This window comes from Streptomyces sp. NPDC053426, assembly GCF_055585405.1.
Window position 1 is genome coordinate 1 of record NZ_JBVJKE010000019.1, and the last position, 56,720, is coordinate 56,720.

The 56,720-nt window shown below is 73.1% G+C and carries 51 protein-coding genes, 1 rRNA gene and 1 pseudogene (1 of these 53 running past the window's edge); 37 read left to right on the plus strand and 16 right to left on the minus strand.

Annotated features, from left to right (window positions below; all coding sequences use genetic code 11):
* Positions 1-93, plus strand: a 5S ribosomal RNA gene (gene rrf / locus ACZ62B_RS31360); the annotation flags it as partial.
* Between the two features lie 85 nt (positions 94-178).
* On the opposite strand, the gene ACZ62B_RS31365 is transcribed toward rrf, so the two are convergent.
* The gene (locus ACZ62B_RS31365; RefSeq protein ID WP_469693043.1) at positions 179-1,225 is read right to left on the minus strand and encodes a hypothetical protein; all 1,047 of its coding nucleotides are present in this window, start codon (positions 1,223-1,225) and stop codon (positions 179-181) included.
* Positions 1,226-1,285: 60 nt separating this feature from the next.
* Here ACZ62B_RS31365 and ACZ62B_RS31370 point away from each other — a divergent pair, with 60 nt between their 5' ends.
* Positions 1,286-2,020, plus strand: a complete 735-nt coding sequence (locus tag ACZ62B_RS31370; RefSeq protein ID WP_344561650.1) for a tetratricopeptide repeat protein — start codon at positions 1,286-1,288, stop codon at positions 2,018-2,020.
* Positions 2,021-2,083: 63 nt separating this feature from the next.
* On the opposite strand, the gene ACZ62B_RS31375 is transcribed toward ACZ62B_RS31370, so the two are convergent.
* Complete coding sequence (locus ACZ62B_RS31375; protein WP_469692959.1) at positions 2,084-3,391, minus strand: DUF1015 domain-containing protein; 1,308 nt, start codon at positions 3,389-3,391, stop codon at positions 2,084-2,086.
* 72 nt (positions 3,392-3,463) lie between these two features.
* On the opposite strand from ACZ62B_RS31375, the gene ACZ62B_RS31380 reads away from it, so the two are divergent.
* The 4 genes from ACZ62B_RS31380 to ACZ62B_RS31395 all read left to right on the plus strand — a co-directional run bounded on the left by ACZ62B_RS31380 (position 3,464) and on the right by ACZ62B_RS31395 (position 7,520).
* A complete protein-coding gene (locus tag ACZ62B_RS31380; protein WP_468723174.1) occupies positions 3,464-4,492 on the plus strand; it encodes an HAD hydrolase-like protein in 1,029 nt (342 codons plus the stop codon).
* A 72-nt stretch (positions 4,493-4,564) separates the two neighbouring features.
* The gene (locus tag ACZ62B_RS31385) at positions 4,565-5,608 is read left to right on the plus strand and encodes a FecCD family ABC transporter permease (RefSeq protein WP_344561625.1); all 1,044 of its coding nucleotides are present in this window, start codon (positions 4,565-4,567) and stop codon (positions 5,606-5,608) included.
* Complete coding sequence (locus ACZ62B_RS31390; RefSeq protein ID WP_073933514.1) at positions 5,605-6,642, plus strand: FecCD family ABC transporter permease; 1,038 nt, start codon at positions 5,605-5,607, stop codon at positions 6,640-6,642. The genes ACZ62B_RS31385 and ACZ62B_RS31390 overlap by 4 nt, the downstream gene beginning before the upstream one ends.
* Positions 6,639-7,520 (plus strand): ABC transporter ATP-binding protein, encoded by an 882-nt coding sequence (locus tag ACZ62B_RS31395; RefSeq protein WP_469692961.1) that lies wholly within the window; start codon positions 6,639-6,641, stop codon positions 7,518-7,520. Before ACZ62B_RS31390 ends, ACZ62B_RS31395 begins: the two co-directional genes overlap by 4 nt.
* Here the strand turns inward: ACZ62B_RS31395 and ACZ62B_RS31400 are convergent.
* The gene (locus ACZ62B_RS31400) at positions 7,504-7,851 is read right to left on the minus strand and encodes a sterol-binding protein (protein ID WP_344561623.1); all 348 of its coding nucleotides are present in this window, start codon (positions 7,849-7,851) and stop codon (positions 7,504-7,506) included. The two genes, ACZ62B_RS31395 and ACZ62B_RS31400, sit on opposite strands and share 17 nt — an antisense overlap.
* 42 nt (positions 7,852-7,893) lie before the next feature.
* Here ACZ62B_RS31400 and ACZ62B_RS31405 point away from each other — a divergent pair, with 42 nt between their 5' ends.
* The 5 genes from ACZ62B_RS31405 (at position 7,894) to ACZ62B_RS31425 (ending at position 13,084) form a co-directional block, all read left to right on the plus strand.
* Positions 7,894-8,169 carry a hypothetical protein gene (locus ACZ62B_RS31405; protein WP_344561622.1) on the plus strand — a complete coding sequence of 92 codons (276 nt, stop codon included), beginning with the start codon at positions 7,894-7,896 and terminating at the stop codon, positions 8,167-8,169.
* A gap of 7 nt (positions 8,170-8,176) precedes the next feature.
* Positions 8,177-8,992, plus strand: coding sequence for a TlyA family RNA methyltransferase (locus tag ACZ62B_RS31410; protein WP_344561621.1), 816 nt, complete (start codon positions 8,177-8,179; stop codon positions 8,990-8,992).
* On the plus strand, positions 8,989-9,894 hold the full coding sequence (locus tag ACZ62B_RS31415; protein ID WP_344561619.1) for an NAD kinase: 906 nt from the start codon (positions 8,989-8,991) through the stop codon (positions 9,892-9,894). Before ACZ62B_RS31410 ends, ACZ62B_RS31415 begins: the two co-directional genes overlap by 4 nt.
* A gap of 164 nt (positions 9,895-10,058) precedes the next feature.
* On the plus strand, positions 10,059-11,777 hold the full coding sequence (recN, locus tag ACZ62B_RS31420) for a DNA repair protein RecN (protein ID WP_344561648.1): 1,719 nt from the start codon (positions 10,059-10,061) through the stop codon (positions 11,775-11,777).
* A 188-nt stretch (positions 11,778-11,965) separates the two neighbouring features.
* Complete coding sequence (locus ACZ62B_RS31425; RefSeq protein ID WP_469692963.1) at positions 11,966-13,084, plus strand: glycosyltransferase family 4 protein; 1,119 nt, start codon at positions 11,966-11,968, stop codon at positions 13,082-13,084.
* 16 nt (positions 13,085-13,100) lie between these two features.
* On the opposite strand, the gene ACZ62B_RS31430 is transcribed toward ACZ62B_RS31425, so the two are convergent.
* Complete coding sequence (locus tag ACZ62B_RS31430; protein WP_469692965.1) at positions 13,101-14,732, minus strand: PucR family transcriptional regulator; 1,632 nt, start codon at positions 14,730-14,732, stop codon at positions 13,101-13,103.
* A 74-nt stretch (positions 14,733-14,806) separates the two neighbouring features.
* On the opposite strand from ACZ62B_RS31430, the gene ACZ62B_RS31435 reads away from it, so the two are divergent.
* Positions 14,807-15,763 carry an LLM class F420-dependent oxidoreductase gene (locus tag ACZ62B_RS31435; RefSeq protein WP_469692967.1) on the plus strand — a complete coding sequence of 319 codons (957 nt, stop codon included), beginning with the start codon at positions 14,807-14,809 and terminating at the stop codon, positions 15,761-15,763.
* Between the two features lie 72 nt (positions 15,764-15,835).
* On the opposite strand, the gene ACZ62B_RS31440 is transcribed toward ACZ62B_RS31435, so the two are convergent.
* Positions 15,836-17,638, minus strand: a complete 1,803-nt coding sequence (locus tag ACZ62B_RS31440) for a glycoside hydrolase family 15 protein (RefSeq protein ID WP_344561643.1) — start codon at positions 17,636-17,638, stop codon at positions 15,836-15,838.
* A 461-nt stretch (positions 17,639-18,099) separates the two neighbouring features.
* Here ACZ62B_RS31440 and ACZ62B_RS31445 point away from each other — a divergent pair, with 461 nt between their 5' ends.
* The 12 genes from ACZ62B_RS31445 to ACZ62B_RS31500 all read left to right on the plus strand — a co-directional run bounded on the left by ACZ62B_RS31445 (position 18,100) and on the right by ACZ62B_RS31500 (position 32,169).
* A complete protein-coding gene (locus ACZ62B_RS31445) occupies positions 18,100-19,749 on the plus strand; it encodes a CTP synthase (protein WP_073933525.1) in 1,650 nt (549 codons plus the stop codon).
* Between the two features lie 119 nt (positions 19,750-19,868).
* Positions 19,869-20,495, plus strand: coding sequence for an NUDIX domain-containing protein (locus ACZ62B_RS31450; RefSeq protein WP_468885135.1), 627 nt, complete (start codon positions 19,869-19,871; stop codon positions 20,493-20,495).
* A gap of 245 nt (positions 20,496-20,740) precedes the next feature.
* Positions 20,741-22,801, plus strand: a complete 2,061-nt coding sequence (locus ACZ62B_RS31455; protein ID WP_344561608.1) for a tetratricopeptide repeat protein — start codon at positions 20,741-20,743, stop codon at positions 22,799-22,801.
* 145 nt (positions 22,802-22,946) lie between these two features.
* Positions 22,947-24,062 (plus strand): alanine dehydrogenase, encoded by a 1,116-nt coding sequence (gene ald / locus ACZ62B_RS31460; RefSeq protein WP_468723333.1) that lies wholly within the window; start codon positions 22,947-22,949, stop codon positions 24,060-24,062.
* A 412-nt stretch (positions 24,063-24,474) separates the two neighbouring features.
* Positions 24,475-25,602: a ParA family protein gene (locus ACZ62B_RS31465; protein ID WP_344561604.1), complete on the plus strand. Its 1,128-nt coding sequence runs from the start codon at positions 24,475-24,477 to the stop codon at positions 25,600-25,602.
* Positions 25,587-26,144: a hypothetical protein gene (locus ACZ62B_RS31470; protein ID WP_344561602.1), complete on the plus strand. Its 558-nt coding sequence runs from the start codon at positions 25,587-25,589 to the stop codon at positions 26,142-26,144. The genes ACZ62B_RS31465 and ACZ62B_RS31470 overlap by 16 nt, the downstream gene beginning before the upstream one ends.
* Positions 26,145-26,693: 549 nt before the next feature.
* Complete coding sequence (locus tag ACZ62B_RS31475; protein WP_468723335.1) at positions 26,694-27,794, plus strand: segregation and condensation protein A; 1,101 nt, start codon at positions 26,694-26,696, stop codon at positions 27,792-27,794.
* Positions 27,791-28,444 (plus strand): SMC-Scp complex subunit ScpB, encoded by a 654-nt coding sequence (scpB, locus tag ACZ62B_RS31480; protein WP_344561598.1) that lies wholly within the window; start codon positions 27,791-27,793, stop codon positions 28,442-28,444. The genes ACZ62B_RS31475 and scpB overlap by 4 nt, the downstream gene beginning before the upstream one ends.
* Entirely contained in the window at positions 28,444-29,559 is a 1,116-nt protein-coding gene (locus ACZ62B_RS31485; protein WP_344561596.1) for a pseudouridine synthase, read from the plus strand. The genes scpB and ACZ62B_RS31485 overlap by 1 nt, the downstream gene beginning before the upstream one ends.
* A gap of 115 nt (positions 29,560-29,674) precedes the next feature.
* A complete protein-coding gene (locus tag ACZ62B_RS31490) occupies positions 29,675-30,394 on the plus strand; it encodes an NUDIX hydrolase (protein ID WP_468723189.1) in 720 nt (239 codons plus the stop codon).
* The gene (locus ACZ62B_RS31495; RefSeq protein ID WP_468723191.1) at positions 30,391-31,413 is read left to right on the plus strand and encodes an ADP-ribosylglycohydrolase family protein; all 1,023 of its coding nucleotides are present in this window, start codon (positions 30,391-30,393) and stop codon (positions 31,411-31,413) included. The genes ACZ62B_RS31490 and ACZ62B_RS31495 overlap by 4 nt, the downstream gene beginning before the upstream one ends.
* 3 nt (positions 31,414-31,416) lie before the next feature.
* Positions 31,417-32,169 (plus strand): nucleotidyltransferase domain-containing protein, encoded by a 753-nt coding sequence (locus tag ACZ62B_RS31500; RefSeq protein ID WP_469692970.1) that lies wholly within the window; start codon positions 31,417-31,419, stop codon positions 32,167-32,169.
* On the opposite strand, the gene ACZ62B_RS31505 is transcribed toward ACZ62B_RS31500, so the two are convergent.
* Together ACZ62B_RS31505 and ACZ62B_RS31510 are read right to left on the minus strand one after the other, a co-directional pair.
* Entirely contained in the window at positions 32,095-32,838 is a 744-nt protein-coding gene (locus ACZ62B_RS31505; RefSeq protein ID WP_344561588.1) for a nucleotidyltransferase domain-containing protein, read from the minus strand. The genes ACZ62B_RS31500 and ACZ62B_RS31505 overlap by 75 nt on opposite strands.
* Before the next feature lie 22 nt (positions 32,839-32,860).
* Positions 32,861-33,292, minus strand: coding sequence for a Rieske (2Fe-2S) protein (locus ACZ62B_RS31510; RefSeq protein ID WP_469692971.1), 432 nt, complete (start codon positions 33,290-33,292; stop codon positions 32,861-32,863).
* A gap of 194 nt (positions 33,293-33,486) precedes the next feature.
* Between ACZ62B_RS31510 and aroH the strand changes: the two genes are divergently transcribed.
* The 5 genes from aroH (at position 33,487) to der (ending at position 37,983) form a co-directional block, all read left to right on the plus strand.
* Positions 33,487-33,849 (plus strand): chorismate mutase, encoded by a 363-nt coding sequence (gene aroH, locus ACZ62B_RS31515; protein ID WP_085575144.1) that lies wholly within the window; start codon positions 33,487-33,489, stop codon positions 33,847-33,849.
* Positions 33,846-34,931, plus strand: coding sequence for a prephenate dehydrogenase (locus ACZ62B_RS31520; protein ID WP_344561583.1), 1,086 nt, complete (start codon positions 33,846-33,848; stop codon positions 34,929-34,931). Before aroH ends, ACZ62B_RS31520 begins: the two co-directional genes overlap by 4 nt.
* Before the next feature lie 153 nt (positions 34,932-35,084).
* Positions 35,085-35,771, plus strand: coding sequence for a (d)CMP kinase (gene cmk / locus ACZ62B_RS31525; protein WP_344561581.1), 687 nt, complete (start codon positions 35,085-35,087; stop codon positions 35,769-35,771).
* Positions 35,768-36,415 carry a lysophospholipid acyltransferase family protein gene (locus ACZ62B_RS31530; protein WP_344561579.1) on the plus strand — a complete coding sequence of 216 codons (648 nt, stop codon included), beginning with the start codon at positions 35,768-35,770 and terminating at the stop codon, positions 36,413-36,415. Before cmk ends, ACZ62B_RS31530 begins: the two co-directional genes overlap by 4 nt.
* Positions 36,416-36,492: 77 nt before the next feature.
* On the plus strand, positions 36,493-37,983 hold the full coding sequence (der, locus tag ACZ62B_RS31535) for a ribosome biogenesis GTPase Der (RefSeq protein WP_469692975.1): 1,491 nt from the start codon (positions 36,493-36,495) through the stop codon (positions 37,981-37,983).
* Positions 37,984-38,044: 61 nt separating this feature from the next.
* Here the strand turns inward: der and ACZ62B_RS31540 are convergent, their stop codons facing one another.
* Both ACZ62B_RS31540 and ACZ62B_RS31545 read right to left on the minus strand, forming a co-directional pair.
* Positions 38,045-38,443, minus strand: coding sequence for a hypothetical protein (locus ACZ62B_RS31540; RefSeq protein ID WP_344561575.1), 399 nt, complete (start codon positions 38,441-38,443; stop codon positions 38,045-38,047).
* A gap of 88 nt (positions 38,444-38,531) precedes the next feature.
* Entirely contained in the window at positions 38,532-39,314 is a 783-nt protein-coding gene (locus tag ACZ62B_RS31545; protein WP_344561573.1) for a hypothetical protein, read from the minus strand.
* Positions 39,315-39,853: 539 nt separating this feature from the next.
* Between ACZ62B_RS31545 and ACZ62B_RS31550 the strand changes: the two genes are divergently transcribed.
* Entirely contained in the window at positions 39,854-40,492 is a 639-nt protein-coding gene (locus tag ACZ62B_RS31550; protein ID WP_344561571.1) for a LysM peptidoglycan-binding domain-containing protein, read from the plus strand.
* 53 nt (positions 40,493-40,545) lie between these two features.
* On the opposite strand, the gene ACZ62B_RS31555 is transcribed toward ACZ62B_RS31550, so the two are convergent.
* The 3 genes from ACZ62B_RS31555 to ACZ62B_RS31565 are packed head-to-tail and all read right to left on the minus strand — an operon-like array spanning position 40,546 to position 44,535.
* Positions 40,546-41,208, minus strand: a complete 663-nt coding sequence (locus tag ACZ62B_RS31555) for an ABC transporter ATP-binding protein (RefSeq protein WP_468890058.1) — start codon at positions 41,206-41,208, stop codon at positions 40,546-40,548.
* Positions 41,205-44,048 (minus strand): ABC transporter permease subunit, encoded by a 2,844-nt coding sequence (locus ACZ62B_RS31560; protein ID WP_469692978.1) that lies wholly within the window; start codon positions 44,046-44,048, stop codon positions 41,205-41,207. Before ACZ62B_RS31560 ends, ACZ62B_RS31555 begins: the two co-directional genes overlap by 4 nt.
* 10 nt (positions 44,049-44,058) lie before the next feature.
* A complete protein-coding gene (locus ACZ62B_RS31565; protein WP_468723208.1) occupies positions 44,059-44,535 on the minus strand; it encodes a hypothetical protein in 477 nt (158 codons plus the stop codon).
* Between the two features lie 82 nt (positions 44,536-44,617).
* Here ACZ62B_RS31565 and ACZ62B_RS31570 point away from each other — a divergent pair, with 82 nt between their 5' ends.
* The 3 genes from ACZ62B_RS31570 to ACZ62B_RS31580 are packed head-to-tail and all read left to right on the plus strand — an operon-like array spanning position 44,618 to position 47,555.
* Positions 44,618-45,193, plus strand: a complete 576-nt coding sequence (locus tag ACZ62B_RS31570; RefSeq protein WP_344561639.1) for an MTB12 C-terminal domain-containing protein — start codon at positions 44,618-44,620, stop codon at positions 45,191-45,193.
* Positions 45,162-46,460, plus strand: coding sequence for an ABC transporter substrate-binding protein (locus tag ACZ62B_RS31575; protein WP_469692980.1), 1,299 nt, complete (start codon positions 45,162-45,164; stop codon positions 46,458-46,460). The genes ACZ62B_RS31570 and ACZ62B_RS31575 overlap by 32 nt, the downstream gene beginning before the upstream one ends.
* Before the next feature lie 54 nt (positions 46,461-46,514).
* Positions 46,515-47,555, plus strand: coding sequence for a helix-turn-helix transcriptional regulator (locus ACZ62B_RS31580; RefSeq protein ID WP_344561563.1), 1,041 nt, complete (start codon positions 46,515-46,517; stop codon positions 47,553-47,555).
* Here the strand turns inward: ACZ62B_RS31580 and ctaD are convergent.
* Positions 47,440-49,125 (minus strand): annotated as a pseudogene (gene ctaD / locus ACZ62B_RS31585) (aa3-type cytochrome oxidase subunit I); the annotation flags it as partial. The gene ACZ62B_RS31580 and the pseudogene ctaD sit on opposite strands and share 116 nt — an antisense overlap.
* Before the next feature lie 425 nt (positions 49,126-49,550).
* Between ctaD and ACZ62B_RS31590 the strand changes: the two are divergent.
* Positions 49,551-49,766: an I78 family peptidase inhibitor gene (locus ACZ62B_RS31590; RefSeq protein WP_344561561.1), complete on the plus strand. Its 216-nt coding sequence runs from the start codon at positions 49,551-49,553 to the stop codon at positions 49,764-49,766.
* A gap of 63 nt (positions 49,767-49,829) precedes the next feature.
* Here ACZ62B_RS31590 and ACZ62B_RS31595 read toward each other — a convergent pair whose 3' ends face one another.
* On the minus strand, positions 49,830-50,831 hold the full coding sequence (locus tag ACZ62B_RS31595) for a phosphatase PAP2 family protein (RefSeq protein ID WP_344561559.1): 1,002 nt from the start codon (positions 50,829-50,831) through the stop codon (positions 49,830-49,832).
* A gap of 258 nt (positions 50,832-51,089) precedes the next feature.
* Complete coding sequence (locus ACZ62B_RS31600; protein ID WP_344561557.1) at positions 51,090-52,403, minus strand: glycosyltransferase family 39 protein; 1,314 nt, start codon at positions 52,401-52,403, stop codon at positions 51,090-51,092.
* A 263-nt stretch (positions 52,404-52,666) separates the two neighbouring features.
* On the opposite strand from ACZ62B_RS31600, the gene ACZ62B_RS31605 reads away from it, so the two are divergent.
* On the plus strand, positions 52,667-54,268 hold the full coding sequence (locus tag ACZ62B_RS31605; RefSeq protein ID WP_344561555.1) for an MFS transporter: 1,602 nt from the start codon (positions 52,667-52,669) through the stop codon (positions 54,266-54,268).
* Positions 54,269-54,614: 346 nt separating this feature from the next.
* Complete coding sequence (locus tag ACZ62B_RS31610) at positions 54,615-55,805, plus strand: acyl-CoA dehydrogenase family protein (protein WP_344561553.1); 1,191 nt, start codon at positions 54,615-54,617, stop codon at positions 55,803-55,805.
* A gap of 39 nt (positions 55,806-55,844) precedes the next feature.
* On the opposite strand, the gene ACZ62B_RS31615 is transcribed toward ACZ62B_RS31610, so the two are convergent.
* Entirely contained in the window at positions 55,845-56,282 is a 438-nt protein-coding gene (locus ACZ62B_RS31615; RefSeq protein WP_344561551.1) for a cell division protein SepF, read from the minus strand.
* 300 nt (positions 56,283-56,582) lie between these two features.
* Here ACZ62B_RS31615 and ACZ62B_RS31620 point away from each other — a divergent pair, with 300 nt between their 5' ends.
* A protein-coding gene (locus tag ACZ62B_RS31620) for a DUF5685 family protein (RefSeq protein ID WP_344561549.1) crosses the window boundary here: on the plus strand, positions 56,583-56,720 show its start. Its footprint extends 1,014 nt past the window's final position; only the first 138 of its 1,152 coding nucleotides appear in the window; its start codon is at positions 56,583-56,585; its stop codon lies beyond the right edge, outside the window.

Here is a 56,720-nt window from a genome sequence, read left to right on the forward strand (position 1 = left end):
ACGCCCGGTTACATTCCGAACCCGGAAGCTAAGCCTTACAGCGCCGATGGTACTGCAGGGGGGACCCTGTGGGAGAGTAGGACGCCGCCGAACAATCTTTGGAAGGACCCTTGGTCCCAGCGTTCAGCTGGGACCAAGGGTCCTTTTTTATTTATGCTTGCAGTACCGAAGACAGGAGTCACCGATGTCCACCAACTCTCCCGACGACCGACCGGAGCGCGACCAGAGGCGACGGGACAGTGGTGACCGTGGTGGCCGGAGCGGCCAGCGCGGGGATCGTGGCGGTTTCCGTCGCGACAACGACCGCGGTGGCCAGGGCCGTCGTGAAGGCGGAGATCGCGACCGCGACCGCGGCGGTTTCCGTCGCGACGACCGTCGTGATGACCGACGAGGCGATGACGGCGGACAGCGCGGTGGTTTCCGCCGTGACGACAGCCGTGGTGGTGGGTACGGGCGTCGGGACGAGCGCGACCGTGACCGTGGCCCGCGCCGTGACGACCGCGGTGACCGTCCCGCGTTCCGTCGCGACGACCGTGGTGACCGCCCCTCCTTCCGTCGCGATGACCGGAGGGACGACCGTCCCGCGTTCCGTCGCGACGACCGTGGTGACCGCCCCTCCTTCCGTCGCGATGACCGGAGGGACGACCGTCCCGCGTTCCGCCGTGACGACCGTGGTGACCGCCCCTCCTACCGTCGTGACGACCGGAGTGGTGATCGCCCCGCGTTCCGTCGTGACGACCGGAGGGACGAGCGACGGGACGACAGCCGTGACAGCCGCCGTGACGACAGCCGTGGTGGTGGGTACGGGCGTCGGGACGAGCGCGACCGTGACCGTGGCCCGCGCCGTGACGACCGCGGTGACCGTCCCACGTTCCGTCGCGATGACCGGAGGGACGACCGTCCCGCGTTCCGTCGCGACGACCGTGGTGACCGCCCCTCCTACCGTCGTGACGACCGGAGTGGTGATCGCCCCGCGTTCCGTCGCGATGACCGGAGGGACGACCGCCCCGCGTTCCGCCGCGACGACCGTGGTGACCGCGGTGGGTTCCGTCGTGACGACAGCCGCGACAACCGCGGTGAGCGTGGCGGTTTCGGCCGGCGCGAGGACAGCCGGGGCGGCGACCGTGGGGGCTTCCGCGGCCGGGACGACCGCGGTGGACGCGGGCCTCGGCGTGACGACCGCGGCGGGCGGCCCGGTGGGTTCCGTGGACGGGACGACCGGCACGGTGGCGGGCGTTTCCGTGAGGACCGTGACCGCGACCGCGACCGCGAGCCGATCAAGCGGCTGCCGATCCCCGAGGACGTCACCGGCGAGGAGATCGACAAGGACGTACGGCAGGAGCTGCAGAGCCTGCCCAAGACGCTCGCGGAGGACGTCGCCAAGAACCTGGTGATGGTCGCCCGGCTGATCGACGAGGACCCCGAGGGCGCGTACGGCTACTCCAGGGTGGCCCTGCGGCTGGCGTCGCGTGTCGCCGCCGTACGGGAGGCCGCCGGGTTCGCCGCGTACGCGAACCAGAAGTACGCCGAGGCGCTCGCCGAGTTCCGGGCCGCGCGGCGGATGACCGGGACCGTGGAGCTGTGGCCCCTCATGGCCGACTGCGAGCGTGGGCTCGGCCGGCCGGAGAAGGCGCTGGACATGGCCGGTGCGCCCGAGGTGCAGAAGCTGGACAAGGCCGGGCAGGTCGAGATGCGGCTCGTCGCGGCCGGCGCCCGGCGTGACATGGGCCAGCTGGACGCGGCGATCGTGACGCTGCAGAGCTCCGAGCTGGCGTCCAACTCGGTCCAGCCGTGGACCGCGCGGCTGCGCTACGCCTACGCCGACGCGCTGCACGCCGCCGGCCGGAGCGGCGAGGCACGGGAGTGGTTCGCCAAGGCCGTGGAGGCCGACCGGGACGGCAGCACGGACGCCTCCGACCGGCTGGCCGAGCTGGACGGCGTGGAGTTCGTGGACGCCCTCGACGAGGACCAGGCCGAGGACGAGACCGGCGGCACCGTGAACGAGGACGACAAGGACTGACGTCCGAGGCACGGCACGGAACGGACACGAAGGGGCGGGTCTCCGCGGAGACCCGCCCCTTCGTCATAGGTCGAGCGCCCGCAGGACCAGGCCCGACGCCGGCTTCGGGCCGAACGACGTCGACTTGCGCGGCATCGTGACGCCCTGGCGGGCGAGGTCGCGGACGACGTCCTCGTGCACCGGGTGCATCAGGACGGCCGTTCCGCCGTCGCGTTCCGCCTTCTCGACCGTGGCCGCCGTGTCGTGGATGTACGCGATGTGGGCGGGGGAGTCGGGGACGCGCCAGACGTGGTCGAGGAGCGTGGCGTGCAGGACCGTCGCGTCCAGGGTGCGCCAGGCCGCCGGGCGGTCCGCCGGGACGGTGCGGGCCAGCAGATCCGGGTCCGGTCGGTCGACGAGGTGGAAGGCGCCGTCCCCGGCGAGGAGGAAGGCGTTGCCCGTCGAGGCCGCCTCGCCCAGCGCGTCCATCGCCTCGGCGAGCGGTGCGTCGAGACGGCGGACGCGGAACAGGCCGTCGAGGGAGGCCAAGGCGTCCGCGACGGGCAGGTCGGGCAGCAGCCGGTGGATGGCGCGCACCCGCAGGGGGTAGCGGGCCGTGTCGACCAGGAGCACCAGGCCGTGGTCCCAGGGGCCGGGGGAGGGGTGCTCCGCGCGGAGGCGGCGGTAGGTCGCCCAGCGGTGGTGGCCGTCGGCGATGAGGGCCTGGTGACCGGCGAGTTCCCGTTGGATCGCGGTCAGGTCGGCGGGGTCGGTGACGGACCACAGGCGGTGGTGGAAACCGTCCTCCGTGGTGGTCGCCAGCAGGGGCCGCTGCTCGGCGGCGCGCTCGATCAGGGCGGCCGTGACGGTCGCCGAGCCGTCGCCTCCGTCGTTCCCCTCGCCCCGGTAGGTGAGCAGCAGCGGTTCGAGGTTGGCGGAGGTGGCCCGCATCAGGTCCGCGCGGTCGGCGACGATGTGCGGCATGACGTCCTCGTGCGGCAGGACCAGCCGTTCGTCGGGGTCGGAGACGCGCAGCGCGCCGATGATGCCGCGCTGCACCAGGCCCCCGCCGTCGCGCTGCTCGTAGACGTAGAGGCAGGGCGCCGGGTCGGCGGTCAGGATCCCCTCCGCGCGCCAGCGGCGCAGCGTGTCGGCGGCCTGGGCGTTGCGCGCCTCGGGCGTGCCGGCCTCGGGGAGGATCAGCCGGACGATGTTGTGCGGGTCGGCGGACTGGAGGTGGTGCAGGCCGTCGGGGCGGACGACGACGTCGTACGGCGGGGATGTCACGGCGGCCAGGCTGCCGACCCGGTCGGGGTCGTATCGAAGGCCTCGGAACGGGGTGAGTTCCAGGCCCCGGGGCGCCTTTGCCGTCGAGTGACCTGCAGTGTTCATCCCGGCATCGTACGGGTGCCGGTGGCATGGGGGATGATCGGGGGAAAACCGTCGAACGAGGAGCGATGCGGAATGAGCCGGAGCGTCAGGACGAGGCCCGAGGGCAGTGGGCAGGCCCTGAGCGAGGCGTACGACACGGCGCTGCTCGACCTCGACGGTGTGGTGTACGCGGGCGGGAACGCGATCGTCCACGCGGTGGAGTCGCTGGCCACGGCCCGCGAGGGCGGTATGCGTCTCGCCTACGTGACCAACAACGCCCTGCGCACCCCGGACGTCGTGGCCGCTCATCTGACCGAGCTGGGGATACCGGCGGAGGCCGGTGACGTCATCACCTCCGCGCAGGCGGTCGCGCGGCTGGTCGCCGAGCAGGTGCCGCAGGGCGCCCGGGTGCTGGTGATCGGCGGCGAGGGGCTGCGGGTGGCGCTGCGTGAGCGCGGGCTCGTGCCGGTGGAGTCGGCGGACGACGACCCGGTGGCGGTCGTCCAGGGGTACGGCGGGCCCGAGCTGCCGTGGGGGAGGTTCGCCGAGGCGTCGTACGCCGTGGCGCGCGGGCTGCCGTGGTTCGCGTCCAACACCGACCTGACGATCCCCAGCGGCCGGGGCATCGCCCCGGGCAACGGCGCGGCGGTGGAGGTCGTACGGATCGCCACGGGCGCCGAGCCGCAGGTCGCGGGCAAGCCGCTGCCGCCGATGCACCGGGAGACGATCCTGCGGACGGGCGCGGAGCGGCCGTTGGTGGTGGGGGACCGGCTGGACACGGACATCGAGGGCGCGTTCAACGGCGAGGTGGACTCGCTGCTGGTGCTGACCGGGGTGACGGACGGCGCGCGGCTGCTCGCCGCGCCGCCGCGGCACCGGCCGACGTACGTCGACGCCGATCTGCGCGGGATGCTCACCGGGCAGCCGGAGGTCGTCGGGACGGGCGACGGGTTCCGGTGCGGTGGCTGGACGGCGACGGCCGGGACCGGGGAGCTGGAACTGGAGGGCGACGGAGGCGCGCTGGACGGGCTGCGCGCACTGTGCGCGGCGGCGTGGACGGCGGCCGGGGACGGCGTGTGCGGGCTGGACGGCGGGAAGGCGCTGGCACGACTGGGTTGGTGAAGTGCCCCGCGCCGCCGGGGAAGCCGGACCTCGGGATCACGACCGGATGGCAGGGTAGGCTAACCTAACCACGTGTTGGTCGAGAGTCCCCCCGAACAGCGCGCGGAGACCGCCCCCGCGCCCCCGAACCGCCGGGCGATACGCGTCCTCGGGCTGCTCCTCTCCGTCGTGATCCTGGTGCTCGTCGCGCTGGCGAGCATCGCGATCGGGGCGAAGGAGCTGTCCCTGGAGCAGGTCTGGCACGGCCTGTTCGAGGACTCGGGCACCTACGGCGACGTCGTCGTGGCCGACAGGCTGTCACGAACCGTCCTCGGAGTGCTCGTGGGCGCCGCGCTCGGCCTGGCAGGATCGGTTCTGCAGGCGCTCACCCGCAACCCGCTGGCCGACCCCGGACTGCTCGGCATCAACGCGGGCGCGTCCGCCGCCGTCGTCACCGCCATCACCTTCTTCGGCGTCACCTCGCTGTCCGGATACGTGTGGTTCGCCTTCTTCGGCGCGGCGGCCGTCGGCGCGCTGGTGTGGTTCCTCGGCGGCAGCCGGGGCGCGACACCGGTGCGGCTGGTGCTCGCCGGTACGGCCATCAGCGCGGCGCTGTTCGGCTATCTCCAGGCCGTCATGATCCTCGACGACGCGGCGCTCGGCAGGATGCGTTTCTGGACGGTGGGTTCACTGGCCTCGGGGACCGATTCGACCGTCGTCCAGGTGCTGCCGTTCCTGTTCGCCGGTTCCGTCCTGGCGCTGGCGCTCGCCCGGCCGCTCAACGCCATGGCCATGGGCGACGACACCGCCAAGGCCCTCGGCGCCAACCTCAACCGCACCCGCGCGCTGTCCATGCTCGCCGCGACCGTGCTGTGCGGGGCCGCGACCGCCGCCTGCGGGCCCATCGTCTTCGTCGGCCTGATGGTGCCGCACATCGTGCGCTCCTTCACCGGACCCGACCTGCGCTGGATCCTGCCGTACGCCGCGATCCTGTCGCCCGTGCTGCTGCTCGGCGCCGACGTCATCGGCCGGATCGTGGCCCGGCCCGCCGAACTCCAGGTCGGCATCGTCACCGCGATCCTCGGCGGCCCGGTCTTCATCTTTCTCGTACGACGGCGGAGGACGGCCCAGCTGTGAAGACCAACCGCGCGGTGCGCACTCCCGGCGGCCTCTCGGTCCGGCTGGACGTGCGCGCCCTCACCGTCGTCGTCCTGCTCCTCCTCGCGGCGCTCACCGCGAGCGTGGTGCTGATCGGCACCGGCGACTTCCCGATCCCCGCCGGAGACGTGCTCAAGACCCTCGTCGGCGAGGGCAACGCCGGCCAGGAGTTCATCGTCACCGAACTCAGGCTGCCCCGGGTCCTGGTCGGGCTGCTCGTCGGCGCCTCCCTCGGGCTCGGCGGCGCGCTGTTCCAGTCCGTCTCCCGCAACCCGCTGGGCAGCCCGGACGTGCTCGGCCTCGGACAGGGGGCGACGGCCGGCGCCCTCACGGTGATCGTGCTGTTCTCCGGGACCGCCAACCAGGTCGCCCTCGGCGCGCTCGCCGGCGGACTGGTGACCGGGTTCGCCATCTACGCGCTCGCCTGGAAGCGGGGCGTGCACGGATACCGGCTGGTCCTGGTCGGCATCGGCGTCTCGGCGATCGTCACGGCGGTCAACGGCTATCTGCTCACCAAGTCCGACATCGTCGACGCGGCCCGCGCGGTGGTGTGGATGACCGGATCCCTCGACGGCCGGGACTGGGACCAGGTCTGGCCGCTGCTCGCCCTGTGCGCCGTCCTCGTACCGCTGGTTCTGGCCAACTCGCGCGGCCTGCGGATGATGGAGATGGGCGACGACGTGTCGTACGCCCTCGGCGTGCGCGTGGAGCGCGTACGGCTGCTGCTGATGCTGTCGGCCGTCCTGCTCACCGCGTCCGCGACCGCCGCCGCCGGACCGGTCACCTTCGTCGCGCTCACCGCGCCCCAGCTCGCCCGGCGGCTGACCCGCTCGCCCGGCCCCAACCTGGCCGCGTCGCTGTGCATGGGCGCCGCCCTCCTGGTCACCGCCGACTGGGTGTCGCAGCGGGCGTTCGGCGCCGAGCAGCTGCCCGTGGGCGTGGTCACCGGCGTGCTCGGCGGTGTCTATCTGCTGTGGCTGCTGGTCACCGAGCGCAAGGCGGGCCGGATATGAGCGCCGGCACCATCACCGGCAGCGGGACGAACCATCGAAGGAGCACCGTGAACCGACTGTCCGCCGAGAACGTCACCCTGGCCTACGACCAGCGGGTCATCGCCGAACAGCTGTCGGTGGAGATACCGGACAACTCCTTCACCGTGATCGTCGGCCCCAACGCGTGCGGCAAGTCGACGCTGCTGCGGGCGCTGTCGCGGATGCTCAAGCCGAGCGAGGGGCGGGTCCTGCTCGACGGGCAGGTCATCCAGTCGATGCCGGCCAAGAAGGTCGCCCGCACCCTCGGCCTGCTGCCCCAGTCGTCCATCGCGCCCGACGGCATCACCGTCGGCGACCTGGTGGGCCGCGGCCGCTACCCGCACCAGGGCCTGCTGCGCCAGTGGTCCGACGAGGACGAGCGCGTCGTCCAGGAGTCGATGGCCCGCACCGGCGTCGCCGAGCTGGCGGAACGCTACGTCGACGAGCTCTCCGGCGGTCAGCGGCAGCGCGTGTGGATCGCCATGGCGCTGGCCCAGCAGACCCCGCTGCTGCTGCTCGACGAGCCGACCACGTTCCTCGACATCCAGCACCAGATCGACGTGCTCGACCTCTGCGCGGACCTGCACGAGGAACAGGGGCGCACCCTCGTCGCCGTCCTGCACGACCTCAACCACGCAGCCCGGTACGCCACCCACCTCATCGCCCTGCGCGGGGGGAAGGTCATCGCCCAGGGCGCCCCGAAGGACATCGTCACCGCCGATCTGGTCGAGGAGGTCTTCGGACTGCGCTGCCAGGTCATCGACGATCCCGAGACGGGCACCCCGCTGGTGGTGCCGGCGGCCCGCACCGCGCGGGCGAAGGGCACGGCGCGGGAGGCGGTCGCTACAGAAGCTTCCTGAGGTGGAACAGGTCGCGCAGACCCGCCTCGAGACGCACCCGGCCCGAACCCCAGGCCCTGGCGAAGTGCAGTTCGCCGTCGACCAGGGCCAGCAGGTCGTCGCCCGTCATCGCGAGCCGTATCTGTGCCCTCGCGCGCGGCGGGCCGGGGAACGTCTCGTGCACCTCGATCCGGCCGCCGGTGAGCCGGCCGGCGAAGGTCACGTCCAGGTCGGTGATGTGGCAGCTGACCGAACGGTCCATCGCCACGGCCGCGCGGACGTCCCCCTCGGCGCTCGCCATGTTGTCCGAAAGCTTGTCGAGTGCGGTACGGCACTCCTCGATCGTGGCCATCGCGGACGACGGTACACCGGACGTTCGCGGTAGCGTCGGGGCATGAACGACGCAGTGCCGGAGGCGGAGCCCGAGCAGGCGATGCCCCGGGGCGACGACCCCGCCGCCCCCGCGCCCCTGGACGTGCCGCGCGCCCCCACCGGGCACCCCGAGGTCGACGCCCACGTGGCGCGGCTGGCCGACGCCGACCACCTCACCACGGACGGCCACGCCGAGGTGTACGAGGATGTACACCGGGGGCTGCGCGACGCGCTCACCGCGCTCGACGCCCGCCCGGGACCCCCGGCGCCCCCACCGGTACCCGAACACAGGAGCTGAACCGAACGTGGCAGGAGTCGCACGCCGCCGTCTCGACGCGGAGCTGGTCCGCCGTAAGCTCGCGCGCTCGCGTGAGCACGCCAGCCAGCTGATCGCCGCCGGGCGGGTCAGTGTCGGCAAGACGGTCGCGACCAAGCCCGCCACACAGGTGGAGACCGCCGCCGCGATCGTCGTCGTCGAGGACGCGGGCGATCCGGACTACGTCTCGCGCGGCGGCCACAAGCTGGCCGGCGCCCTCGACGCCTTCGTGCCGCTGGGGCTGGTCGTCGAGGGGCGGCGGGCGCTCGACGCCGGCGCCTCCACCGGCGGCTTCACCGACGTCCTGCTGCGGGCCGGGGCCGCGCACGTGGTCGCCGTGGACGTCGGATACGGACAACTCGCCTGGTCTCTCCGCAATGATGAACGCGTCACCGTCAAGGACCGTACGAACGTGCGGGAGTTGACGCTCGAGGTCATCGATGGGGAGCCTGTGGATCTTGTCGTGGGGGATCTGTCCTTCATCCCGCTCGGACTGGTGCTGCCCGCCCTGAAGCGGTGCGTGAAGCCGGACGCCGACCTGGTGATGATGGTGAAGCCGCAGTTCGAGGTGGGCAAGGAGCGGCTGGGCAGCGGCGGAGTCGTCCGCAGCCCGCAACTGCGCGCCGAGGCCGTGCGCGGGGTGGCCGACAGGGCCTGGGAGCTGGGGCTCGGAGCGAAGGGCGTGACGGCGAGTCCGCTGCCCGGACCCTCCGGGAATGTCGAATACTTCCTGTGGTTGCGGGCCGGGGCTCCGGAACTGGACCCGGCCGATGTTGACCGTGCTGTGGCGGAGGGGCCGCGTTGACACAGAACCGAGCTCGTACTGTTTTCCTGCTGGCCCACACCGGGCGGCCCGCGGCCATCCGCAGCGCCGAGCTCGTGGTCAAGGGCCTGCTGCGCTCCGGTCTCGGGGTACGGGTCCTGGAGGACGAGGCCCGCGACCTGCCGCTCCCGGACGACGTGGAGACCGTCAAGGAGGCCACCCCGCAGTGCCTGGACGACTGCGAGCTGCTGATCGTGCTGGGCGGTGACGGCACGCTGCTGCGCGGCGCCGAGTTCGCCCGCGCCTCCGGGGTGCCCATGCTGGGCGTCAACCTCGGGCGGGTCGGGTTCCTCGCCGAGGCCGAGCGGGACGACCTCGACAAGGTCGTCGACCGGGTGGTGAGCCGCGCCTACGAGGTCGAGGAGCGGATGACCGTCGACGTCGTCGTGCACCGCAACGGCGACATCGTGCACACGGACTGGGCGCTGAACGAGGCGGCCGTGCAGAAGGTGTCCGCCGAGCGGATGCTGGAGGTCGTCCTGGAGATCGACGGACGGCCGGTCACCGGGTTCGGCTGCGACGGGATCGTGTGTGCCACGCCGACGGGTTCGACGGCGTACGCGTTCTCCGCGGGCGGGCCCGTGGTGTGGCCCGAGGTCGAGGCGCTGCTGATGGTGCCGATCTCGGCGCACGCGCTGTTCGCCAAGCCGTTGGTGACCTCGCCGGACTCGGTGCTGGCGGTGGAAATGCTGCCGCACGTCCCTCCGGGGGTGCTGTGGTGCGACGGGCGGCGGACCGTCGAGCTGCCGGCGGGCGCCCGGGTGGAGGTGCGGCGGGGGGCTGTGCCGGTGAGGCTGGCACGGTTGCACCATGCTTCGTTCACCGACCGGCTGGTCGCGAAGTTCGCGTTGCCCGTGTCCGGGTGGCGGGGTGCGCCGCATTAGCCGTCTCGATGGGGTGGTTCCGGAGCGTGGGCGGCTGCGGGTGATTCGTGGCTTGTCGCGCAGTTCCCCGCGCCCCTGAGGGTGTCCACTCCCGTGGGTGACACAGGCGGGGCGGTCGCACTCCTTGGCTCGGACCTCGTAAGGTCGTGTGCGTGCTTGAGGAGATGCGGATACGGTCGCTCGGGGTCATCGACGATGCTGTTGTCGAGCTGTCGCCCGGCTTCACCGCCGTCACCGGTGAGACGGGTGCGGGCAAGACCATGGTGGTCACCAGCCTGGGCCTGCTGCTGGGTGGACGGGCGGATGCGGCCCTGGTGCGGATCGGCGCGCGGAACGCGGTGGTCGAGGGACGGATCGCCGTGCCCGAGGGCGCCGCGGCCGTCGTACGGGCCGAGGAGGCCGGGGCCGAGCTGGACGACGGGACGCTGCTGGTCAGCCGGACCGTTTCCGCCGAGGGGCGGTCACGGGCGCACCTGGGCGGGCGGAGCGTGCCCGTGGGGCTGCTCGCCGAGCTCGCCGACGACCTGGTGGCCGTGCACGGGCAGACCGACCAGCAGGGGCTGCTGAAGCTGTCCCGGCAGCGGCAGGCGCTCGACCGGTACGCCGGGTACGCGGTCGCCGTGCCGCTCGGCAAGTACGGCGAGGCGTACAAGCGGCTGCGGGCCGTGGCCGCGGAACTGGAGCAGATCACCACGCGTGCGCGTGAGCGGGCCCAGGAGGCCGACCTGCTGCGCTTCGGGCTGGAGGAGATCGCCGCCGTGGAGCCCCGCGCGGGCGAGGACGCGGAGCTGGCGGAGGAGGCCGAGCGGCTCGGGCACGCCGAGGCGCTGGCGTCCGCCGCCGCGGTCGCGCACGCCGCGCTCGCGGGCAATCCGGAGGACCCCGAGGGTGTGGACGCCGGGACGCTCGTCGCGGGCGCCCAGCGGGCCCTGGAGGCCGTACGGGCGCACGATCCGGCGCTGGCCGCGCTGACCGACCGGATCGGGGAGGTCGGCATCCTGCTGCGCGACGTGGCCGGGGAGCTGGCGGGGTACGCCGACGACCTGGACGCCGATCCGCTGCGGCTGGCGGCGGTGGAGGAGCGGCGGGCCGCGCTCACCGCGCTGACCCGGAAGTACGGCGAGGACATCGCGTCGGTGCTGGCGTGGGCCGAGCAGGGTGCCGCGCGGCTGACCGAACTGGACGGCGACGACGAGCGGATCGGGGAGCTGACCGCCGAGCGTGACGCGCTCCGCGCGGAGCTGGGCGCCCTGGCGCAGGAGCTGACGGACGCGCGGACGGAGGCGGCCGAGCGGTTCGCGTCGGCGGTCACCGCCGAGCTGGCCTCGCTCGCCATGCCGCACGCGCGCGTGTCGTTCGACATCCGGCAGACCGAGGACCCGGAGGGCGTCGAGGTGGACGGGCGCACGGTGGCCTACGGGCCGTCGGGCGTGGACGAGGTGGAGCTGCTGCTCGCCCCGCATCCGGGGGCGCCGCCCCGGCCCATCGCCAAGGGCGCGTCGGGTGGTGAGCTGTCGCGCGTGATGCTGGCCGTGGAGGTGGTGTTCGCGGGCACGGACCCGGTGCCGACGTACCTCTTCGACGAGGTCGACGCCGGTGTCGGCGGCAAGGCGGCGGTCGAGATCGGCCGGCGGCTCGCGAAGCTGGCGAAGACCGCGCAGGTCGTGGTCGTCACGCATCTGCCGCAGGTGGCCGCGTTCGCCGACCGGCAGCTGCTGGTGGAGAAGACCAACGACGGCTCGGTCACCCGGTCCGGGGTGAAGGTGCTCGAAGGCGAGGACCGCATCCGCGAACTCTCCCGCATGCTCGCCGGCCAGGAGGACTCCGAGACGGCCCGGGCCCACGCGGAGGAGCTGCTGGCGACGGCCCGGGCGGACGTGTAGCCGGAGGAGGGTGAGGTTCCGTCACTCGTGTGGGTGACATGTTGTTCTGTGCGGACTCGGGCCTGTTACGTCGGTGTCGCCGGAACGGCCGTACGGCCTGGCATCCTTGACGGAGTACGACGAGGACGTCGCCCGATCCTTCCGTACGTTCTTCGGGACCGCACGAACCGAACCAGGAGCCCGGCCACGTGACCCCCGTGAGCAGCCACTCACCGCTGCGCACCGTGCAGGTGCTGGGCGGTGGCAACGCCGCCAGCAGCGCCCATGTGCGCTCGCTGGCCGCGGGGCTCGTCGCCAGGGGCGTGCGGGTCACGGTGTGCGCCCCCGTCGAGGCGGATCACACCTACGACTTCACCGGCGTCGGCGCCGACCACGTGCACGTGCCGCGCAGCAGCGACCCGGGGTCGGTGGCCGCGCTCCGCGCCGCCTGCACGGGCGCCGACCTGGTCCACGCGCACGGGCTGCACGCCTCCTTCCGCACGGTGCTCGCCCTGAGCGGACGGCGTACCCCGCTCATCGTCACCTGGCACGACCGGGCGCACGCCGACGGCCCGCGCGCCCACTTCCTGCGCGTGCTGGAGCGGCGGGTCGTCAAGGCGGCCACCGTGGTGCTCGGGACGACCTCCGCCCTCGTCGACCGGGCGCGCCGCACGGGCGCGCGGGACGCCCGGCTGGCCGCCGTGTCCCTCCCCGGGCCCCGCACCTCCCCGGTGCCGGACGACCCCGACCGGCTGCGGCCCAAGGTCCGGGCCGAACTCGGCGCCATCGGCCGCCCGTTGCTCATCGCCGTCGGCTCCCTCGAACGGCACCGGGGCTACGACGTCCTGCTGGACGCCGCACACGCGTGGCGGCGCCTCGATCCCGTACCGCTGGTGGTGCTCGCGGGGGAGGGGCCGCTGCGCGGCGAACTCCAGCGCAGGATCGAGGAGGAGGAGCTGCCGGTCCGGCTCATCGGCCGGCGCGACGACGTCACCGATCTGCTGGCCGCCGCCGACATCGCGCTGCTGCCGAGCCGGTGGGAGTCGCGCTCCCCGCTCGCCCAGGAGGCCCTCCAGGCGCGCGTGCCGCTCGTCGCGACCGAGGTGGGCGGCGTCCCCGAACTCGTCGGCGACGCCGCCGAACTCGTCCCGTACGGCAACGCGCGGGCGCTCGCGGACGCCGTCGTACGGCTGCTGGACGATCCCGACCGCCGGGAGCTCCTCAGGGAACGCGGGGTGCGGCAGGCCGCCACCTGGCCGACCGAGGACGAGACGGTCGCCCAAGTGCTGAGCGTGTACGACGAGTTGACACAGCTCAGACCACTCTGAGGCGACGGCCGCCGGGTCAGGGGACGTGCCGTCGGGCGCGCAGGGCCAGGCCCAGGGCCAGGGCCGTGTGCGGGTCGTCGAGGTCGGTGGACAGCAACTCGCCTATGCGGGCGAGCCTGTTGTAGAGGGTCTGCCGGTTCAGGTGGAGTTCGCGGGCCGTCTCCGCCTTGCGCCCGGCGTGCGCCAGGTAGGTCTCCAGGGTGGGAAGCAGGGGCGGCTTGGAGCGGCGGTCGTGGTCCAGCACCGGACCGATCGCGCGGTCCACGAAGTCCGCCAGGTCCGGGTGGTCGCGCAGCCGCCACAGCAGCAGGTCGATGTCCAGCCGCCGGGCGTCGTACCAGGGGCGGTCCGGCAGCCCCTGCGCCGCCGTCGCCGTCTCCGCCGCGTGCCGCAGGCCCGTGGACGCCGTCGCCCAGCCGCCGGCCGGCCCGACCACCACGACGGGCGGCCGGCCCCCGGGCCGCAGCATCCCCGCCCGCTCCACGCCCGCCCGCAGCGCAGCCGCCACCCGGTCCGCGACCGTCGGCCGTTCGGCCTCCGCGCGGAGCCCCAGCAGCAGCGGCACCCGCCCCTCCACCGGCCGCACACCCAGCAGGACGGGCACCCCGAGCGAGGCCAGTTCCTCGCCCACCGCGCGGGCCAGCACCGCCCAGCCGCCGCCCTGCGGGGACAGCGCGTCGCCGAGCCGCATCACCACCGGCAGCAGCGGTCCGGCCCCCGGCTTGAAGCCCAGCACGCGCGCCTGCGCGGGCGCGTCCGCCGCGCCGACACGGCCCTCGGCGAGGTCGGTGAGGAAGTCCCCGCGCCCCCGCGCCGCCAGCTCCTCCTCCTGGCGCGCCTGCATCAGCACCACGGCGAGCAGGCCGGCCGCCCGCTCGGCCGCCATGCGGTGCACCGGTTCCGGCGCGCTGCGCACCGGAAGCAGCACCAGCCGCGCCCGTACGCCGCCGCTGCCGGGACCGCCACCGGGCACGTCCACGAGCGCCGAACCGGCCGGCGGGTCGTCCTGGTGCCGGTCGCGCAGCCCCTCCCACACCTGGAGCGGGTCCGCGCCCTCGGGCCCCTCACCGGCCGCGTACAGCAGCCGGCCGTCGGTCGTCTCCAGGAACACCGGGTTGCCGGTGAACCCGGCGAGGATCTCCAGCACCTGCGGGACCCCGCCGCCGCCCAGCAGCGCCTCGGTGCACCGGCGGTGCACCTCCTCCGCGCGTTGCAGCAGCGCGTAGTGCCCGTTGACGATCTCGGTGTGGATCTCCTCGGTGACCGCCACGAACGGCACCTCGCGGTGCAGCTGGACCAGCGGCAGCCCCGCCGACCTGGCCGAGTCGACGAGGGCGGCGGGCAGCCGGGAGAAGCGCGGGCCCAGCTCGACGACGAGGGCCGCGATGCCCCGCTCGGCCAGCGTGCGCACGAACGCCCGCTGGTCGGCGGGGCGGGTGCCGAGCCCGTACCCGGTGGTCAGCAGCAGCTCGCCGCCCTTGAGCAGCGAGGCGATGTTGGGCACCTCACCGGCGTGCACCCAGCGCACCGTGCGCCCCAGCCGGTCGGCGCCCGCCACGGTCTCCGGCAGTCCACTGCGCAGCCCGGGCAGCTCCAGCGCCCGCCGCACGGTGATCCCGGCGCCCCGGGTGTCGTATCCGCTGTCCATACGGGGACGCTACCTGCGCGGATGTCGCCCGGACAGCCGGGGTTCGCACGGCGTCGAAGGGGTAGGGCGCGATCATGGACATCAGTGTGGTCGCCGCGGCGCGCGAGGACGACAGGCCCGTCGACGAGCCGTTGCGGGTGGCGGTGGTCGCCGACCGGCTCGGATACAGCGAGGTGTGGCTCGGCGAGGGGCCGACCTGGGACGCGTTCGTGCTGGCCACGGCGGTCGGGCGGGCCACCGGCGGGATCGCCCTGACCGCCGGTCCGGTGGCGGTGTCGGTGCGCGACGCGTACAGCCTCGCGCGGGGCGCCGCCTCGACGGCGGCGGTCACCGGGCGTCCGGTGGGGGTGGCGCTGGGCACGTCCAGCAAGCGGGTCGTCGAGGGCGTGCACGACCGGCCCCGGGTCCGTCCCGCGGCCCGGATGGAGGAGACGGCCGCCGCCCTGCGGGTGCTGCTGCACGGGAAGCCCAGCGAGCCGGTCGTGCCCGGCAGCGGGTTCCGGCGCCGGCAGCGGCCGCCCGGCGGTCCGCTCACGGTGGCCGCGTTCGGCGACCGGGCGATCGCCACGGCCGCCGCGCACGCCGACCGGATGCTCCTCGACGTGGTCTCCCCGGAACAGGTCCGCGTCCTGCGCGCCAAGCTGCTCGACGCGGCCGGGCGGGCCGGCCGCACCCCGCCGAGGCTGGCCGCCTGGGTGCCCGCCGCCGTCGACCCCGAGCCCGCCTCGCTCACCCAGATCCTGCGCAGCGTCGTCGGCTACCTCACCGTGCCCGGCTACCGCGAGATGTTCGCGGCGGCGGGCTTCGGCGAGGCCGTCGACCTGGCCCGTACGGGTGCCGACGCCGACACGCTGCTCCGGGCCCTGCCGGTCGAGGCCGCGGCCACGGTCGGCCTGATCGGCACCCCCGACACCGTACGGGCCCGCATGGACGCCTACGCGGCGGCCGGCCTGGACGAGATCGCCCTGGTCCCGGCCACGGCGGGCGACCCCGACGGCGAACGCACCCTGACGGCGCTCGCGCCGGGCTAGCGGCGACGACTGCCGGCCGGCCGTCCCGGCGGGCGCGGGAGGCACCGCCGGGTGTTCCGGAACGCGCGGGCCTCAGCCCCCGTACGCCCCCGAGGCCGTCAGCCGCAGGGCCGTGTCGATGAGGGGGACGTGACTGAAGGCCTGCGGGAAGTTGCCGACCTGGCGCTTCAGACGCGGGTCCCACTCCTCCGCCAGCAGGCCGAGGTCGTTGCGCAGGGAGAGCAGCTTCTCGAAGAGCTTCCGCGCCTCGTCGACCCGGCCGATCATCGCCAGGTCGTCCGCCATCCAGAACGAGCAGGCGAGGAACGCGCCCTCGTCGCCCGGCAGACCGTCGACGCCCTCGTGCTCCCCCTCGGTCGGGTAGCGCAGGATGAAGCCGTCGGACGTGGACAGCTCGCGCTGGATCGCCTCGATGGTGCCGATCACCCGCTTGTCGTCCGGCGGCAGGAAGCCCATCTGCGGGATCAGCAGCAGGGAGGCGTCCAGCACCTTCGAGCCGTAGGACTGCGTGAAGGTGTTGCGCTCCTTGTCGTAGCCCTTCTCGCACACGTCCCGGTGGATGTCGTCGCGCAGCCGCTTCCACTCCTCCAGCGGGCCGTCGGCGTCGCCGGACTCGATCAGCTTGATGGTGCGGTCGACGGCGACCCAGGCCATCACCTTGGAGTGCACGAAGTGGCGGCGCGGACCGCGCACCTCCCAGATGCCCTCGTCCGGCTCCTGCCAGTGCTTCTCCAGGTAGCGGATCAGCTTGATCTGGAGCAGCGAGGCGTAGTCGTTGCGGGCCAGACCGGTCATGTGGGCCAGGTGCAGGGCCTCGGTGACCTCGCCGTACACATCGAGCTGGAGCTGGTGCGCCGCGCCGTTGCCCACCCGGACCGGGGCGGAGTCCTCGTAGCCGGGCAGCCAGTCCAGCTCCGCCTCGCCGAGCTCGCGCTCACCGGCGATGCCGTACATGATCTGCAGGTTCTCCGGGTCGCCCGCCACCGCGCGGAGCAGCCACTCGCGCCAGGCGCGGGCCTCCTCGCGGTAGCCGGTGCGCAGCAGCGACGACAGGGTGATCGCCGCGTCCCGCAGCCAGGTGTAGCGGTAGTCCCAGTTGCGGACGCCGCCGATGTCCTCCGGCAGGGAGGTGGTGGGCGCGGCCACGATGCCGCCGGTCGGGGCGTACGTCAGGGCCTTGAGCGTGATCAGGGAGCGGATCACGGCCTCGCGGTAGGGGCCGTGGTACGTACAGTGGTCCACCCACTCGCGCCAGAAGTCCTCGGTCGCCTCCAGCGACTGCTCCGGCTCCGGCAGCGGCGGCGGCTGCTTGTGCGAGGGCTCCCAGGAGACGGTGAACGCGATCCGCTCGCCCGGCGAGACGGTGAAGTCCGCGTACGTGGTCAGCGACTCGCCGTAGGTCTGCACGGAGGTGTCGAACCACACGGAGTCCGGGCCCGCGACGGCGACCGTGCGCCCCTCGTGCCGGTGCACCCACGGGACGATCCTGCCGTAGGAGAACCGCATCCGCAGCGCCGAGCGCATCGGCACCCGGCCCGAGACGCCCTCCACGATCCGGATGAGCTGCGGGGCGCCGTCGCGCGGGGGCATGAAGTCCGTCACCCGGACCGTGCCGCGCGGGGTGTCCCACTCCGACTCCAGGATCAGCGAGTCGCCGCGGTAGCCGCGTCGGGTCGCCGTGGGCGGTTCGGCGTCGGCGGCGTGCGCGGGGCCCAGCCGCCAGAAGCCGTGCTCCTCGGTGCCCAGCAGGCCGGCGAAGATGGCATGGGAGTCGAAACGGGGCAGGCACAGCCAGTCCACCGTGCCGTCCCGGCAGACCAGGGCGGCGGTCTGCATGTCTCCGATGAGTGCGTAGTCTTCGATGCGCCCGGCCACGTGCAACTCCAGTCGAACGGCCACGTCACCCCTCAAGGGGGCTGTCGCTTGGTGCGGTCAAGGGGTCTTGAATTGCGTCGTTGAGCTGTGAAGCAAAACAGTCGCCCAGCCTTGCATGCAAAGCGCCATCTCTGCTCAACGAACTGACGAGCTCACGTTGTTCCGGAGGTCACGGGCGGGGGTGGTGCCGTTCGGCCGGCCGGGCTCGGCAGCGAGTGTCCGAGCAGGATACGACGCACGTAGATGATCTGTGTGCCGCTCCGGACAACCGGGCTCCGCCGAACGAGTGACCAACGGGTGAGGGTCCCGTGTGCGGTACTCGGCCGTGGCGGCGCGTGCGCGGAGCGTGGCCGGGCGCCATCCCCGCGCGGCGCTGATACGCTGGTAGCCCGTGGACCGGTGGGCCAGAGAACCCCGGAACCGCACCCACACGACGCGACCACGGGAGCCCCCTCTTGGCCATGCCGCCCAAATCTTCGACGACCAAGCACATCTTCGTCACCGGGGGTGTCGCCTCCTCGCTCGGCAAGGGGCTCACCGCCTCCAGCCTGGGCATGCTGCTCAAGGCCCGGGGTCTGCGCGTCGTGATGCAGAAGCTCGACCCTTACCTCAACGTCGACCCGGGGACGATGAACCCCTTCCAGCACGGTGAGGTGTTCGTCACCAACGACGGCGCCGAGACCGACCTGGACATCGGCCACTACGAGCGGTTCCTCGACCGCGACCTGGACGGCTCGGCCAACGTCACCACCGGCCAGGTCTACTCGACGGTGATCGCCAAGGAGCGGCGCGGCGAGTACCTGGGCGACACCGTGCAGGTCATCCCGCACATCACCAACGAGATCAAGCACCGCATCCGCCGCATGGCGACCGACGAGGTCGACGTGGTGATCACGGAGGTCGGCGGCACGGTCGGCGACATCGAGTCGCTGCCGTTCCTGGAGACCGTCCGCCAGGTCCGGCACGAGGTCGGCCGGGACAACGTGTTCGTGGTGCACATCTCGCTCCTGCCGTACATCGGTCCCTCGGGTGAGCTGAAGACGAAGCCGACCCAGCACTCGGTCGCCGCGCTGCGCAACATCGGTATCCAGCCGGACGCGATCGTGCTGCGCTGCGACCGCGAGGTGCCCACCGCGATCAAGCGGAAGATCTCGCTGATGTGCGACGTGGACGAGGCCGCCGTGGTGGCCTGCCCCGACGCCCGCTCGATCTACGACATCCCGAAGGTCGTGCACTCCGAGGGCCTGGACGCCTATGTCGTGCGCAAGCTCGACCTGCCGTTCCGGGACGTGGACTGGACGACCTGGGACGACCTGCTCGACCGCGTCCACAACCCCGAGCACGAGATCGTCATGGCCCTGGTCGGCAAGTACATCGACCTGCCCGACGCCTACCTCTCGGTCACCGAGGCGCTGCGCGCGGGCGGCTTCGCCAACAAGGCCCGCGTGAAGATCAAGTGGGTCACCTCCGACGACTGCAAGACCCCGGCCGGCGCCCAGGCGCAGCTCGGCGACGTCGACGCCATCTGCATCCCCGGCGGCTTCGGCGACCGCGGCGTGCTCGGCAAGGTCGGCGCGATCAAGTACGCCCGCGAGAACCGCATCCCGCTGCTGGGCCTGTGCCTCGGCCTGCAGTGCATCGTGATCGAGGCCGCGCGCAGCCTCGCGGACGTCTCCGACGCCAACTCCACCGAGTTCGACCCGGGCACCGCCCACCCGGTGATCTCCACCATGGCCGAGCAGATGGACATCGTCGCCGGTGAGGGCGACATGGGCGGCACCATGCGGCTCGGCATGTACCCGGCGAAGCTGGCCGAGGGCTCCATCGTGCGCGAGGTGTACGACGGCAAGGAGTACGTGGAGGAGCGGCACCGGCACCGCTACGAGGTGAACAACGCCTACCGCGCGGAGCTGGAGAAGAAGGCGGGCATCGTCTTCTCCGGCACCTCCCCGGACGGCAAGCTCGTCGAGTACGTCGAGTACCCGCGCGAGGTCCACCCGTACCTGGTCGCGACCCAGGCGCACCCGGAGCTGCGCTCGCGTCCGACCCGTCCGCACCCGCTCTTCGCGGGCCTGGTGAAGGCCGCGGTCGAGCGGAAGATCTCGAAGTAACACACCCGGTTGTACGGTTGCCGGGGCGCGAACCTTCGAAAGGTGCGCGCCCCGGCCACTTTTTCGCACATGTTCACGCACGGCACGCGCACGGCCGCCGTACGTCGGGAAGGACAGCCATGACGATCAAGGACACCCCGGAAGAGTGGGAGGTCCGCGGGACCGGGACCCCGTTCGTGGGCAACAAGACCTCCGTCCGCACCGACGACGTGGTCATGCCCGACGGGACCGTGGTCCACCGCGACTACCAGGTCCACCCCGGGTCCGTGGCCGTCCTCGCCCTCGACGACGCCGACCGGGTGCTGGTGCTGCGCCAGTACCGCCACCCCGTGCGCCACAAGCTGTGGGAGATCCCGGCCGGCCTGCTCGACGTGCCCGGCGAGAACCCGCTGCACGCCGCCCAGCGCGAGCTGTACGAGGAGGCGCACGTCAAGGCGGAGGACTGGCGGGTGCTGACCGACGTCTACACCACGCCCGGCGGCTGCGACGAGGCCGTACGGATCTTCCTCGCGCGGGGGCTCTCCGAGGCCGAGGGCGAGCGCTTCGAGGTCGAGGACGAGGAGGCCGACATGGAGCTGGCCCGGGTCCCGGCCGAGGAGCTGGTGCGCGGCGTGCTCGCCGGCGAGCTGCACAACAACTGTCTGGTGGTGGGCGTCCTCTCGCTGGTCGCCGCGCGGGCCGGGGACGGCCTGGACGCGCTGCGTCCGGCTCAGGCGCCGTGGCCGGCGCGGCCGTTCGAGGCGTGACGCCGACGGGGGCGCCCTTGATCGCCCCCGCCGCTCCTCCCCGCCCCGGCCCCCCGGGGCTCCGCCCCCGGGGGCCGGGGACAGGAAGAGGTGACAGTCCTACGATCGGTTGATCCGATCGGGGGGAGTCCCGCCCCGACGCCGTGCTCCTCACGGAACGTCGCGGAGCGTGAACTAGGCTCTGGAAAACGCCCGGTCCGGAGCCCCGGCGGGCTTGCGCGCGCGGTGGGACGGGAGTGAGGCCCGTGACGGATCAGGCGGTGGACCCAGACGGTGCGCGGCTCCTTCGGGACGTCGCCGACGAGGGTCGATTCCTGGGCCGTACGAGGGAGTTGAAGGAGTTGCGCGCCGACATCGAGCGCGCGGGACTGGATACCCTCTCCGGCCGCAAAGCGCCCCGCGCGCGCGTCCTGCTCATCGCCGGCCGGCCCGGATCGGGCCGCAGCGCCCTCGCCGGGGAACTCGTGCGCCAGGTCGCCGACCGCTACCCCGACGGCGTGCTGCGCGCCCGGCTGAGCGAACCCGACGGCACGCGCGTGCCCGTCGAGCGCGCCGCGCGGGAACTGCTCGACGCGCTGGCGGCGCCCGCCCCGGCCGGGGCCGCCGAGGACGAGCTCAGCGAGGCGCTGCGCACCGCGCTGGCCGACCGCCGGGTGCTGCTCCTGCTGGACGACGCGGCCGACGCCGGGCAGGTCGACGCGCTGCTGCCGGACAACCCGGACTGCCTGGCCGTCGCCGTCTCCTCGGGGCCGCTGACCGGCATCGCGGACGTCCGCCCCTGCACCCTCGGCGGCCTCGACACCAAGTCCGCGGTGGAGGTGCTGTCCCGGTTCACCGGGGAGGTGCGCATCACGGTCGACCCCCGGGCCGCCGAGCGGCTCGCCGAGCAGTGCCAGGGCCAGCCGGCCGCCCTGGTGCTGGCCGGGGGCTGGCTCGCCGCCCGGCCCAAGGCCGCCGTCGCCGACCTCGCCAAGCAACTGCACACGGACCCCGGCCAGGACACCGTCGTCAGCCGTGTCCTGCGGCTCGTGCACGCCGCGCTGCCCGCGTCGGCCGCCCGCACGCTGCGGCTGCTCAGCCTCGCCCCGGCCGGTCTGGTCGACCCGCACACCGCCGCCGCCCTCGCCGGCTGCTCGGTGGAGTCCGCCCGCGCCACTCTGGACGACTTCGCCGCCCACGGCCTGCTGCACCCGGTGGACGGCTCACCGCTGCCCCAGTACGAGGTGCCCTGCTGTCTGCAGCCCCTGCTCAGCGCCCTCGCCGAGGACCACGAGCGGCCCGCCGAGCTGCGGCTGGCCCGCGCCCGGATGCTGGAGCGGACCGTACGGCTGCTCCAGTCGTGCCGGGCCATCACCGAGACCGACAGCCCCCGGGCGCGCGAGAAGCTCCTCGAAATGCCGAGCTCCCTGCGCTTTCCCGGCCCGCGGGCCGCCGCCGACTGGCTGCGCGTGCGCCGCCCCGCCCTGCTGGCCTCCGCGCGGCTCGCGGTCGCCGACGGGGAGCTGGACACCCTCGCCCGGCGCCTGATGTCCCAGCTCGTGCGGGCCATGGTGGCGCACTTCGGCACCCAGGCCGCCGCGAGCGACCTGTACGACATCCACGGCCTGGTCCTCGACGTCGCCGAGCGCCGGGACCTGCCCCGCGAGCGGGCGGCGGCCCTGCTGAACCTCGGCGACCTCGACGCCCGTACCGGCCGCACCGCCGACGCCCTGGGGCGCTACCGGGCCGCGCTGGACGCCGGACGCGAGGCGAACGACCCGTACGCGACCGGCCGCGCGATGGAATCCGTGGGCGGCGCCCATCTGGAACTCGGGGACTACGACCGGGCCGCCGACTGGTTCGGCCGCGCCCTGGCCGAGCGGCTGGCCCGTGGCGAGGGCGAGGACGCGGCCCGGCTCTACGGCCGTATCGGCGCCGCCCACACCTACGCCGGCCGCTACGGCGAGGCGCTGCGCGCCTGGCGCGCGGCCGTCGCCGGACACCGCAGGCACGGGGACGTGGCCGCACAGGCACGGGCCCTGAGCGAACTGGCCCGGGTGCAGGAGTACGCGGGCCGGCTCGAGGAGTCGCTGCGCACCTGCCGGGAGGCCGTGGAGTGGGCGCGCCGGGCCGAGGACACCCGCCTGCAGGCCGCGCTGCACCTGCGGCTGGCGGACTCCTACGGGCACCTCGGCGACCCCGCGTCGGCCGCGCTGCACCGGGGCACGGCCGAGCGCATGCTGGCAGAAGAGGCCCTGGATGACGACTCCGAGCCGGAACACGGAGCTAACGCCTACGAAATCCGTAGCCCATCCGCTGAAGATTGAAGCAATGAAAGGCTAGACAGCGGGAACACCTTCATTAGACTGGCTCTGCCGCGCCATCTCCTGCGGTCTCTCCCGGTGTGCCCATGCGTGCCCGGGTATGTGCAGCAATACCCCCATACCCTCTGAGCCAAGGACCGTGATCCACGTGAAGGTCGGCATCCCCCGCGAAGTCAAGAACAACGAGTTCCGGGTGGCCATCACCCCCGCCGGCGTGCACGAGCTGGTGCGCCACGGCCACCAGGTCGTCATCGAGCGCGGCGCCGGTGTCGGCTCCTCGATCCCGGACGGCGAGTACATCGCCGCCGGGGGGCAGATCCTGGACACCGCCGACGAGGTCTGGGCCGCCGCCGACCTGCTGCTGAAGGTCAAGGAGCCCATCGCGGAGGAGTACCACCGCCTGCGCAAGGACCAGACCCTCTTCACCTACCTGCACCTGGCCGCCTCCAAGGAGTGCACGGACGCCCTCCTGGAGTCCGGCACCACCGCCATCGCCTACGAGACGGTCGAGCTGGCCAACCGCGCCCTGCCGCTGCTCGCGCCCATGTCCGAGGTCGCGGGCCGGCTGTCCACCCAGGTCGGCGCCTACCACCTGATGCGCGCCCACGGCGGCCGCGGCGTGCTGCCCGGCGGCGTCCCCGGCGTGCTGGCCGGCAAGGCCGTCGTCATCGGCGGCGGCGTCTCCGGCTGGAACGCCGCGCAGATCGCCATCGGCATGGGCTTCCACGTGACCCTGCTCGACAAGGACATCAACAAGCTCAAGGAAGCGGACAAGGTCTTCGGCACGAAGATCCAGACCGTCGTCTCCAACGCCTTCGAGCTGGAGAAGGCCTGTCTGGAGGCCGACCTCGTGATCGGCGCGGTGCTGGTCCCCGGTGCCAAGGCCCCGAAGCTGGTCACCAACGAGCTGGTCTCGCGCATGAAGGCCGGAAGTGTCCTTGTCGACATCGCGATCGACCAGGGCGGCTGCTTCGAGGACTCCCACCCGACCACGCACGCCGAGCCGACCTTCAAGGTGCACGAGTCGGTGTTCTACTGCGTCGCCAACATGCCCGGCGCGGTGCCCAACACCTCCACCTACGCGCTGACCAACGCCACGCTGCCGTACATCGTCGAACTCGCCGACCGGGGCTGGGTGGAGGCGCTGCGCCGCGACCCCGCGCTCGCCAAGGGTCTCAACACGCATGACGGCAAGGTCGTTTACAAGGAGGTCGCCGAGGCCCACGGCATGGAGCACGTCGAGCTCGCCTCGCTGCTCGGCTGAGCCTCCAGGACGGTAAGTCGACCAAGTCGTCCGTCGGCAAAGGCGATACGTCAACTTCCGTCGTCAACGTCACGTACCCGGCCGGACCTTGCCCGACAAGGTCCGGCCGGATGTGTGTATGGTCACTTCCTGTTTCCGGGGCAACTCGCCTCGAACGTAACCCTTCTACCGATTCGCACACCCGTGAAACCTGCCGTGCGACGGCCGTACGCCCTTGACAGAGGGATGTTTCATTGCCGACACATCGGGCCGGGTCCGGCGGATTGTGTTGCTGCGGACGGCCGACACGCCATAGAGTCGCCAATCGTCGGCATGGTGCCACGCTGACCTGTCTAGAAGTTTCCTGGTCACCAAGGAGGTAAGACGACTTGTGAATGAGTCGACATTTACTCCCGGGGGTGGTCACCCAGGAATGCCTGCGCCGGACCAGGAGCCCGCGGGATTCGCTGCTGTCGGCTCCGTAGCCGTGCGCACCTTCGCAGCCCACCGGACTTCGGTGGTGACTCAACCAGCACCCCAGAGCATGGATGGCCATCACGTGAACGCCATGGCCGGCGACGGAAGTGGCGCGCCCCACAACCATTTCGCCGACTACGACGAACTGCCCGAGGGGCACTTCTACGACCCCGACGCCGAGTACGAGCCCGATCCCGAGTACGCGGCCACGCTCGCGCCCGACGCGGCGCGCCAGCGCCGTGAGCGCGTCGGCCCGACCGGGCGCCCGCTGCCGTACTTCCCGATCCCGGGTCCGCTGACCGACCACGGCCCCGCGAAGATCATCGCGATGTGCAACCAGAAGGGCGGCGTCGGCAAGACCACGTCGACCATCAACCTGGGTGCCGCGCTCGCGGAGTACGGACGCCGGGTGCTGCTCGTCGACTTCGACCCGCAGGGCGCGCTGTCGGTCGGTCTCGGCGTCAACCCCATGGAGCTCGACCTCACCGTCTACAACCTGCTCATGGAGCGGGGCATGGCGGCCGACGAGGTGCTGCTGAAGACGGCGGTCCCCAACATGGACCTGCTGCCCAGCAACATCGACCTGTCGGCGGCCGAGGTGCAGCTCGTGAGCGAGGTCGCGCGCGAGTCCACCCTCCAGCGGGCGCTGAAGCCGCTGATGGACGACTACGACTACATCGTGATCGACTGCCAGCCCTCGCTCGGTCTGCTCACGGTCAACGCGCTGACCGCCGCGCACAAGGTGATCGTGCCGCTGGAGTGCGAGTTCTTCGCGCTGCGCGGTGTGGCGCTGCTGACCGAGACGATCGAGAAGGTCCAGGAGCGGCTCAACCCCGACCTGGAGCTCGACGGGATCCTCGCCACCATGTACGACTCGCGCACGGTGCACAGCCGTGAGGTGCTCGCGCGTGTGGTCGAGGCGTTCGACGACCACGTCTACCACACGGTCATCGGGCGCACGGTCCGCTTCCCGGAGACCACGGTCGCCGGTGAGCCGATCACCACGTACGCGTCCAACTCCGTCGGTGCCGCCGCCTACCGCCAGCTCGCCAGGGAGGTGCTCGCCCGGTGTCACGCCGAGTGAGTCTGCCGGGGGCCGACGAACTCTTCCGTACGACAGGGGGGATGGCGCTCCAGGCGTCGACCCCCCGGCGCCAGGCCAACGGCGACGCCCGTGTCCCCGCACCCGCGGGGGAGGGCGACGCGGCGGCGGCCGCCGTGGAGGACGCGCCGCAGTCGGTGCCCGCGCAGGGCGGCGACGGCGAGGGCGCGGAGCACGTCGCGGCGGACGCGGAGCCGGACGGGACCGGGGAGTCCCGCAGCCGCGACGCGGCGGGCTCCGGACGGCGTCAGCCGGCGCAGGACGGTGCGGCCCAGCGCGGCAAGCGGGGGCGGGCGGCGTCGCGGCGGCCCAGCGGCCGTGAACGGCACGACGAGAAGATCACCGTGTACGTGTCCGCCGAGGAGCTGATGGACCTCGAACACGCGCGCCTGGTGCTGCGCGGCGAGCACGGGCTGGCGGTGGACCGGGGCCGCATCGTCCGCGAGGCGGTCGCCGTGGTCCTCGCCGACCTGGAGAGCCGTGGGGACGCCAGCATCCTCGTACGACGCCTCCGCGGGCGGTAGCGGTAGCCTGCGGAGGCCATGACCTCGAACGACACCCCCGCCTCCGGCGCCCGCCCGCCCCGCCGCCGCACCCTGGGCCGGGGGCCGGGAACGGCCGCGCAGGGGGTGCCTGAGGAAGGCGTGGGCCCCTCACCGGGGGCGACGCCGGAGAGCGGGGCCGCCGAGCGCGGGGAGCCGGGCCCGCCCCACGGCACACCCGAGAACACACCGGGCACCGAACAACCCCCTGCGCGGGACTTCTCGCCGGTCGAGCCGGTGACGCCGGAGCACGGGGTCGCCGACCTCGGGGCGCGCGCGGGGGAGACGGACGCCGTGCCGCCCCTGGGCGCGCCTTCACCGGACGGGCCGGAGGACGGCGTCGCCGAGCGCGGCGAGCCGGGTCCGGCGGCCACGCCGCCGCGCGGGGAGCCTGCGGAGGCGGATGAGCCGGGGGCGGTGCCGGAGGGCACGGCCGCCGGGGCCGGGGAGCCGGGTCCGAGGCGTCCCCCGTCGGTCGAGTCGGTGGTCGCGTCGGAGTGCGGGACCGCCGTGCGCGGGGAGGCGGGGCCGATGGCCGGCCCGGCGGCCGTGGAGCGGGCGGGCGCCGGGATTCTCCCCGGAAGGCCTTCACCGGGTGAGCCGGGTACGCCACCGACGCAGGAGACCGCCGCGCGTGCGGCGGGGCCGGACGCCCCGGCCGTCGGCGGGACGGTGAGCGCGTCCGGCGGACCGGAGTCCGTGGAGGCGTCCGGTTCCGGGAGCGGCGCGATCGACGTCGGCCGGGCGGGGGCCGCCGGGCCCGGTGGCCCAGGGGGCGGACCGGAGTCCGGGGACGGGGCTCCGGGGGCGGGCGACGCCGAGGACGGGCGGTTCAAGGTTCGGCTGGTGAACTTCGAGGGGCCGTTCGATCTGCTGCTGCAGTTGATCTCGAAGCACAAACTGGACGTCACCGAGGTCGCGCTGTCCAAGGTGACCGACGAGTTCATGGCGTACATCCGGGCCCTGGGGCCCGACTGGGACCTGGACGAGACGACCGAGTTCCTGGTCGTGGCGGCCACGCTGCTCGATCTCAAGGCGGCCCGGCTGCTGCCCGCCGCCGAGGTGGAGGACGAGGCCGACCTCGCCCTCCTGGAGGCCCGGGACCTGCTGTTCGCGAGGCTGCTGCAGTACCGCGCGTACAAACAGATCGCCGAGATCTTCAGCCGGCGCCTCGACGACGAAGGCCGCCGCTACCCCCGTACCGTCGGACTCGAACCGCACCACGCCGAGCTGCTGCCCGACGTCGTCATCAGCATCGGCGCCGAGGGCTTCGCCAGGCTCGCCGTCAAGGCGATGCAGCCCAGGCCCGAGCCGCAGGTGTACGTCGACCACATCCACGCCCCGCTGGTCAGCGTGCAGGAGCAGGCCGGGATCGTCGTCGCGCGGCTGAAGGAGCTGGGCGAGGCGAGCTTCCGGGCCCTCGTCGAGGACACGGACGACACCCTGACCGTCGTGGCCCGCTTCCTCGCCCTGCTGGAGCTGTACCGCGAGAAGGCCGTCGCCCTCGACCAGGAGGCCGCGCTCGGCGAGCTGACCGTGCGCTGGACCGGCGGGGACGGGGACGCCGCGCCGACGGTCACCGACGAGTTCGACCGGCCGCCGGAGCAGCCCGAGGAGGAGAGGAAGCCGTGAACGAGGAGACGACCGGGACCCCCGCCGCGCCGCGCACCGTCGCGGAGCTCGACCTCAGGCCCGCCCTGGAGGCGGTCCTCATGGTCGTGGACGAGCCCGCGACCGAGGAGCACCTGGCGAAGATACTGGAGCGCCCCAGGAATCAGGTCGCGGACGCGCTGCGCGCGCTCGCCGACGAGTACACCGTCCAGGGCCGCGGCTTCGAGCTGCGCCTCGTCGCGGGCGGCTGGCGCTTCTACACCCGTCCCGAGTACGCCGCCGCCGTCGAGGGCTTCGTCCTGGACGGCCAGCAGGCCCGGCTCACCCAGGCCGCCCTGGAGACCCTCGCGGTCGTCGCCTACCGGCAGCCGGTCAGCCGCAGCCGCGTCTCCGCCGTGCGAGGGGTCAACTGCGACGGCGTGATGCGCACCCTCCTGCAGCGCGGTCTGATCGGGGAGGCGGGCACGGAACCCGAAACAGGTGCGATCCTGTACACGACGACGAACTACTTCCTGGAGCGGATGGGCCTGCGCGGTCTGGACGAGCTCCCGGAGCTCGCGCCCTTCCTCCCGGAGGCGGAGGCGATCGAGGCCGAGACGCTGGAAGCGGTCCCGTCGTTCGATCCGGACGCCCCGGATTCCGAGGACGCAGACGACAAGACGGAACTTTGATGCGAAGCAGCAGCGGCAGGAACAGCAGCGGAAACAACGGCGGGAGCCGTGGTGGCAACAGCGGCGGCCGCGGCGGGAGCAGTGGTGGCCGCGGTAACTACCGCGGCGCCGGTAACAACCGCGACGACAAGCAGGGCGGCCGTCCGAAGAAGCCGCGTCCGGAGGAGCGGCGCTACGACGTGGGACCCGGCGCCACCCAGGACGGTCCGAAGTCGGGCCGCGGTCCCTCGGCCCGCGGCGGCGCCAAGGGCGGTCCGAAGCGGCCCCAGCAGCGGGGGCGCAGCGCCCCGGCCACGTCCCGTGAGTACGAGACGCGGGCCGAGGAGCGCAACCGCGAGCGGTACGCGGGCAAGAAGGAGGTCAGGCTGCCCAAGACCTTCCCCGGCGCCGAGCAGGAGGGCGAGCGGCTGCAGAAGGTGCTCGCCCGCGCGGGCTACGGCTCCCGGCGCGCCTGCGAGGAGCTGATCGAGCAGGCGCGCGTCGAGGTCAACGGCGAGATCGTCCTGGAGCAGGGCAAGCGGGTCGACCCGGAGAAGGACGAGGTCAAGGTCGACGGCCTGACCGTCGCGACCCAGTCGTACCAGTTCTTCTCGCTGAACAAGCCCGCCGGTGTCGTCTCCACCATGGAGGACCCGGAGGGCCGGCAGTGCCTCGGTGACTACGTCACCAACCGCGAGACCCGCCTCTTCCACGTCGGCCGGCTCGACACCGAGACCGAGGGCGTCATCCTGCTCACCAACCACGGCGAGCTGGCGCACCGGCTGACCCACCCCAAGTACGGTGTGAAGAAGACGTACCTGGCGGCCATCGTGGGCCCGATCCCGCGGGACCTGGGCAAGAGGCTCAAGGACGGCATCCAGCTCGAGGACGGTTACGCCCGCGCGGACCACTTCCGGGTCGTGGAGCAGACCGGCAAGAACTACCTCGTCGAGGTGACCCTGCACGAGGGCCGCAAGCACATCGTGCGCCGCATGCTCGCCGAGGCCGGCTTCCCGGTCGACAAGCTGGTGCGCACCGCCTTCGGGCCGATCACCCTGGGCGACCAGAAGTCGGGCTGGCTGCGGCGGCTGTCGAACACCGAGGTCGGGATGCTGATGCAGGAGGTCGACCTCTAAGGGCCGCCGTCCCCCAAGGGCTTCCGGCCTCCAAGGGCTGTCGCCCCCAAGGGCTTGTGCGCCCCGCCCGCACCCCCTTTAATAGTCACTGAGACTATTAAAGGGGGTGCGGGTCATGGACGGCTACGACAAGTACGCCTTCGAACCCTTCGCCGTCACCGTCGACCTCGCCGTGTTCACCCTCCGCGCGGGCGCGCTGCACGTGCTGCTCGTCGAGCGCGGCCAGGAGCCGTACGCCGGACGGTGGGCGCTGCCCGGCGGCTTCGTCCAGCCGGACGAGTCCGCCGAGAGCGCCGCGCGGCGCGAGCTGGGCGAGGAGACCGGGCTGACGGACGTGTCCGGGCTGCATCTGGAGCAGCTGCGGACCTACAGCGAACCCGACCGCGACCCCCGGATGCGGGTCGTGTCCGTCGCGTTCGCCGCGCTGCTGCCCGACGCGCCCGAGGCGCACGGCGGCAGCGACGCGGCACAGGCCCGCTGGACGCCGTACGACTCCGCGCGGGAGCTCGCCTTCGACCACGGCCGGATCCTGGCCGACGCGCGGGAACGCGTCGGCGCCAAGCTCGAGTACACCTGCCTCGCCACCGCCTTCTGCCCGCCCGAGTTCACCCTCGGGGAACTGCAACGGGTCTACGAGACCGTGTGGGGCACCGCCCTGGACCGGCCCAACTTCCGCCGCAAGGTGCTCGCCACCCCGGGCTTCGTCGAAGCCGTCCCCGGCGCCGCGCGCCTCACCGGCGGCCGGGGCAAACCCGCCGCGCTCTACCGCGCGGGCACCGCCACCGCCCTTCACCCGCCCCTGCTCCGGCCCACTCCGGAAGGACGCCCCGCATGACCACGACCACCGTCACCAAGCGCGCCGCCACGGGAGCGCTCACCGGACTCGCCCTGGGGGACGCGCTGGGCTTCCCGACCGAGTTCAACGACGTGCCGTCGATCCTCGCGAAGTTCGGACCCTGGCGGGGGATGGACCTGCCCAGGCCGGCGATCGTCACCGACGACACCCAGATGACCCTCGCGCTCGGCAGAGGGCTGCGTACGGCCATGGACCGGGGACTGCTCACCCCGAAGCGGCTGGAGCGGCCGGTGCGCGAGGAGTTCGTGGAGTGGTGGCGGTCGCCCGAGAACAACCGTGCTCCCGGCAACACCTGCCTCAAGGCCTGCCACCTGCTGGCCCGCGAGGACCGGCGCTGGCAGGACGCCAGCCAGACCGGCTCCAAGGGCTGCGGCGCCAACATGCGCGTCGCCCCCATCGGCCTGGCCCCCGGCCTGACCGACGAACAGCGCGCGGGCGCCGCCCAGTTGCAGTCGGCCCTCACCCACGGCCACCCCACCGCGCTGGCCGCCTCCGACCTCACCGCCCACGCCGTACGGCTGCTGGCGGGGGGCGCCGAGCCGACCGGCCTGATCGGACTGCTGCGCTCCTACGCCTACGACAACCGCACCCGCTACCACGAGTCCTGGCTCGGCGACCTGTGGACCCGCTCCCAGGACCCCACCCCCGAGCACTTCATCGCGCGCGGCTGGGACGAGTGCCTGGAGATCCTGGGACGCCTCCAGGACGCCGTACGCACCGTCTCGCCGGAGACCGACCCCTGCCTGGCCACGGGCGAGGGCTGGATCGCCGAGGAGGCCCTGGCGACCGGCCTGCTCTGCTTCCTCCTCTTCGTCGACGAACCCCTCACCGCCCTGCGCCGCGCCGCCTGCACCGCCGGCGACTCCGACTCCATCGCCTGCCTCACGGGCGCCTTCGCGGGCGCGTACCTGGGCGCGGACGCCTGGCCCGCCGAGTGGGCCGACCGCATCGAGTACCGGGGCGAGCTGCTGGCGCTGGGAACGCTCTGGGACGCTTGAGCGATGACCGACGTCCTGGACCTCGACCTGAGCCCGGTGATCGCCGAACAGCCCGACCCGGTGCTGTTCGCCACCGTCTCCGGCGCGCACCTGTACGGCTTCCCGTCCCGCGACTCGGACGTGGACCTGCGGGGCGTGCACCTGCTGCCGGCCGCCGACCTCGTCGGGCTGCGCGAGCCGGAGGAGACCCGGTCCAGGATGTGGGTCCGGGACGGCGTCGAGATGGACCTGGTCACGCACGACCTGCGCAAGTTCGTCCGCCTGATGCTGCGGCGCAACGGCTACGTCCTGGAACAGCTGCTGTCCCCGCTGGTCGTGCACACCACCGACACCCACCGCGAGCTGGCCGCGCTCGCCCCGGACGTCCTCACCAGCCACCACGCCCACCACTACCGGGGATTCGCGCAGACCCAGTGGCGGCTGTTCGAGAAGACCGGCGAACTCAAGCCGCTGCTCTACACCTTCCGGGTGCTGCTCACCGGCATCCACCTGATGCGCTCCGGCGAGGTGCAGCCCCATCTGCCCACCCTCGCCGGGGAGGTCGACGCCGCCCCGGGCCACCTGCCGGAGCTGATCGCCGCCAAGGCGGAGCGCGAGCACGGGGACGCCGCCGTCGACCACGCGCGCGTGCGGGACGACGTGGAGCGGCTGCACGGTGTGCTGGACGAGGCGCAGGCCGCGTCAGACCTGCCCGACGCCCCCACCGCGTACGACGCCCTGCACGACCTCGTCGTACGGACCCGCCTGGAGGGCTGAGGCGCGGCGGGTGCGGACGAGGAAGTCCTCCACCCGGCGCCGGTCCGGCTCCTCGGGCAGCGGACCGCGCCGGGCGGCCTCCGCGCCCTCCTCCGCCAGCCGGGTCATCCGGGACTCCACCTCGGACCAGGACACCTCGCCCCGCTTCACCGCGAGCAGCGACTCGCGCTCCTCGCCCACGTCGATCGTGAGGGTGCCCGTGCGGAGCAGGTCGCGGGCGCTGATCAGCAGGCGGAGCAGGTGCATCGCGTGCTTCCAGCGCGGGGCGCCGTGCGCGCGGACGTCCGCCTCCAGCTTGCGGCGCTGGCCGTGGGCGTACCGCGTGAACGTCTCGTGGACCTCGCGGGAGAGGAACGCCCCGCGCAGGGACAGCAGCTCGCGGCCGGTGGCGTCGGCGTACTCCACCAGCGGGGAGTGCAGGCACTCCAGGATGTTGGGGTTGGCGCGCAGGGCCAGCTCGCAGAAGCGTTCCAGCTCCCAGCTGAACTGCTCCTCCGCCGGGCCCTCGACATGCGTCGGCGGCTTCTCGAAGCGCCAGAACAGGGGAGTGGGCGCGAGGAAGACGCCCCGGCGGTCGGTGTCGCTGCCCTCGGTGGCCAGACCGAAGGCGCGCGAACCCATGACGCAGGCGTAGATCGTGTGGTCGCCGACCAGGGTCTCGGGGCGCATGCCCGGGAGCGTACGCGGTGGATCACGCCCGGCGGATCGAATTTCCCTCCACCGTGATCGGCTCCGCGGGCAGTGGCCGGGTCGCGGGGCCCCGCTCCACCGAACCGTCGGTGATCTTGAAGCGGCTGCCGTGGCAGGCGCAGTTGACGGTGCCGTCCGCGACCTCGGCCACGACACAGTTCTGATGGGTGCAGATCGCCGAGAAGGCCTTGAAGTCGCCCTCCCGCGGCTGGGTGACCACGATCCTCTCGTCCGCGAGGACCGTGCCCCCGCCCACCGGGACGTCGGCGGTCGAGATCAGCTCCTGCCCGGCGGTGTCCGACGAGGTGCCGCCCCCGCCCCCGCCCCCGTCCCTGCCGTCTCCGCCGTTCCCGCCGTCCGAGCCGCAGCCCGCGGCCAGTGCCGCCGCGCCCGACGCGAGCAGAACCGTGCGGCGTGTTGCACGAGGGGTCATGTCGTCACTCCCGGAGGTCGCGGTCCCCGGCATCCTGACACCGAATCCGTCGAACAGGAAGCAACTCACGACAAACCACCCTGAAGAGTGCACACCGCCCGTCTCAGCGGGCGGGCGCCCGGCGCCGCCACCGCGCGGGCTGACTACGCTGGACGACCGAACAGCAGACAGACACGTCAGCAAGGAGCATCGTCGTGGCGGTACGCGCGGTCCGGGGGGCCGTCCAGTTGGAGCGGGACGAGGCCGGTCACATGGAGGAGCGGGTCGGCGCGCTGCTCACCGCGATCCTGGAACGCAACGGCCTGCACACCGACGACCTGATCAGCCTCTGGTTCACGGCCACGCCCGACCTGCACAGCGACTTCCCGGCCGCGGCCGCCCGCAAGCTCGGCATCGTCGACGTCCCCCTGATCTGCGCCCAGGAACTGGACATCGAGGGCGCCATGCCCCGTGTCGTCCGGGTCCTCGCGCACATCGAGTGCGACAAGCCCCGCGCGGACGTCGCGCACGTCTACCTCGGCGCGGCGGCCGCCCTGCGCAAGGACATCGCCCAGTGAGAACCGCACTCGTCATCGGCACCGGACTCATCGGAACGTCCGCCGCGCTCGCCCTGTCGCAGCGGGGCGTCGTCGTCCACCTCACCGACCACGACCCGGAGCAGGCCCGTACGGCCGCCGCGCTCGGCGCCGGCACGGAGGAGGCCCCCGACGGGCCGGTCGACCTGGCGATCATCGCCGCCCCGCCCGCCCATGTGGCCGACGTGCTCGCCGACGCGATGCGGCGCGGCGCGGCGCGCGGCTACATCGACGTCGCCAGCGTCAAGGGCGGCCCGCGCCGCGAGCTCCAGGAGCGCGGGCTCGACCTGGCCCCGTACATCGGCACCCACCCGATGTCCGGCCGCGAGCGGTCCGGCCCGCTGGCCGCCACCGGGGACCTCTTCGAGGGGCGCCCCTGGGTGCTCACCCCCACCCGGGACACCGACACCGAGGTGCTGAACCTCGCCCTGGAGCTGGTCTCGCACTGCAGGGCCGTGCCGGTCGTCATGGACGCCGACGCCCACGACCGGGCCGTGGCCCTCGTCTCCCACATGCCCCACCTGGTGTCCAGCATGGTCGCCGCGCGCCTGGAGCACGCCGAGGAGGCCGCCGTGCGACTGTGCGGGCAGGGCATCCGGGACGTGACCCGGATCGCCGCCTCCGACCCCCGGATGTGGATCGACATCCTCTCCGCGAACCCCGGCCCGGTCGCCGACCTGCTCACGGACGTCGCCGCCGACCTGGAGGAGACCGTGCGCGCCCTGCGCGCGCTGCAGTCCTCCGACGAGGACGAGCGCCGAGAGGGCGGCACCGGCATCGAGAACGTGCTGCGCCGCGGCAACGCGGGGCAGGTCCGCGTCCCCGGCAAGCACGGCTCCGCGCCGCGCGTCTACGAGACCGTGACGGTGCTCATCGACGACCAGCCCGGCCAGCTCGCCCGCATATTCGCGGACGCCGAGCGCGCCGGCGCCAACATCGAGGACATCCGCATCGAGCACGCCACCGGACAGCAGGCCGGTCTGGTCCAGCTCATGGTGGAGCCCAAGGCGGCTCCGGCCCTCGTCGCGGGGCTGCGGGAGCGGGGCTGGGCGATCCGCCGGTGACGGGCCGGGGCGGGGGAGGGCCCGGGGACGGTCCGTCCCCCGGAGGGCCGGATCGTCCGCTTGTCGGAGGGGTTCCGGGGGGCCGGTAATCTGGTGCGGGGCGTGTCCGCGCCCCGCACACACCACTCCACCGCACCAGGAAGGTGTTCCCCCGTGGAAAACGGCGCCGCCCAGCCCGTGATTGTCGCCATCGACGGCCCCTCCGGCACGGGCAAGTCGAGCACCTCGAAGGCCGTGGCGGCGCAGCTCGGCCTGAGCTACCTGGACACCGGCGCCCAGTACCGGGCGATCACCTGGTGGATGGTGACCAACGGCATCGACATAGACGACCCGTCCGCGATCGCCGCCGTCGCCGGGAAGCCCGAGATCGTCTCCGGTACGGCCCCCCAGGACCCGACGATCACCGTCGACGGCGTCGACGTGGCCGGCCCGATCCGCGGACAGGACGTCACCTCCAAGGTCAGCGCGGTCTCCGCGGTCCCCGAGGTGCGGACCCGGATCACCGAGCTGCAGCGGTCCATCGCCGCCTCCGCCGTCACCGGCATCGTCGTCGAGGGCCGCGACATCGGCACCACCGTGCTGCCCGACGCCGACCTGAAGATCTTCCTCACCGCCAGCGCGGAGGCCCGTGCCGCCCGCCGCAGCGGCGAGATCAAGGGCGCCGACCTGAACACCACCCGCGAGGCCCTGATCAAGCGGGACGCCGCCGACGCCGGCCGCAAGACCTCCCCGCTGGCCAAGGCCGGCGACGCGGTCGAGGTGGACACCACCGAGCTGACGCTGGCGCAGGTCATCGAGTGTGTCGTCACCCTCGTCGAGGAGAAGCGGGCCGGGAAGTGACCGACGTCCCATCGGTGCGCGGCGCCGAGGTCGGCCGGCGCATCGGCGTCGGCCTGATGTACGGGCTGTTCAAGCCGCGTGTGCTGGGCGCCTGGCGGGTGCCCGCGGCCGGTCCGCTGATCTTCGCCGTGAACCACTCCCACAACGTCGACGGCCCCATGGTCATGGGCGTGGCGCCCCGGCCGACGCACTTCCTGATCAAGAAGGAGGCGTTCGTCGGCCCGCTCGACCCGTTCCTGACCGGCATCGGCCAGCTCAAGGTGGACCGGCACAGCACCGACCGCACGGCGATCTCCCGGGCGCTGGGCGTGCTGGAGCAGGGCGGCGTCCTCGGCATCTTCCCGGAGGGCACGCGCGGCGAGGGCGACTTCGCCTCGCTCCGCGCGGGGCTCGCCTACTTCGCCGTACGCGGCGGAGCGCCGATCGTGCCGGTGGCCGTCCTGGGAAGTTCCGAGCGCCGCGGACGGTTGATAAAGGGACTGCCCCCGCTGCGCTCCCGCGTGGACGTCGTCTTCGGCGACCCCTTCGACGCGGGCGACGGCAGCGGCAGACGCACGCGCAAGGCGCTGGACGAGGCGACCGAGCGCATCCAGAAGCAGCTCACCGCCCACCTGGAAAACGCCAGGCGCCTCACCGGGCGCTAGGCGACACTTGAGTAGTGGATCACCGTTGTGTACGGGGTTCCACCGATCACCACGATGAACGACGAGGTACGGACTTCATGAACGACCACATCCAGCCCGACGGCTCGGACGCGTACAAGGGTGCGCACGAGCACGATCACGGGGCGCTGGGCGATGCCGAGTTCGCGGAGTTCATGGAGCTCGCCGCGGAGGAGGGCTTCGACCTCGAGGACGTCGAGGGCGCCATCGAGGCGGCGGGCCACGGTCCGCTGCCCGTGCTCGCCGTCGTCGGCCGTCCCAATGTCGGCAAGTCGACCCTGGTGAACCGCATCATCGGCCGCCGTGAGGCGGTCGTCGAGGACAAGCCGGGCGTCACCCGCGACCGCGTCACCTACGAGGCCGAGTGGGCGGGCCGCCGCTTCAAGGTCGTCGACACCGGCGGCTGGGAGCAGGACGTCCTCGGCATCGACGCCTCCGTGGCCGCCCAGGCCGAGTACGCCATCGAGGCCGCCGACGCGGTCGTCTTCGTCGTCGACGCCAAGGTCGGCGCGACCGACACCGACGAGGCCGTCGTCCGGCTGCTGCGCAAGGCCGGCAAGCCGGTCGTGCTGTGCGCCAACAAGGTGGACGGCCCGAGCGGCGAGGCCGACGCGGCCTACCTGTGGTCCCTGGGCCTGGGCGAGCCGCACCCGGTCTCCGCGCTGCACGGCCGTGGCACCGGCGACATGCTGGACCAGGTCCTGGAGGCCCTGCCCGAGGCCCCGGCGCAGACCTTCGGCACCGCGGTCGGCGGCCCCCGCCGCATCGCCCTGATCGGCAGGCCCAACGTCGGCAAGTCCTCGCTGCTGAACAAGGTCGCGGGCGAGGAGCGGGTCGTCGTCAACGAACTCGCCGGCACCACTCGTGACCCGGTCGACGAGATGATCGAACTCGGCGGCAAGACCTGGAAGTTCGTCGACACGGCGGGCATCCGCAAGCGCGTCCACCTCCAGCAGGGCGCCGACTACTACGCCTCGCTGCGCACCGCCGCCGCCGTCGAGAAGGCGGAGGTGGCCGTCGTCCTCATCGACGCCGCCGAATCCATCTCGGTGCAGGACCAGCGGATCGTCACCATGGCCGTGGAGGCGGGCCGCGCGATCGTCCTCGCGTACAACAAGTGGGACACCCTCGACGAGGAGCGCCGCTACTACCTGGAGCGGGAGATCGAGACCGAGCTCGGCCAGGTGGTGTGGGCGCCGCGGGTGAACGTCTCGGCGCGCACCGGCCGGCACATGGAGAAGCTGGTCCCGGCCATCGAGACGGCCCTGGAGGGCTGGGAGACGCGGGTCCCGACGGGCAGGCTGAACGCCTTCCTCGGCGAGCTGGTCGCCGCCCACCCGCACCCCGTGCGGGGCGGCAAGCAGCCGCGCATCCTGTTCGGCACCCAGGCCGGCACCAAGCCGCCGCGGTTCGTGCTGTTCGCCTCCGGCTTCATCGAGGCGGGCTACCGGCGGTTCATCGAGCGCCGGCTGCGGGAGGAGTTCGGCTTCGAGGGGACGCCGATCCACATCTCCGTGCGGGTGCGGGAGAAGCGCGGCAAGAAGAAGTAGCCGACGGCGGGCATGACGAAGGGGCGGTCCCGGCGGGGCCGCCCCTTCGCCGTGCCCCGGGTCAGGCGCCTCTGCGCGGGGCCGGCGGCAGTCCGGCCGGCACGTGGTGCATCCCGGAGGCGGGCCTGCCGACCGTGCCGATCCGCTGCCACTGCGGCCCGTCGCCCTGCCGGCCGTCGCCCGCGCCGTAGGCGCCGCTCACGAGGGAGGCGCCGAACGTGCTCGGGCTGTGGCCGCCGTACGAGCCCGCACCGCGCGGGATGTTCCCGAAGGCGGTGAAGCCCAGCTCCTCCTCGCCGCTGCGGTCGCCCGGCAGCGAACGGAAGGACTTGACGTACTCGGTGTAGAGGGCGTCGTAGATCGGCGTGGCCGAGAGGCCGCTCCGGGAGTCCCGCTCCGGGCGCACGGGTGCGGGGACCGAGGCGAGGGACTGGCGGCGAGGAACGTCGTATGCGTGCACGTATGTCCAAACGACCCCGTGACGCAAGGGATGCGGCGTTTTTGCGGCTTTCGCCGGTTGTCCGGCGGTGCTGTGCCCGCCGGGCCGGTCAGAGGCCCGCCAGCGGCAGTGCCGCGGCGACCAGCTTGCCGTTCGCCGCCGCCTTGTCCAGCGCGTCGCGCAGCAGGTCCTCGCGCGGCTGACGGCCGATCGAGCCGACCGGGGCCGCGAACATCAGCACCCGCTGGTGCTTGTTGGCGGCCGACCGCCAGCCGTCGGTGACCTGGAGCGGCTGGTGCGCCTGCCACCAGGCCACCGGACGGCCGCCGGCCGGGTTCGGCTGGAGCACGGCGTGCAGCTGCCCCGCGGCGAGCAGGACCGACCAGCCGTGCAGCGCCGGCGGTACGGCCGACAGCTCGGTCAGCGGCATGAAGCCCTGCTCGATGAGGAGCGGCAGGAAGTCGTCGCCGGCCCCGAGCGAACCGGGCCGCGCGACCGGCGCGGTCGGCTCCACGACCAGCGCCGGGTGCAACTCCCCGGAGATCAGGACCAGTCCGCTGGTCACCCCGAGCACGGCCTGTTCGGGGGCGGCCTTCGCGGACGCCGGCTCCCCGGTGTCGCCGCCGATGGCCCGCACGGCCCCCTGGAGCTGCTCCTCGGTGACCTGGACGACCTGCGAGGGCAGGCAGCCGGCGTGGGCGAAGGCGAGGACGGCGGTCTCGTCCCCGATGAACAGGACGGTGCTGGTGCGCTCCTGCTCCGGGTCGCCCGGGGTGCGGCAGGAGGTGCAGTCGTAACTGCCCGGGGCGGACTCCCCGGCGAGCAGGCGGGCTGCTTCTTCGTCGCCGATCTCGGCGCGTACCTCGTCGCTGACGTCGAGCATGCGCGGCACGGGTGGCTCCCTCGGGATGCGGTGCGTGGCGAGGCCGGGTGGCTCCCGGCCCGTGGTCCGGGTGGGTCCCCGGCTCATGAAGAAGACAACGGGCGATCTGTGGCGGTAGTCACGCCCCAGGGCGAACGGAATCGAACCATCCAGCGCGCACGGTCACACTCGGCGCGGAATCGGCCACTCATCGTCAACTGCCCGTTGTCGTACTGTCGTTGAGGAGGTGAGGTGGCTCACAGGTTGCTCCGTCCGCTGGTCGACAAATCCCGAAATCGGGGAATGAAGTGGGTGGCCGAAAATCGCCGCTACCCGAGGTAAGCGGCAACTGGCCTGGCACAACGGGGCGTTGGTTGATCCCGGTGCCGGGGGCTCCTTAGATTCCTCCGCCGTGTGCAGCGAGCACCGCTCGGGTACGTCCGCCGACCGCACCGCACGGCACCACCGCACGACCCGAAGGCGGACGGGGCGAGCGCGGCCCACGCGTCCCGTGACGCGGCGGGCGGCACTCCGCCTCGGGGACCCCGAGTCCTTCGGGAAGGACCTACATGTCCGAATGTGCCGATAACACCCGCGACCACCTCCGCAAGACCCGTACGACGGCCGTCCTGGCCGGCGCGGCCCTGCTCGCGCCCCTCGGACTGCTCGCCGCGACCGGGAACGCCACGGCGGCGGACAGCGGGGTGTGGGACCGCATCGCACAGTGCGAGAGCGGCGGCGACTGGCACATCAACACCGGCAACGGCTACTACGGCGGACTGCAGTTCTCCGGTGCCACCTGGCGCGCCTACGGCGGCACGGCCTACGCGCCGACGGCCGACCGGGCCACCAGGGCCCAGCAGATCGCGGTCGCCACGAAGGTGCAGCGCGCCCAGGGCTGGGGCGCCTGGCCGACCTGCTCGGCACGCGCGGGGGCGTCCGGGAACGCACCCGCCACGAACCCGGTGACCACGGAGCGGGCCCCGTCGGAACAGTCGAAGTCGTCGAAGCCCACCAGGACTTCGACACCCTCCGGGCACACGGACCGCGACACGTCCCGCGGTGACCACACCGTCCGCGCGGGCGACACGCTGAGCGGGATCGCCGCGCGGTACGGCACGACCTGGCAGCGCCTGTACGAGGCCAACAAGTCCGTCATCGGCGGGGACCCCGACGTGATCGTGCCCGGCCAGCGCCTCGACGTCTGAGCCGTCGCCGGGCCCGCCCTCCGGGCACGGGCCCCGTCCGGCCGGACGGGGCCCTACGGCTGCCGGGCGGAGGCGGACCGGCCGAGTTCGCCGGTCTCCCCGGCGAACACCACCGCGCCCCGGCGCAGTACGTACACGAAGGCGGGACGGCCGTGCAGGGCGGGCGGCAGCCGCTGCTCGGCGACGACCACGCACGCGTCGAGCGCGGCCAGCAGCGCGTACGTACGGGCCGCGACCGCCGGCGACATGCCCTGGGCGGGCTCGTCGACGAGCACCACGCGCACGCGCGGCGACAACGCCCGGCACAGGGCCAGCATCCGCTGCTCGCCTCCGGAGAGCGTGCCGGCCCGGCGCCCCAGCAGCGGCCGCAGCGCCGGGTAGGCGTCGAGGGCGCGGGCGGGGTCGGGGTCGGTGAGGGCGAGGTTCTCCCGCACGGTGAGGGAACCGAACACCGCCCGCCGCTCCGGCACCAGGCACAGCCCGCGCCGGGCCCGCTCGTACGCCGGTACGCCGGTCACGTCCCGCCCGTCCCACACCACGGCCCCGCCGGACAGCGGCACGTCACCGGCCAGCGCGCGCAGGGCGGTCGTGCGGCCGGAGCCGTTGCGGCCCAGCAGCACGGTGATGCCGGGGCCGGGCGCGGCGAGGGTGACGCCGTGCAGGGCCTCCAGGGGGCCGTACCGCACGCGCGCGTGGCGCAGGGAGATCACGGTCATGGGCCGGCCGTCTCCCCGAGGGTGTCCAGGACGCTCCCGGGCGGTCCGGAGGCGACGATCCGGCCCGCCGTCATCACGTGCACGACGTCGGCGAGGCCGGCGACCAGGTCGAGATCGTGCTCGACGACCAGGAGGGCCGTGCCGTCGGCGGCCAGTGCCCTCAGGATCCGGGCCAGCGCGGTGACCTCGGCGGTGTCGAGACCGGCGGCGGGTTCGTCGAGCAGCAGCACGCGCGGGGCGGCGGCGAGGGCCCGCGCGACCTCCACCCGGCGCAGCGTCCCGGTGGGGAGCCCGGCGGCGGGCCGCGCCCTCATCGGCCCGTCCAGACCGAAGAGCCGCAGCGTCCGCTCCACCGCGCCGGGATCACGCAGCCGGCCCCGCTCGGCGCCGACGCGCACGTTCTCGGCGACGGTCAGCGTCGGGAAGACCGCCAGCCGCTGGAACGTCCGCGCGATCCCGAGCCGGGCGCGGGCGTGCGCGGGCAGCCGCGTGATGTCCCGTCCGCCGAGCGAGACCGACCCCCGCGCGGGGCGCAGGGTCCCCGCCAGACAGTGGAACAGCGTGCTCTTCCCGGCCCCGTTGGGCCCGACGACGGCGGTCACCCGCCCGGCCCGGACGTCCAGATCCACCCCGTCCAACGCGGTGAACCCGCCGTACCGGACCCGCAGCCCGCGGGCGGCGAGCACAGGAGGGCCGGGGGCCGGTGCGGAGCCCTCTGCGCGCCGGCGCCCGGTTGGGGCGGTCGACGCCCCCGGGAAGGGCAGCTCCCGAGCCCGCCCGGGCGACGATTCCCCCGCCGCCGCTCGTGGTCCGCCGGTGGCTTCGGGGCGGCCGACGGCCTCCGTGCCCGGCTCGCCGGTCCGGGCGTTTGGGGCGGCCCGTTCCGGCGTCCCGGACCGGGAGCCGGCGCCGCGCCCGCCGGTCCGGGCGTCCGGTCGCGGTCCGGTGTTCGTCGCCGTCGCGCCCGCCGGGGTCCGGGGCGGCCCCGGTGGCGGTGCCGGAGGGCGCAGGCGGGCGCGGAGGCGTACGGCCAGGAGGGTCGGTGCCGGGCGGAGCCGGTTCGTCGCGTCCCGCAGCGCCGCGTACGGGCCGTCCGGGAAGCGGCCCGACAGGACCGCCAGGACGCCGATCACCGCCGCTGCCACGCCCCCGCGCGTGCCCGCGTCCAGGCCGACCAGGAGGGCCGCGGCGAGAAGGGCGCCCAGGGCGCTGTCGGCGCCCAGGACCACCACCGCGGCGAACCACAGCAGGCCCCGTACGGGGTCGTACGCGGCCGGGTCGAAGGCGCGCAGCCCCATGCCGAGCATGCCGCCGCCGAGCGCGGCCAGCGCCGCCCCGGACACGAAGGCGAGGAGTTTCAGCGACGGCACGCGCACGCCCGCCGCCCGCGCCCCGGACTCGTGGTCCCGCATCGCCGCCAGGGCCCGGCCCGTACGGCCCCGGCGCAGCGCCCGGGCAGCGAGCAGCGCGCACGCCAGGAGGACCAGTTCCAGGACGTAGTACGCGCGGTCGCCGTCGAAGCCCGCCGGGCGGCCCAGGGACAGTCCCGACGTGGCGTACGGCTGGTCGAAGACGAAACGGCTCACCCCGACGCCCACCGCGAACGTCGCCAGCGCCAGAGCGAGCCCCCGGCGGCCGATCGCCGGCCAGCCGGTCAGCACGCCCAGCGGGGCGACCAGGACGACCGCCACCGCGAGCGCGGCCAGCTCCGGCAGCCGGGGCAGGCCGGGGAAGCGGCCGGCCGCCAGCAGCGCCGTGAAGAGGGCGCCCAGCCCCGCGTACGCCGCCTGCCCGAGCGAGATCTGCCCGCCCCGGCCGGTGACCACCACCAGCGACAGCAGCACCACACCCAGCGCCGGCACCTGCACCGCCGTGTGCAGATCGCGCCCGGCGAAGCCCAGCGGCAGCAGGAACAGCACCCCGGCCACGATCCAGGCGCCCGGGTGAGCGGGCACCCGCGCGGTGGCCGGGCGCGGGAGCGCGTCGCGCGTACCGACGCCCGGCAGCACCAGGGCGGCGACCAGCAGCGCCACGACGAACAGGTTGGCGCCCACCGCCTGGAGCAACGGCTCGCCCCACCCGGACGGGTGCAGCCGCGTCAGCTGACTCTGCGCCACCCCGATGCCGAGCGCGACGACCACCGCCACCGTCGGACCGCGCATCCGCGCGGCGACCGCGACCGCCACCACCTCCATCACGAGCAGCGGCAGCCCGTACGGATCGAGCCGCACGTACGGCGCCAGCAGCACGCCGGTCAGACCGGCCGTGAACGAGCCGAACGCCCAGCCCGCCGCCGCCACCCGGTCCGCGTCCACACCGGCGAGCACGGCCAGTCGCCGGTCGTCCACGACAGCCCGCAGCTCCCGCCCGAACCGCGTCCGGCGGATCACCACCCCGACCCCGGCGGCCAGCACGACCACCACCGCCAGTTGTCCCCACGGCTCCGCGGGCACCAGCACCGGCGCGTCGTCCCGCGCCCCCCGCCCCCACAGCAGCGCCGCCCCGCCCACCAGCAGCACGAACACCCCGATGGACGCCACCAGCGCCCGCGCCGGGTCGCCGCCCCGCACGGACAGCGGCCGGAACACGGACCGCTCCAGCACCACCCCGATCCCCGGCGCCACCACCAGCAGCGTCAGCGCGGCGGCCCACCACAGCGGCCAGCCCCGGTCGACCACCAGGCCGCGCAGCACGTACGCGCACACCATCGCGATCGCGCCGTGCGCGAAGTTCAGCACCCCGGTCGCCCGGTACGTCACGATCAGACCGATCCCGGTGAGCGCCGCCGCGGCGCCCACCGACAGACCGGCCAGCGTGAGGTCGTACGTCAGCGAGGACATCGGCGAGGCCTCAGCCGGACCCGTCGGCGGGTTCGCAGATCGGGCAGGGCCCCAGCCCACCGTCCGCGACCAGCTTCCCGTCCACCGGAACCGCCTCCGCCTTCCCCGCGACCAGCGGGCAGTCCGCACGGTGCCACAGCGTCCCGCCCGGCACCATCAGCATCTCCGGGCTGACGGCCACCGGCCCGCCGGCCGGCCGTCCCGGCTCGTCGCCGCCGGGCGGCCCGGCGGCGACCAGCAGGCCGTACAGCTCCTCCACGCGGGTGGCGGCGAGCGCGTCCCGGCCGTGGGCGAGCAGCACCGCCCCGGCGACGATCAGCGCGGCGCCGGGGATGCTGCAGGAGGCCAGATAGGGCAGCTGCCGTTCGGCGTAACGCTCGCCCGAGACGCCGTACCAGCCGATGACGCACAGCACCGCGCCGACGGCGAGCGCGGCCCAGCCCGCCCAGAGGACGGGGTGCGCGATCCGGAGTCGGACTGTCCGCATGGCTTGCACTATGCCCCTTGGGACCCGACCCTGAAAGCACCGGGCGCATACGGTCCGGACCGACACCCGATTGGTGAGCCAGATGGTTCTCGGCAGTGGCATCGGGCGGGGGAACACGGGGACGGGAAGGCGCGGCCCACGGACGGCGGGACGGGGCACGGCGCTGGCCGCCGCCCTGTTCCTGGTCCTGGCGCCGGGCCTCGCGGCGTGCGGCGACGACGGCGGTGGCGGTGGCGGCGGGACCTCCACGCCGTCGCCGGACCGGACGACGAGCGCACAGGGCAGCGCGCCCGCGAACCAGGCGGAGGCCGAAGAGGAGATCCGGCAGAACTGGGAGAAGTTCTTCGACCCCCAGACCCCGGTGGAGGAGAAGAAGAAGCTCCTGCAGAACGGTGAGCTGCTGGGCCCGGTGCTCGAGGCGTTCAGCGGTGACAACCGCGTCGGACAGGTGAAGGCGGAGGTCACCGAGATCGCGTTCGTCTCACCGACCGAGGCGGACGTGACGTTCACCCTGACCCTCAGGGGAGCCACCGCCCTCCCGGACGCCTCCGGCGTCGCCGTCGACGACGACGGCACCTGGAAGGTGTCCGTCAAGTCCCTGTGCGCGCTGGTGCAACTGAGCGGCGATGAATCGCCCCCGGACATTCCGGGCTGCTGAGGTCCTCGCCGCGGCGGCGCTCCTCGTCCTGACCGCGGCCTGCGGCAGCCGTCTGCCGGAGAGCGACTTCGAGCACGGCGACCGTCCGTCCGCGACCGCCCGGGGCGCCGGCGAGCCGATCCGCGTCGGCATCGTCACCAGCGCCACCAGCCCGGTCGGCGGCGGCGTCTTCACCGGTCCGCGCGACGGCGCGAAGGCCTGGTTCGACCGGCTCAACGCGCGCGGCGGCATCGACGGCCGGCGCGTCGAGGTGCGGCCGTGCGACGACGGCGGCAGCGGCGTCGGCAACAACGAGTGCGTGCACAGGCTGATCGACGAGGAGAAGGTCGTCGCCCTGGTCGCCACCACCGCCCTGGACTACGCGGGCGCCCCCCGCGTCTCCCGCGCGGGCGTCCCCGACATCGGCGGCCAGCCCATCGGCGCCGCCTACGACACCTACCCGCACCTCTACGGCGTCTACGGCAGCGAGGCGCCCAGGAACGGCACCCCCGGCTGGGACGGCAAGCTGTACGGCGGCACCGAGGTCTACCGCTACTTCAAGCGCGAGCACGGCGCCCGCACGGCCGCCGTCGTCTCCTACAACCAGTCCGCGTCCGCCGCCTACGCCCGGCTCGTCGAACGCGGCCTGAAGGCCGAGGGCTACAAGGTGGTCACCGAGCAGGTCGACTTCGCGCTGCCCAACTTCCGCGCGGTGGCCGCCGACCTGAAGCAGCAGGGCGCCGACCTGGTCTTCGACGCCATCGACGGCCACGGCAACGCCCGCCTGTGCCAGGCCATGGACGACGTCGGCGTCCGGGTCACCGCCAAGGTCACCAACGTGCAGAACTGGACGTCCACCGTCGCCGAGGACTACAAGGACGCGCCGCACTGCCGCAACGCCCTGTGGGCGACCGGCTCCAGCCGCAACTTCGAGGACACCGGCCACCCGGCCGTACGCGCGTTCCGGGACGCCACCGAGGGCCTCAGGACGCACTCCCAGTGGCAGCTGGAGGGCTGGGCCGCCGCCCGCTGGTTCACCGACGCGGCGCGGTCCTGCGCCCGTACGGGCATCACGCGGGCGTGCGTCGACGCCTACGTCGGCCGTGCCCGGGACTACACCGCGGGCGGACTGCTGCTGCCCGTCTCGTTCGAACGCTCGCCCGAGCCGCCGGCCACGAGCCGGACCTGTCTGTCCGTGGCCCGCTGGCGGGACGGCGAGGGCTGGGTGTCGCAGGGCGACATGAACCGCACCTGCTTCACGGTGCCGCAACTGGCCTACGAACCCTGATCCTCGCCCCCTTCAGGACAGTGGCTGTCCGCGACGGCTGGCAGACTCGCCCGCATGTTGGAGACCTCGGCACGCCTGCTGCGCCTGCTGTCCCTGCTCCAGGCCCACCGCGAGTGGTCCGGCGCCGATCTCGCCGACCGGCTCGGGGTCAGTGCCCGTACCGTGCGCCGGGACGTGGACCGGCTGCGCGGGCTCGGCTACCCCGTCAACGCCAGCCCGGGCACCGGCGGCGGCTACCAGCTGGGCGCGGGCGCCGAACTGCCGCCGCTGCTGCTGGACGACGAGGAGGCCGTGGCCGTCGCCGTCGGGCTGCGCACCGCCGCCGGGCAGGGCGTCGAGGGCATCGGCGAGAGTTCCGTACGGGCCCTCGCCAAGCTGGAACAGGTGCTGCCGGACCGGCTGCGCCGCCGCGTGGGCGCCCTGAACGCCTTCACCGTGCCCATGCTGCGCGGTCCCCGCGCGGATGCGGTCGACCCGGCCGTGCTGACCGAACTGGCCCACCTCTGCCGGGACGCCGAGCGCCTGCGCTTCGAGTACCGGGGCCACGACGGCACGCGGACCCGCCGCACCGTGGAGCCGCACCGCCTGGTGTGCTCCGAGCGCCGCTGGTACCTGGTCGCCTGGGACGTCGACCGCGCGGACTGGCGCACCTTCCGCGCGGACCGCATCACCCCCGCGCCGCCGCACGGACCGCGCTTCGTCCCGCGCGAACCGCCCGCCGAGGACCTGGCCGCCTATGTCTCCCGGGGCGTCTCCACGCGCGCGTACGCCTCGCACGCCGTGGTCCGCCTGCTGGTGCCCGTGGAGGAGGCCGCCGAGCGGATCTCGCCCACCACGGGAACGCTGGAGGCGGAGGGCCCGGACAGCTGTCTGCTGCGGACCGGGGCCGCGAGCCTCGACGGCATGGTGGTGCACGTGATGCTGCTGGGCTTCGAGTTCGAGGTGCTGGAGCCGGACGGGCTGCTCGACGTGATCAGAGCGGCTCAGAGCCGGCTTGCTCGCTCCTTGGCTCGGGCTGCGACGTCACCGCCGCGTACTCCGGATGGTTCAGGTCGAACGCCGGCGACTCCGAACGGATCCGGGGCAGCGTCGTGAAGTTGTGCCGGGGCGGCGGACACGAGGTCGCCCACTCCAGGGAACGCCCGAACCCCCACGGGTCGTCGACCTCGACCTTCTCGCCGTACTTGGCCGTCTTCCAGATGTTGTAGAGGAACGGCAGCGTGGACATGCCGAGCAGGAACGCGCCGATGGTGGAGACGGTGTTCAGCGCGGTGAAGCCGTCCGCCGCCAGGTAGTCGGAGTAGCGGCGCGGCATGCCCTCGGCGCCCAGCCAGTGCTGCACCAGGAACGTGGTGTGGAAGCCGACGAACAGCGTCCAGAACTGGATCTTGCCCAGCCGTTCGTCCAGCATCTTCCCGGTGAACTTGGGCCACCAGAAGTAGAACCCGGCGAAGGTCGCGAAGACGACGGTGCCGAAGACCACGTAGTGGAAGTGCGCGACGACGAAGTACGAGTCCGTCACGTGGAAGTCCAGTGGCGGCGACGCGAGGAGCACCCCGGTCAGCCCGCCGAACAGGAACGACACCAGGAACCCGGTCGCCCACAGCATGGGCGTCTCGAAGGACAGCGAGCCCTTGATCATGGTGCCGGTCCAGTTGAAGAACTTCACGCCCGTCGGCACCGCGATCAGGAAGCTCATGAAGGAGAAGAACGGCAGCAGCACGGCGCCGGTCGCGAACATGTGGTGCGCCCACACCACCACCGACAGACCCGTGATGGCCATGGTGGCGCCCACCAGCGTCAGATAGCCGAACAGCGGCTTGCGGCTGAAGACCGGGATGATCTCCGTGACGATCCCGAAGAACGGCAGCGCGATGATGTAGACCTCGGGATGGCCGAAGAACCAGAACAGGTGCTGCCACAGCAGCGCCCCGCCGCTCGCGGCCTCGAAGACCTGCGAGCCGAACCTCCGGTCCGCCTCCAGCACCAGCAGCGCCGCCGCGAGCACCGGGAACGCCAGCAGGATCAGGATCGACGTGAACAGCGTGTTCCAGGTGAACAGCGGCATCCGGAACATCGTCATCCCGGGGGCGCGCATCCCGACGATGGTGGTGATGAAGTTGACCGCGCCGAGGATGGTGCCGAAGCCGGACAGCGCGAGCCCCATGATCCACAGGTCCGGGCCGAGGCCGGGGGAGTACTCCATGCTGTTCAGCGGCGCGTAGGCGAACCAGCCGTAGGCGGCCGGGCCCCCGGTGACCACCAGCGAACCGAGCACGATCAGCCCGCCGAAGAGGAACAGCCAGTACGAGAACATGTTCAGCCGGGGGAAGGCCACGTCGGGCGCCCCGATCTGCAGCGGCATCAGCTCGTTGGCGAACCCCGCGAAGCTGGGCGTCGCGAACAGCAGCAGCATGATCGTGCCGTGCATGGTGAACATCTGGTTGAACTGCTGGTTGTCGATGAGCTGCAGTCCGGGCCGGGCCAGTTCGGCGCGCATCAGCAGCGCCATCACGCCGGCGATCAGGAAGAACACGAACGACGTGATCAGGTAGAGGTGGCCGATCTTCTTGTGGTCGGTGGTGGTCAGCCAGTCGATCACCAGCTGCCCGCGCCGCTGCCGGCGCGCCGGTCGCGCCGCCGCCTGGACGGTCTGCGTCCCCATCGCTCGCCCCTTCGCTTCTCGCGCGCCGGGCCCCGCCGGGAGCCCGCGCCACAGGTACCTCCGGGCCCACGCCATGATGCTCGCCCCTGCCGGTCTCCGACAGAGGACGTGGCGGATCGTGTGACGGAAACGCGCATTTTCTGTGCGCACCGGTTTGCGTGATCATGCGCGGCGACGGAAAAGGAATGGGGCCCGGGAGTACTTCCCCCGGCACTTTCCGCCGGAGTTAATCGCGCCCGTGGTGTGACACGCGGGAATTACGTTCGAATGCCTGCGGAAGGCGTACCGAGCCGTCCGTCCGGGTGACGGTCACCGTCACGAACGTCTGTCGTGATCCTGTGACAGAAGTGTGACCGCGGAGGGATCCGTCCGGGTGTTCCCGCTTCCGGCTTCCCCGCTCCCGGGCCAGGGCATAGCGTGGCCGCATGGCACCCATTCCGACACCCTCCGCGGAACCCCACGACAGTCCTGACGCCTATGTCGGCCTCGCGGCGGACCGGGCCGAGCGCCTCGCGCGGGAGCGCGGCTGGTCGACCGTGCGGGCGCTGGCCCCGGGGACGATCATCACCATGGAGTACCGCGTGGGCCGGCTGAACTTCGAGGTGAAGGAGGGCCGGGTGGCGCGGGCCTGGAAGGGCTGACACACGGCGACGGCCCCGGTTCCGGTGAGGGAACCGGGGCCGTCGCCGTGGCGTGCGCGCCCCTCAGGGGCGAGTGGCCGACGTCGTACCGCGCGGGTGGCGCTCCGCGTGCTGCGGGCGGCGACTGCCACCCGGGGTGACCGGGGAGCGCTCCGCGCGGGTCGTGTGCGGTCCGGGGGCCAGATAGGCGGGCGACCGGGGGGCCGGGCGGCCCGTGGGAACCGGCTCGGGAGCCGTGGCCGCGCGGTCGGGGAGCGACTTGACCACGACGGGCCGCCCGAGCGGGCCGGCCTCCGCCGTGCCCTCCCGAGGTGTTTGCCAGCGGGCGCGCAGGGCGAAGATCCGCGCCTCCGCGCGGGCGATCACCGGCTCGAACCAGGGCAGCGCCAGCAGGATCAGCAGGCCCGCGACCCAGCCCAGGAGCACGTCGCTCAGCCAGTGGGTCCCGATGTAGACGGTGGACAGCCCCACACCGAGCGAGGTCACGGCCGACAGCGCGGACAGCCAGCGGCGCGCTCTCGGGGTGGAGGCCAGATAGGCCAGGATTCCCCAGGTCACCACGGCGTTGGCGGTGTGGCCGCTGGGAAATATATCGCCGCCGAGCCACATCTCGTTCGAGCCGATCTCGGTCGCGTAGTGCGGTCCGAGGCGCCCCATGCCGTACTTCGCGGCACCGACGGTGACGTTGAGCAGCAGCAGGGAGACGCCGAGGGCGAGCAGCGGACGCAGGGTGTGCTGCCGCCAGGAGCGCCAGCCCAGCCAGGCCGCCACCATCACCGCCGTCGGGCCGCGCTGGCCGAGGACCACGTAGTAGTCGACGAAGGCGTGGATCTCGGGCCACTGCTGGTAGGGGCGGAAGAACATCACCTGCCAGTCCAGCCGGACCAGCCAGGAGGTGATCAGTACGGCCCACACGATCGCCAGGTAGAAGGCCAGGGCGGCGCCGAACAACACCATCCGGTGCCGGCTCATTCGCGGCATGCCGACGTGAGCCGGTCGTTCCGGCTCACGATCCAGCCTCGCGAACACCCGGTCCAGGCGGGTGGGCTTCCGTTCGGTACGCACCCAATCGACGTTACAGCGAGTGAGCGCGGAACCCCGTCGAATCAGCCTCTTTGTGATGACGATGTGATGTGGCATTCCTCTCAGGAGGGCCTTTATCTCCGGCGAATCCACAAACCCCGGATGCTGCGGACTTCAATTCCTTTGATCATTCCGGGGGAGGGTTTTATCGCGCTTTTGAATTCGTTCACCGGGGGCTGGTGCGGAATTTCCTCGGCGCTCATCGGCCGTTCCGGGCGGGGCAGGGCGGGGCAGGGCGGGTCAGGGCGGACCGGAGCCGTTCAGCCAGAAGGCGCCGTACACCGCCGAGGCCGTCGCGACCGCCCCCACGACCAGCGCGGACCTGGGCGTACGCAGCCGGGCCAGGGCCAGGGCGAGGGGCAGCAGCAGGGGGAAGGCGGGCAGCAGCAGCCGCGGTTTCGAGCCGAAGTAGCTCGACGCGCACAGGGCGAGCGCGGTGACGATCCCGGCGTACACCAGCAGGGGGAGCGGCTGGCGCCGCCGTACGCAGACGACGTACAGCCACACCACGAGGCCGACGCCGACCACCAGTGCGAGGCCCGCCAGGGCGGACGGGAACGACGTGAACTTGTCGGCGACGAAGCGGGCGAAGGCGTAGCCCCCGTCGAAGCCGTTCCGCCAGCCGGCCTGCACGTCGAGGTACCCCAGCGGCCCGTCGCCGGTCCGGTGCCCCACCCACAGGACGTAACCGGCGGCTCCGAGGGGCGCGAGGAGCATGCCGAGCGCCCGGCGCAGGCGCACGCCGGAGGTGTCCGTCGTACGCGGGGCGCCCTCCGGTGTCCGTGTGCGCCGGGTGATCACGGGAGCGCCGGCGCGTTCCCCGGCCCGCGCGCCGCCCTCCGGCACCGCGCTGCGATCCCGCGCGAAAGAAGTCCGGTACCGCGCGGGGGAGGAGCGGTCCCGCGCGGAGGTCCGTTCCCGCAGGAACGAGGTGATGCCCGCCGCCCACACCGCCGCGACCACCGCCAGTCCCACCGGGCGGGTCAGTCCCGCCAGGCCCGCCAGGACGCCCGCCGTCACCCAGCGCCCCGTCAGCACGGCGTACAGCGACCACGCGGCGAGCGCGGTGAACAGGGACTCGCTGTACGCCATCGACTGCACGATCCCGACCGGCAGCACCGCCCACAGCAGCACCGCGCACACCCCGGCCCGGCGCCCGTACAGATGGTCGGCCACCGCGAAGATCCCCCAGGCCGCCGCGAGCGAGGCGAGCACGCTCACCACGAAGCCCCCGTCGGCGTACGACAGCGGCGACACCGCCGCCACCAGCCGCTCCAGCCACGGGAGCAGCGGGAAGAACGCCAGGTTGGAGTGCACGTCACCGTTGGGCAGCCGCACCTCGTAGCCGTACCCCAGCTCGGCCACCCTCGTGTACCAGAGCGAGTCCCAGCGGGCGGTCAGCAGGGTGTACGCGTCCTTGCCGCGCGCCCCGCTCCACAGGGCCAGCGCGACCAGGCCCAGGGCGCGCACGGCGGCGTACCCGAGGAGCGCCGGAGCGGCCCGGCGCAGTGCGCCGGAGCGGGCCGGGACGGCGGGCGCGTCGAGATCGTTCACGCGCCCGATTATCGACCCGGAGCGGAACCGGCCCGCCCGGCGGGGCGTGTGACCCCGACGGGGGAAGTGGTGTACGCCACACCGATCCGCCGGAGCTGTGAGACGCCCGCCACTCGACCCCGGCTCCCACTCGCGTACTCTGACGTGTCACTCGCCGTTCGCTGCGCGGGCCGGAGACCACCGCTCCTCTCCGGCCGAGTCACGGGGGAGTCCCCGACCCCGTGAGCCCGCCGATCGCGAGGGAACATCTGGGAGGTACGTACATGTCCGGGACGACCACGGCCGCCGCCGCGCTGCGCCGTCGGGCGGCCGGGGCCGGTGCCAACCGCTGGGTGGTGCTCGTCGTCCTCTGCGTCAGCCTGCTGCTGGTCGCCGTCGACGCCACCGTGCTGCACGTCGCGGTCCCCGCCGTCACCGAGGACCTGCGGCCCGGCGCGATGGAGCTGCTCTGGATCGTCGACGCCTACCCCTTGGTCTGCGCCTCGCTGCTGATCCTCTTCGGCACCCTCGGCGACCGGATCGGCCGCAGACGCGTCCTGCTGCTCGGCTACGCCCTGTTCGGCGTCGCCTCCGGCATGGCGGCCCTCGCGGACAACGCCCCGGTGCTGATCGTGGCGCGGGCGCTGCTCGGCGTCGGCGGCGCGATGATCATGCCGGCGACGCTGTCGATCCTGCGCCAGGTCTTCCCGGACCGGCGCGAGCGGGCGCTGGCCATCGGCATCTGGAGCGCGGTCGCCGCCGTGGGCGCGGCGGTCGGCCCCCTGCTCGGCGGCTTCCTGCTGGAGCACTTCTGGTGGGGCTCGGTGTTCCTGGTCAACATCCCGCTGATGCTGGTCAGCCTCCCGGTCGGGCGGCTCCTGCTGCCCGAGTCGAAGGGCGCGGACGACGGCCCCTGGGACGTGGCCGGCGCGCTGATGGCCGCCGCCGGACTGTTCGCGGTGGTCCTCGGCGTGAAGCGGCTCGGCGGCGGGGCCTCCGCCGCCGGCGTGTGGACCGTGCTGCCGCTGCTCGTGGGCGCCGGACTGCTGACCGCCTTCGTGCGCCGGCAGCGGCGCCGTACGCATCCGCTGGTCGACCTGCGGATGTTCGCCCGGCCGGCGTTCAGTACGTCGGTGGGCTGCATCGTGCTGGCGATGCTGGCCCTGGTGGGCCTGGAACTGATCGCGGCCCAGTACCTCCAGCTCGTGCTCGGGCTCTCCCCGCTGGAGACCGGGCTGCGCCTGCTGCCGCTGACGATCGCGGCGATGGCGGCGGGCCTGGCGGGCGCGCGGATGCTGCGCCGGTTCGGCCCGCGCCGCATGGTCTGCTCCGGTTTCTGCCTGACGGCCGCCGCGGTGGTGGTCCTGACCGCGATGGGCGGACAGGACGACTGGCCGCTGCTGCTGACCGGTTTCGTCCTGCTCGGCTTCGGCCTGGAGACCACGCTGTTCGGGGCGTACGAGTCGATGCTGAGCGAGGCGCCGCCGGACCGGGCCGGCGGGGCGGCGGCGATCGGCGAGACCTCCTACCAGCTCGGCGCCGGCATGGGGATCGCGCTCCTCGGCAGCGTGATGAACGCGGCGTACGCGCCCGGCCTTGCCGGGGTGCCCGGGGTGCCGGGGGCGGCGTCCTCGGCGGCGTCGCACTCGCTGGGGGAGGCGTACGAGGTGGCCGACGGGCTCGGCGGGCCGGCGGGGAGTGCGCTGCGGGAGGCGGCGCGGCACGCGTTCGTGCACGGGCTGCATGTGACGTTGCTGGTCAGCGCGGGGCTGTTGTTGCTCGGGGCGTTGATGGCGTTGCGGCTGCCGCGGACGATGCAGTGTGAGGGGGTGGCGGTGGAGGTGCCCGCGCCGCGGGAAGCGGTGGAGTCACGCGTCTCGGTGTGACCGTCTTGGTCGCCCACCCGCGCACCACCCGTTCACCGCGGATCGAGAGGTGGACGTCGCCCGTGGGGGCCGTCGGCCGCCATCGGCGTCCGCGCGCGGCCCTGCGCGGTCCTTCGTCGTCCGGCGTCCGCGCGCGGTCCTTCGTCGTCACGGCCGCCCGTGCGCCCCGCCCACCGCGAGCCGCCGACGGCGGCGCGCCCCCCGGGAGAGGCGCACCTCTCGACGAGCGGGGAACGAGCGCCGCGCGGCTGGGAGAGCGGGGTGGACGTGCGGGAGACTGCCGCGTAACGTCGGCCCAGAGCCGTAACTAGCACTGCTAGTTTTGTCGTTCCCGGAGGGTGCCCCCATGTCCGCGTCCGCGAAGTTGCCCCCCTTCGACCCCGCCGACCCCCTCGGCCTCGACGACCTGCTGGAGCCGGAGGACCTGGCCGTCCGGGACACCGTGCGCGCCTGGGCCGCCGACCGGGTGCTCCCGTACGTCGCCGACTGGTACGAGAAGGGCGAACTGCCCGGCATCCGGGAACTGGCCCGGGAACTCGGCGGGATCGGCGCGCTCGGCATGTCCCTCGACGGCTACGGCTGCGCGGGCGCGAGCGCCGTCCAGTACGGGCTCGCCTGTCTGGAGCTGGAGGCGGCCGACTCCGGGATCCGCTCCCTGGTCTCCGTACAGGGCTCGCTCGCCATGTACGCCATCCACCGCTTCGGCAGTGAGGAGCAGAAGCAGCGGTGGCTGCCCGGGATGGCGTCCGGCGAGGTCATCGGCTGCTTCGGGCTCACCGAACCCGACCACGGCTCCGATCCCGCCTCGATGCGCACCCACGCCAAGCGCGACGGCGGGGACTGGGTGCTGGACGGACGCAAGATGTGGATCACCAACGGCTCCGTGGCCGGGGTCGCCGTGGTGTGGGCGGGGACCGAGGACGGGATCCGCGGCTTCGTCGTGCCCACCGACACCCCCGGCTTCTCGGCGCCCGAGATCAAGCACAAGTGGTCACTGCGCGCCTCCGTCACCAGCGAGCTGGTCCTCGACGACGTACGACTGCCCGCCGACGCCGTGCTGCCCGAGGTGACCGGCCTCAAGGGTCCGCTCAGTTGTCTCTCGCACGCCCGGTACGGGATCGTCTGGGGCGCGATGGGCGCCGCGCGGAGCTCCTTCGAGGCGGCGGTCGACTACGCGAAGTCGCGGGAGCAGTTCGGGCGGCCCATCGGCGGGTTCCAGCTCACCCAGGCCAAACTCGCCGACATGGCGGTCGAACTGCACAAGGGGATCCTGCTCGCCCACCATCTGGGGCGGCGCATGGACGCCGGCCGCCTGCGTCCCGAGCAGGTCAGCTTCGGCAAGCTCAACAACGTCCGCGAGGCCATCGACATCTGCCGCACGGCGCGGACGATCCTCGGTGCCAACGGGATCTCGCTCGAGTACCCGGTGATGCGGCACGCGACCAACCTGGAATCGGTGCTCACCTACGAGGGCACCGTGGAGATGCACCAGCTCGTGCTGGGCAAGGCGCTCACCGGGCTCGACGCCTTCCGGTGAGCCTTTCGAGGGGGGGCAGGGCCGGCGAGCGGCCCTGCCTCAGCTCTGGTTGAAGAAGCCGTCCGACCGGTGCGCGGCCGGCTCGCCGCTGACGACCTCGGTGTCGGCCGGGCTGAGCAGGAACACCCGGTTCGACACCCGCTCGATGGAACCGCGCAGACCGAAGATCAGGCCCGCGGCGAAGTCGACGACGCGCTTGGCGTCACCGGCGTCCATGGCCGTGAGGTTCATGATGACGGGCACGCCCTCGCGGAACAGCTCGCCGATGGCGCGGGCGTCCCGGAAGCTGTCCGGGGTGACCGTGCCGATCCGGCGCCCCCTCTCCTCGGCGACGTCCGCGGCCACCTTGACCCGCGGATCGGTGACCCAGGCCTCGCCGGACTCGGCCCCGTCGGAGTAGTCGTCGTCGTAGTAACGCTCGTCTTCGTTGTCGTCGACGAGGCCGAGCCAGGCACTCGCCTTGCGTACCGATCCCATGGACGCCTCCTCTCACAGCGGTCTTGTCTGCTTTCCGCATCCCTATGGTCGTCCATGATGCGGACGTCGCGCCAAGTGGATAGACGCCGCGCGGGGGGTTTGTGACGGTACTGGTGCACAGCTCATCCGTCGAGAGTCCGGGTTTCCCAAGGGTCCTGGTGTAAACGGCTGCTGACTGTGAGTGAAATATGATTCTTCCCGGCGTACGGGTGAGGAAGGGTGCGTACGGGTGAACACCGGGGCCGATACGATGCCGCCGCTGAACGTCGTACAACTGCACGGGGGAACGTCGTGTTCGGAATGGTCAGGCCGTGTCGGCACCGGCTCGGGGAGAAGCTCACCGCCCAGTGGATGGCCCATCTGTGCGGGCTGTGCCTCGCGTTGCGCGGGGACCACGGGCAGCTCGCGCGGATCGTCACCAACTATGACGGGCTCCTC

What these genes read in the sequence shown, in the direction of transcription:
- ACZ62B_RS31375 (WP_469692959.1), bottom strand. Translation starts at nt 3,391, where the DNA reads ATGAACACTGCAGGTCACTCGACGGCAAAGGCGCCCCGGGGCCTGGAA.
- ACZ62B_RS31380 (WP_468723174.1), top strand. Translation starts at nt 3,464, where the DNA reads ATGAGCCGGAGCGTCAGGACGAGGCCCGAGGGCAGTGGGCAGGCCCTG.
- ACZ62B_RS31395 (WP_469692961.1), top strand. Translation starts at nt 6,639, where the DNA reads ATGAGCGCCGGCACCATCACCGGCAGCGGGACGAACCATCGAAGGAGC.
- ACZ62B_RS31400 (WP_344561623.1), bottom strand. Translation starts at nt 7,851, where the DNA reads ATGGCCACGATCGAGGAGTGCCGTACCGCACTCGACAAGCTTTCGGAC.
- ACZ62B_RS31405 (WP_344561622.1), top strand. Translation starts at nt 7,894, where the DNA reads ATGAACGACGCAGTGCCGGAGGCGGAGCCCGAGCAGGCGATGCCCCGG.
- recN (WP_344561648.1), top strand. Translation starts at nt 10,059, where the DNA reads ATGCGGATACGGTCGCTCGGGGTCATCGACGATGCTGTTGTCGAGCTG.
- ACZ62B_RS31430 (WP_469692965.1), bottom strand. Translation starts at nt 14,732, where the DNA reads ATGGACAGCGGATACGACACCCGGGGCGCCGGGATCACCGTGCGGCGG.
- ACZ62B_RS31435 (WP_469692967.1), top strand. Translation starts at nt 14,807, where the DNA reads ATGGACATCAGTGTGGTCGCCGCGGCGCGCGAGGACGACAGGCCCGTC.
- ACZ62B_RS31445 (WP_073933525.1), top strand. Translation starts at nt 18,100, where the DNA reads ATGCCGCCCAAATCTTCGACGACCAAGCACATCTTCGTCACCGGGGGT.
- ACZ62B_RS31450 (WP_468885135.1), top strand. Translation starts at nt 19,869, where the DNA reads ATGACGATCAAGGACACCCCGGAAGAGTGGGAGGTCCGCGGGACCGGG.
- ACZ62B_RS31465 (WP_344561604.1), top strand. Translation starts at nt 24,475, where the DNA reads ATGCCTGCGCCGGACCAGGAGCCCGCGGGATTCGCTGCTGTCGGCTCC.
- ACZ62B_RS31475 (WP_468723335.1), top strand. Translation starts at nt 26,694, where the DNA reads ATGGCCGGCCCGGCGGCCGTGGAGCGGGCGGGCGCCGGGATTCTCCCC.
- ACZ62B_RS31485 (WP_344561596.1), top strand. Translation starts at nt 28,444, where the DNA reads ATGCGAAGCAGCAGCGGCAGGAACAGCAGCGGAAACAACGGCGGGAGC.
- ACZ62B_RS31490 (WP_468723189.1), top strand. Translation starts at nt 29,675, where the DNA reads ATGGACGGCTACGACAAGTACGCCTTCGAACCCTTCGCCGTCACCGTC.
- ACZ62B_RS31495 (WP_468723191.1), top strand. Translation starts at nt 30,391, where the DNA reads ATGACCACGACCACCGTCACCAAGCGCGCCGCCACGGGAGCGCTCACC.
- ACZ62B_RS31500 (WP_469692970.1), top strand. Translation starts at nt 31,417, where the DNA reads ATGACCGACGTCCTGGACCTCGACCTGAGCCCGGTGATCGCCGAACAG.
- ACZ62B_RS31505 (WP_344561588.1), bottom strand. Translation starts at nt 32,838, where the DNA reads ATGCGCCCCGAGACCCTGGTCGGCGACCACACGATCTACGCCTGCGTC.
- ACZ62B_RS31510 (WP_469692971.1), bottom strand. Translation starts at nt 33,292, where the DNA reads ATGACCCCTCGTGCAACACGCCGCACGGTTCTGCTCGCGTCGGGCGCG.
- der (WP_469692975.1), top strand. Translation starts at nt 36,493, where the DNA reads ATGAACGACCACATCCAGCCCGACGGCTCGGACGCGTACAAGGGTGCG.
- ACZ62B_RS31550 (WP_344561571.1), top strand. Translation starts at nt 39,854, where the DNA reads ATGTCCGAATGTGCCGATAACACCCGCGACCACCTCCGCAAGACCCGT.
- ACZ62B_RS31555 (WP_468890058.1), bottom strand. Translation starts at nt 41,208, where the DNA reads ATGACCGTGATCTCCCTGCGCCACGCGCGCGTGCGGTACGGCCCCCTG.
- ACZ62B_RS31560 (WP_469692978.1), bottom strand. Translation starts at nt 44,048, where the DNA reads ATGTCCTCGCTGACGTACGACCTCACGCTGGCCGGTCTGTCGGTGGGC.
- ACZ62B_RS31565 (WP_468723208.1), bottom strand. Translation starts at nt 44,535, where the DNA reads ATGCGGACAGTCCGACTCCGGATCGCGCACCCCGTCCTCTGGGCGGGC.
- ACZ62B_RS31570 (WP_344561639.1), top strand. Translation starts at nt 44,618, where the DNA reads ATGGTTCTCGGCAGTGGCATCGGGCGGGGGAACACGGGGACGGGAAGG.
- ACZ62B_RS31575 (WP_469692980.1), top strand. Translation starts at nt 45,162, where the DNA reads ATGAATCGCCCCCGGACATTCCGGGCTGCTGAGGTCCTCGCCGCGGCG.
- ACZ62B_RS31580 (WP_344561563.1), top strand. Translation starts at nt 46,515, where the DNA reads ATGTTGGAGACCTCGGCACGCCTGCTGCGCCTGCTGTCCCTGCTCCAG.
- ACZ62B_RS31590 (WP_344561561.1), top strand. Translation starts at nt 49,551, where the DNA reads ATGGCACCCATTCCGACACCCTCCGCGGAACCCCACGACAGTCCTGAC.
- ACZ62B_RS31605 (WP_344561555.1), top strand. Translation starts at nt 52,667, where the DNA reads ATGTCCGGGACGACCACGGCCGCCGCCGCGCTGCGCCGTCGGGCGGCC.
- ACZ62B_RS31610 (WP_344561553.1), top strand. Translation starts at nt 54,615, where the DNA reads ATGTCCGCGTCCGCGAAGTTGCCCCCCTTCGACCCCGCCGACCCCCTC.
- ACZ62B_RS31615 (WP_344561551.1), bottom strand. Translation starts at nt 56,282, where the DNA reads ATGGGATCGGTACGCAAGGCGAGTGCCTGGCTCGGCCTCGTCGACGAC.